The organism is Litorimonas cladophorae (genome assembly GCF_014652455.1).
In the GTDB taxonomy this organism is placed as follows: domain Bacteria; phylum Pseudomonadota; class Alphaproteobacteria; order Caulobacterales; family Maricaulaceae; genus Litorimonas; species Litorimonas cladophorae.
The window spans coordinates 1,211,102-1,268,350 of record NZ_BMYV01000001.1 but is presented as its reverse complement, the minus strand read 5'-3'; the positions used below and the strand labels follow the sequence as shown (position 1 = coordinate 1,268,350).

Genomic DNA, 57,249 nt, shown 5'->3' with positions numbered 1-57,249 from the left:
GGCACGTCGCTGCGACCTTCTCGATACCGGCCCAATGTCCGGCAATAATGTTTCTCACGCTAAGAACCGCACAAAGCGTCGGTTCGAAGTGAACCTTTGTAATGTCACGCTCGCATCTGACGCGCTGGGCCAAAAGTTCCGCATGCGTATCGCAGCAAAAACACTGCGCACTGTCGACTTTAAAGGCGGTTTGGACTTTTTCCTTCTTGGAACAAAGAACCACAAGCTGACTGAAAAAGCGAAAAAGATCAAAAAGCAGCTCGTCAAATTGGAAGCCTCCAAAGAAGCGTAGCGCAAATGCGACGCTTCGTGCGTCAAATAGAATAGCAAAAACCCGTCTCTTTAGGCGGGTTTTTTATTGCCTGCGATTCTTGGGGGTCCCAAGAATGGGCCCTGTTTTAATGTGATATGCTGTCGGAGCAGGCTCTCCAGCGGGAGTGACGGCTTGAACAGGCCTCACGCGCCTTACCTCAGCAGCCGCATGAGCGCATTCCGATCATTTCTGGAACGAAATATGTCCTGCGCTCTGACGTGATTTATACAAACCCCGTCGGGGTCTGACTACTTCCCAATCACGCGTAAGAAGCGATCTTGTAGCGCTGGGTTGGTTTTGAACTCACCCGTAAATTGCGTTGTAATGGTCGAGACATTCGGGTGATGCACGCCGCGTGTGCTCATGCATTGATGGACTGCGTCGATCATGACGGCGCACCCGCGTGGCTTGAGCGCGTCTTCGATGGCATCCGCGATCTGCGCGGTCATCGTTTCTTGAGTTTGGAGGCGCTTGGCGAAAATTTCGACGACTTTGACGAGTTTCGAAATGCCGACAACCTTGTCCGTTGGTAGGTATGCGACCCAGGCTTTGCCTAGGAACGGCGCCATGTGGTGTTCGCAATGCGATTCGACGTCGATTTCACGCAAAATGACCATGTCATCATAGCCAGACACGTCTTCGAATACGCGAGACAAAACATCGGCGGGGTCTTGGGCATAGCCTCTGAACCATTCTTGATAGGCTTTGACGACTCGCTTTGGTGTATCGCGCAAGCCTTCGCGTTCGGGATTGTCGCCCGCCCATGCGATCAAAGTGCGCACGGCCTCCATGGCCTCTTCCTGTGACGGACGGGGCGCAGCGGAGACGGATTTCAAAGTCGGTTTGGTCATGGCAGCGCATATAGGCACCCTGACCCCGAAAGGCCAGAGTGCAATCTTGTGTCCTGCCTATGCGTCGCAGCTACCCTTTGTAATCGCCCGTAATCATGCAGGTGCCATTGGGTTGCGCGGTTGTCCCGCTGGGGCAGGCAATTTTAACAAGCTCAGGCGAGGGGGCCATCTCGCGAGGCAAATTACTGTCGTCTTGCATTGCAGGGGCTTTGATCATTTTGGGTTTGGTCTGAGTTTCCTTCCCGTAGATCTTGGTTTCTTCCTCGGTCAGGATCATTTCGCCTTTGGTGGCTGTGATCACGTTATTTGGCGTGTCGAGGACTAAGGGATCACCTTTGGCTTTAATCGTGCCGTCTTTCATTTTCGTGACATCACCGGATAGGACTTTGACGTCTTCCGTCACGTCTTTGGTCTTCTGCTTTACAGCGTCTTTTGCTGCATCTTTTGCTGCGTCTGTGACGATCTCTTGCGCCATGTTATCTTGAGCAAAGGCAGGGGCTGCAAGTAGCATGAACGGTAGCGCGGCAGCGGTTAGGTTTTGAATTAATTTCATTTGGGTCTCTCCGAAACCCCCCAGTGCCACCAAAGAAAAGCCCAAATTGGGCGAGATTATGTCAGATCAGCCCTCGCACTGCGGATCTTTGTCGATCAATCCAAATCGTAACATCTCGTCCACGCTCAACCAATGTATCTCATCGGGGCCAGCCGCCGCGCGTGTGAATTCATAGAAGTCTGGACTGACACCCATACGGTCGAGGAAATAACGTTGCGTTCCGCGTTGCCCATCATAGAGAGTTTGATCGCCGCGTTCGCCAATTTTTGTGCCCCAACTATGCACGCCGATCATCGCGCCACATTCAATGGTGCGCGGCGATCCCGCGATGAACCAATCGACGGCTCCACTGGCGATGCGTCCGTCTGCAGGAACATGCGTGGCCAGTCCCGCCGCGCGCAAATCCATGACGACGCGACGGTTGGTATCCATATCTTGGGTGCCCGGCATCGCTTGCAAAATGAGCGTTTTGACCTGGGGGTTTTCACGTACGAAATCTTTGACCAGATTATGCGAACGACTGTCGGTTGATCCGCGCACAATGGCGGCGGTGCCATCCACCTCAAAGGTCAAATCATGTTCATACGGTTCGGTCATATCGCGATAGGTCAGAACCCCGATCATCAACATGGCGGCGATAACGATAAATTGGGCAGGTTTCATTCGCGCAATCTGAACGCAAAGAGGCTTTCAAACAAGTGGCTGAACCGCTAACAGGCGCGCATTATGACAGACCATAACCCACTCACGCTCTATAATTCGCTTACGCGCACCAAAGAGCCATTCATCCCGCAAGACCCCAAACGGGTTACGATGTATAATTGCGGGCCGACGGTCTATTCCTATGCCCATATCGGCAATGCGCGCGCGGCGGTGGTTGCGGATGTCTTGTTCCGCGTGCTGCGTCATATTTATGGCGAAGAGCATGTCGTCTATGCACGCAACATCACCGATGTCGATGATCGCATTATCCAATCGTCCAAAGAAACGGGCCTGCCCATTTCAGAGATCACAGAGAAATATGCGCGGATTTATAACGAAGACCTCGCAGGTCTAAATTGCCTGCCACCGACGCATCAGCCGCATGCGACACAACATATCGACGATATGATTGTGATGATCGCGGAGTTGATTGAAAAAGGGAATGCTTACGAGTCCGACGGACATGTGTTCTTCGATGTCTCGACTTATGAGGCCTATGGCGCACTTTCGGGCAATACGCTCGACGCGCTACGCGGCGGGGACCGCGTGGGTGAGGGCGAAGTTGCGCGGAAGAAGAATGCGGCCGATTTTGTGCTTTGGAAACCCGAACTTCACGGCGTTGGCTGGGATGCACCTTTCGGCCGTGGTCGCCCAGGCTGGCATATCGAATGTTCCGCAATGGCGAAAGCAACCCTTACCGAAGGGCTCGAAACGGACGTCATCGACATTCATTGCGGCGGCGTCGACCTAAAATTCCCGCATCACGAAAATGAAATCGCCCAAAGCTGCTGCGCGAATGACGAAGAGAAATTCGCAAATTACTGGGTCCATAATGAGTTCCTCAACATGGGTAGTGAGAAAATGTCCAAGAGCTTGGGCAATGTCACGCTGGTCCATGATTTGTTAAAGGAGTGGGACGGCGAGGTCATTCGCTTGGCGCTACTGAAAGCGCATTATCGAAGTGAGTTGAGCTGGTCAGAGGATTTGCTGAAGGAGAGTAAAGCTCAGTTGGATGGTTGGTATCGACGTGTTCTCGAATTGCAAAAATGGGTTCAAGAGACAGACCATGGCAGTTTCACCCACAATTTTGGGCAGGCCTATGACGCCGATAACTCCGACCATGCAATGATGGTTGATTTAGATTTGATTGGCACAATACAAAATATTTCTACTCAAATGTCGGATGCCGTCGAATATCTAAATGAGTTGAAGTTAAATAAACCTTCTATTCATTCGAACCACTACCGCACCGAGGGTTTAGAGTTTCGTTGGAATGAGATTTTTTGTTTGGCTAACCTCCTGGGCCTCCTCCAAAAAGATCCCGAAGACTGGTTCAAAGGTAATTCATCCGACGACGAGCAATCCAAATTCGATGCCATTGCGCTTCGCCGCCAAGAGGCCCGCGCGGCCAAGGATTGGGCTGCCGCCGACGCCGCCCGCGACGAAGCCACGGCGCTGGGGATTGTGTTGGAAGACGGCCCTGAGGGGACGAGTTGGCGTAAGGCTTAAGGCCAGTCCGTCCGCTTTAATGCTTGACGCCCATCGATTTGCCTGCACGTTAGGGGCAGGCCCACTGGGTTGGGCTGGAGAACAGCGCCATGCGGATCATAAAACTCATACTCCTAAGCCTTCTTATCCTGATGAGCCTCGCGGCGGGTGTCGCGAAAATCATGCAAACGCCCCAAGAGATCGCCTTTTTCGAGGCGGTAAACATGTCGCTTGGTTTGCTCATCCCGTTCGGCATCGTTCAAATTCTGGGCGCGGCTTTGGCTCTCCTTGCGCGAACCCGAAAAATAGGCCTCATGATTATGGCGGCAGGGTTCGTGGCCTCTGCGGTCATGATCTTGGTCGGGGGTAACATTGGTTTTGGCATCGTTTCGCTTTTCCCGGCGGGACTGTCAGCGTGGCTGGCCCTCACGCCGACAGAACCCGTGTCGGACATTTGACGTAAATTTTGGCGAAATAATAAGTTTTAGAACGAGACAGAAAAACGGTGAGTGGGATGATGAAATTGAAGATTGCAGGGACTTTGTTTTGTGTCGCCGTGTTGTTCATGGGATGCACGGAAACGCCCGCGCCGCTTGAGGCGCAAGAGAGCTCCATTCCCGGCTCGGAATTTGATGCAGATCTCGCCGCCGAACTTGGGGCTGACGAATATGGTATGAAATCTTATGTCTTGGTCGTTTTGAAAACGGGACCGATGGACGCTGAAATTACAGATGCGGCCAAGCGAGCCGAGATATTCAAAGGACACTTCGCGAATATGAAAACACTTGCGGAGGCGCAACAGCTTGTCCTTTCGGGGCCTTTTATCGAAGGTGGTGATAAGCGCGGGCTGTATATTTTCAACGTGCCAACAATAGCGGAAGCTGAAGCGCTCGTGCAATCTGACCCTGCTGTCGCGGCGGGGGTTTTCGTTCCAGAATTCACAAAATACTACGGGTCTGCCGCACTTATGCAAACGCAAGCCTTGCATAAAGTTATCCAGAAAACGAAAATTGAGTAATATAGGATGGGGTGCTGGGGGCTCGCGAACGTCTTTCCCGCCTCCGGCCGGAACGAACATAAGTCTTTTCAGTGACTTATGTTAAAATTCAACAATCGTCTCCCCGCTTTCGGATTCTGTGACATTTTAAGGTGGTCTTCTTTCAGCGGGCGGTCATGTGCACATTGACAAAGTGCAGTTCTGTTTATTGGGGATCGAAAATTGGGCGAAGCTAGCCCATTTTTCGATACTCACTTGCTAACAGCAAAACAGAATTGCACGGACCGGGAAGGAGCGACGCTTGTCATTGGAGGACGCTGGGTAATGTCAGTGGAGTTGGGTGGCGGATTGTGAGCTGTTTACGCCTCGACTGCGTAGCTCGGCCGATCTTGGAAAAAGGCGTCGTCGCGTGGGTCCCTTTGGGGCCGAAAACATATTAGCTCTTTTCCGGTTCCGCCGGGCCCTTTGAATACCCACGCGAACATCCCCTTTTATCTATTTAAATAAGCGAGACGCAAACGACATAGAGTTTAGGTCAAAGAAAAACCCCACGCGACCGGGTATGGTCGTGCGGGGTCTTCAAAATTGTAATTTCGCAGCGCTTAACTGCGTTGGCCTAGATTATTTCGATGTCATATCGATGTAATCTTCTGAGCGCAGCGTGCCTTTATACGCGTTCGTGGCCGAAACAGCTTCGTCGTCAGTCTGCGATGTGTACGCGACCGCGCCTTTGACTTCCATTTCGTCAGCGTTTTCTTGTGCGAGCAGATTGTCTGTGCGTTCCAAGCTAAAGTTGCCTGTGACGTGACACGTCATGTCTGGCTGCGCTGTTGTCCCAATCGGGCAGTTTACTGTCGTGACGGCGCCCGTGCTTGACGGGACGACAATGGCGTTATTGGCAATTTCGTGATCGCTATCCAACGTTTTTGCTTCGGCCTTCGTCAGCATATCGCCGTCATGGGTCAGCAACTCATAATCCGATTGCGTGTCAGGTTGACCATCGGCCTGCAGAATTTCACCCACCGTGTCGTTGGTCATTGTAAGGCCCTGGGTCTGCGTCGTGACAGTTGTCTTTGTCATAATCTGCATGTTTGTCGACTTGTCTTTGTGACCGTCAGCATAGGCCGTGGTACTAGCCGCGAGGGCGACGGCTGAAGAAATGAGCGCTGTTTTTAAATATGTCATTTATAGTCTCCTTATTTTGCGCTGCACCTCAGTAAATAAGGGTACGCAGATTTAAGATTTTCGTCGTCACAAACCGCAGTATTGCGGCCAGAGCAGACGGACGGCGTAAGGGTCGTCTCTCACGGCGCCTGTATGCAAGATAAGCGTTTCGCAGCCAGCATCGTTCCAAAAATCTTGCATTTTGATGGAATTAATTGCAGTCGATAGCGATGAAACTTTATGATTATTTGCCGTCGGGGAATTCTTACAAGGTGCGCTTGCTGCTGTCCTATTTGGGTATTGGCTATACGCATATGCCGATTGATATTCATGCGGGTGAAACTCTGACACCGGAGTTTCTGGCGATGAATCCTGCGGGTCAAATTCCATTGTTGGAATTGGGCGATGGGCGGACTTTGGCCGAAAGCAATGCCATCCTGATGTTCTTGGCCGAAGACACGCCTTATCTGCCGATTAATGCCTTTGATCGCGCCAAAGCCGTGCAGTGGATGTTTTGGGAACAATATCGCCATGAGCCCGCCATTGCCGTGGCGCGCTTCATTCGCGCCTATGCCCCAGAACGTGAAGCGGAGTTGCCAAAGCTTATGGAACGTGGCCGTAGCGCCCTGTCGGTTATGGAGGCGCATTTGCGGACGCATCCTTGGTTTGTTGGCAGCGGTCCAACTGTCGCAGACATCGCCCTGTACGCTTATACTCATGTTGCAGAAGAGGGCGGTTTCGATTTGTCCGAATACCCGCATGTGTCCGCATGGTGCGCCCGAATGTCAGAGCATCCGCGCCACATCGGGATTACGGATATTCCGCATTCGGCCTAGTCAGAATTGACGCGGCGGTTCCTCTTGTCGGGCCGTGTTCTGGCGCTATGGTCGCGTCATGGGAACATTCGATACAGAGACATTGATTATCGGCGCAGGCTTTGGCGGCATATGCATGGGCGTGCAGCTGAAGGAAGCCGGTAAGACGGAATTTATAATTGTCGAGAAGGCCGATGAGGTCGGCGGAACTTGGCGAGAGAACACCTATCCGGGCGCCGAATGCGATATTGCCAGCGCACTCTATTCCTACTCCTTTGCCCCAAATCCTGCGTGGGATTTTAAGTGGGCCAAGCAGAAACAAATTCATGCCTATCAGAAAGGCATCGCGAAATCTTACGGTCTTTATGACCACATTCAATTTGGGCGCACCGTCATTTCCGCGACCTATCAAGCGGGCCGTTGGCGGACCGTTTTTTCTGACGGCGAAGTTATCACTAGCAAGTTTTTGGTCTCCGCGATTGGGCAGCTCCACATCCCTAAGACGCCAGAGATTGCGGGGGCGGCGGACTATCAGGGCGTGAGTTTTCATTCCGCGCAATGGGACCACAGCTTTGATCATGTGGGGAAGACTATCGCAGTTATTGGCAATGCTGCCAGCGCGATCCAGCTTATTCCTGAATTGGCGGAGGTCGCGGATAAATTGACCGTGTATCACCGCACGCCAAATTGGATCATTCCAAAGAAAGATCGCGCCTATACGCGCTTGGAGAAGTGGCTCGGTAAGCGCATCCCAGCATTGGGTAAACTCTATCGCTTTAGCCTCTTTGCGCAGGGCGAGTATTTTGTCTGGCGGATTATCCAAGGCAAACCGCTTGCCCGACGCTTTGGTGAAATCTGGGTCAAATCCGGCTTGAAGAAGCATATCAAAGACCCAGACTTGCGCGCGAAGATGCTGCCTGATTACCCAATGGGCGCACGGCGCATTTTGCTATCGGATAAGATTTATCCAGCCTTTGCACGGGAGAATGTTGAGGTCGTCACCGAAGCAATTGCGTGCCTGACCAAAGATGGCGTGAAGGCGGAAGACGGCACCGAACGGGCGCATGATTTAATTGTCTTCGCGACGGGATTTTATACTAACCCCTTCTTGAAGGAGATTGACGTCACAGGTGAACGGGGTGTGTCATTGAAAGATCATTGGGCGGATGGTGCACAAGCTTATATGGGCACCATGACGGCGGGGTTCCCAAATCTGTTCATACTTTACGGGCCGAACACCAATACGGGACATACGTCGATTATTTATAAGCTCGAAAATCAAGTGCATTACGTGATGGACTTGATGGCGCGTACGTCATCCACAATTGCGGTGAAGCCAGAAGCCGAAGCCGAATTTGGCGAAGAAATGCAACGCCGTCTGAAAAATCTCGCATGGTCAAAAGTCGATGCGAGTTGGTATAAGGTGGGCGACAAAGTACCGAATAATTGGCCGGGTAGCGCATTGGAATTCAAGCGCCGCTTCAAGACCCCGATTTGGGAACATTACGAGATAAGCCAATGACGACTTTGCGATATCGACTGTTTGAATGTCTTCTGAAAATCTCAGGGGCAGGGCGCACGATCGAAAAGGGGCTGAAGCGCGGAAATATTCCCTCCGAGAATGTGCCTTCGGGTCTTCGGTCGCGATGGAGTGAAACACAGTTCCAAGGCCGGGCGGTGTTCACCTGCGCCCCCGTTGGACATGACAGGGGACGTGTTTACGTCCACCAGCATGGCGGCGGATATGTCGTCGGTTTGATTGGGCTACATTTTGCGATGTTCACCAAACTTGCCGATATGGCGGGCGTTACGATTATCCTGCCGGATTATCCTTTGCCGCCAGAGGCGACAGCCGACGACGTTATCGATTGGGGCGTTGCACATTACGACACCATCCTTGCGAAATATGGCGCGGAGAAAGTGATGCTAGGCGGAGATTCTGCGGGCGGAAACCTCGCGCTGGCGATTAGTCAAAAGCGGGCCGTAGAGACTCCGCTTTTACTGCTCTCGCCGTGGGTGGATGTGTTCCCGACGGATCTACCCGACGATACTCCCAATGCCGAAATTCTGCTGGACGCTGCGATTTTGAAAGTGGCTGGCAAACGCTACGCGGGATCGCATGATCCCAAATCGCCTCTCATCAGTCCCATCTTCGCGAAACCCGAAGATTTGCCTGAGGTTATGATTTTCACGGGCGAGAAGGATTTATTATTTGCACAAATTAGTAAATTCGCGGCGCAAATGGACGCGGTGGGGAAGCTCGCCAAACTTGCGACTTACGGCGAATTTGGGCATTATTGGATGTTCTACCCAACCCCCGACCGCGACAGCACCCTGGTCGAACTTGCAGCTATAATCGCGAACGGACGTCCGCCAGAAACGCATTCGTACCGTTGATCATAAAGCCTTGCTCACTGCCAAGGATAAACATGTTCATACCCATATCGCGCCATTTCGGGAGCTCATCTAGATTGGTTGTGAAGGTTCCGACCTTGCGGCCTTTTGCGACGGCGCGACGCGTGATGTCTTCCACTGCGGCAATGACATCAGGGTGATCCCGGTCAGTATGGCCCATCGATAATGTGAGGTCCGAACGCCCAATGAAATAACAATCAATTCCGTCGACGTCCAAAATGGCGTCGAGATTTTCAAGCGCTTCGACATCTTCGATCTGGCCAATCACGACGTTATCATCTTTGGCTAGGCGCACATGTTCCTCAAGCGAACGAACACCTGCCGCGCGTGTGCCGCCGCAGAATCCACGGCCCTCGCCATATTTGGATTTATGCGCGATAAGTTCGGCGTCCGAGACGCCCATTAAATGCGGCGCGATAATGCCGCCCGCACCGACGTCCAGCGCAGTTGCAATATGTTCGGCCTTTGCAACGGGAATTCGAACCAGGTTCGGTAGACCCGCTGCGCGGCACGCCAGTACGCAATCGGAAATATCACGACGGTCAAACGGGTTATGTTCGGCGTCGATACAGACAAAGTCCAAAGTTGTGCGCGCCAACACTTCGCAAATTGTCGGAGACGGCGTTTTCACAAAGGTTCCGATCAGCATTTCACTCGATAACAATTTTTGTTTGAAGGTCATGCAGACCGCTCCTTGTTTTGCGCTTGAAACACACCGAGGATTTGTCACAGTCAGTTTATATAAACAAATGAAACATCGGGGAAAACGACGCATGGCTTTACCAGCATATGATTGGATTGATTTTCACGCGGCCACCACGCCGAACAAACGGGCAATGTTTGACCTCGCCAGTGGTCGGGATTTCTCATACGCGCAGATGAATGATCGCGTGGCCCGTTGCGCGGGCATGTTGAAGGAGAAAGGTATTAAACCCGGTGATCGTGTCGCGTTTCTCTGCCTGAACACGACTGACGTCATGGAGCTTGTATTTGGGTGCTGGCGCATTGGGGCTGTTTGTTTGGCCCTGAACTTCCGCCTGACTCCGCCAGAATTGGCTTACATTCTCAACGACTCAGAAGCGTCGATGGTTTTGGTCGACGCGCCTTTTGCGCCGCTGGCTGAGCCGACGAAGGGTCTGACAGATGTTTACACTTGGATGATGACCGACGGTGTGGGCGGCGAGAGCGATTATGAAACGGCGCTGGCGGCTGCGACGCCGATCTATGACTTTCATCCGCAAAGCCTCGAGGACCAGTGTTTGTTGATGTATTCTTCAGGCACAACAGGCTCGCCCAAGGGCGTAATCATTACCCATGCGATGTTGGAATTTACGGCGTCATCGGCAATGCGTCTGGGGGCAACGGGTCCTGACGATGTCTCCCTCAATAACATGCCGCTGTTTCATATTGGCGGTCTTAATGTCACGGCCCTACCTTCAATTTGGATTGGCGGTACCTGTGTCATCATGCGTATGTTTGACGCCGATGCGACGATCAAAGCGATCTCCAATCCCGACCTTGGCGTGTCGGTGATGTTCTGTGTCCCTGCCGCCTATAACGCGATGCGGGCAAGCGCCCTGATTGAAACTGCCGATTTTTCTCGCATTAATTTGGCACTTTGCGGTGCTGAAACGGTTCCTGAGCCGCTAATAAATTGGTGGCTGGCGAAAGGTATCACGATCCAAGAGGGTTATGGCATGACGGAGACCGCAGCAGCGGGAACGATGTTGCTGAAATCCGATATTCCAGATCGTATTGGTTGGGCGGGGCGCCCGCTTATGCACTCGCGCATCAAGATTGTTGACGAAGAAGGAAACGAAGTTCCGCGCGGCACGCCGGGCGAAATCTGGTTTAAAGGCCTCGCGGTCACGCCCGGTTATTGGCGCAACCCCCAAGCCAATGCCGAAAGTTTTACCGACGGCTGGTTCCACTCAGGCGATATTGGGATCATGGACGAACATGACTACGTCTCCATCGAAGACCGCGTGAAGGACATGTATATTTCAGGCGGTGAGAATGTTTACCCGGCAGAAATCGAAGGTCTGCTTTATGAGCTAGAGCAAATCGTTGAAGTTGCCGTGATTGGTCTGAAGGATGAACGTTGGGGCGAAACGGGTTGTGTTTGCGCCGTTGTGAAAGAGGGCGAGACCCTATGTCTGGAGGATGTGATGTCCCATTTGGAAGGGCGTTTGGCGAAATTCAAATTGCCATCTCATTTGCACCTCATCCCCGAACTCCCGCGCGGTGGCACAGGCAAGGTCTTGAAGTTCGAATTGCGGAAAGCAGTTCCTAAAGCTTTGGGTCTTTAGCCCGCTAATCGACAGGGTGGTGCTTAGCCAAAAACGCTAGCACCGCATCTGCTACGGCTTCGGGTTGTTCGGGCAGCAGCGCGTGACCCGCGTTTTGAACCTCGACAATCTCAACCTCTTGCGGGCATTTATCCCGCAGGGCGTAGGCGTTCTCAATCGGCGCGATCCGGTCTTGCATGGGTTGGACAATCAACATCGGAACGCCGCCCGCGCAATGCCAGAGGTCAGAGTATTCTTCGGATTCTATGATCGCTTCGCTTTGCGCCATCGCGGTCTTGGTATGCCATCCGCGCGTCCAATGATCGGGGATGTCATTGCCTTCTGCAAAGAAGGCATATTCGACATCTTTCATGCGGGATTCGTGGGATTTGAGCGGGTTGAAGATGTCGCGTAAGGATTGCTCGGCTTTGGGCTCTATCGGGATTTGGCCGCCCGCGGCAAGGAGGATGACAGCTTCAATGTTCGCTTGGTCTGTTGGTAAATCTAGTAACGAAGCGTCAAAACCATCTTGCATATTGCTAAGTGATGCGTTGAGTCTGACGACTCTGTTACCGTACGCATGACCGATCAGGATTGTAGGTTGTTTCCAACCGCAATTCTTCGCGCCTGCCGCGTGGATTGTGAAGGCCGCTCTATATGAATTAATAGAAAGCCCTATCCCACTGTCGCCAATTCCTCCTGGGTCTATGGACAGTGTCTGGTAACCGTTAAATTCAAGCGCCTTAGTTAATTCATTGAAGTCACTTGCTTCACGTCCCGCACTTGGAAACAAAATAATGCAAGGGCCTGCGCCAAGTTTTCTATAGGTCAGTGAGCCTTCGCTCGTACTAATTGTTTGAAGATCGCCAATTGCCTCTCTGGCTGTCGCACTCGGAAAGGGTAGATATATTGTAAGCCAAAACCCGACAGCGATAAGCGTAACACCAATCGCGCCTAGAATTAGTCGAGTTCGAAGACGCATTGCAGCCCCTAAAGCGGAACAGGGCTGTCGTGGAAAATCTTTCGCATCAGCGGAATAAAGCTCTCTAAACTATCGGCCGCAAAATCTGGATCGAACGCTGGCGCGTCCCATTCATCGACGAGCTTTACGGCATAATCATACCACGGCTCGTCTTTCCATTGCAGACGTAAATCCGTCGGCGCGCCCATATAGGCGTAATAATGCTCGCCTTGGAACGCTTGGTGATTGCGCAGCACGTGATAGCTATCCTCACTCACATACGGGCGCAGCATTTCGGCCGCGATGGGGCCGTGGTTCGGGACGTTGATGACTTTTGCAATGTCATGACAGAGCGCTACAACGATTTGTTCATCGCTCGCGCCGTCCCGCCGCGCGAGGGTTCCGCACATGAGGGCGTGTTGTAGCTGGTCGCATGCGAAACCCAATGTCGCATTCTCGAGCTGTTTTAGCATCTCAATGAAGCGGTCTGCGGTCTTGCCGAAATCCTGTTTATGCGCTGCGCCGATCTTCATCCAATCTTCCAACGTACCGTCTTGCATGCGCGTGAATTTGGCCTGCTCGCTGACGAGGGCCGGATCGTCTCTCATGATCTCGTCTAAATTTGGTGCGTCTAACATGGTGTAATTTCCCCGAGTTTTTCTTTCATCATAGCAGAAATTGCCGTGGGGCGTCGATTTTTTTCGTCGACATAGACATGCACGAATGAACCCTGCGCGCTGGCGGTGGTTTCCTCATTGCGGAAAAGTCCGATTTCATAGGTCACGCTGGAACTGCCGACCTTGGCCGCACGCAGCGCTGCGACGACATCATCGGGGAAACTAATCGGCGCGAAATAATCGCATGACGTCCCGACGACGAGACCGATGGTGTCGCTTTGGCCGATTTCCAAGAGGCCATTTTCAATCAGCCATTTATTCACGACTGTATCGAAATAGAAATAATAGACTGAATTGTTTACATGGCCATAAGCGTCATTATCGGCCCATCGCGTCGGGATGGTAAGATGATGTGGATAGCTGTTGAGGCTGTTCGGCGTCGCTCTCACAGGATTGTCTCATAGATTTTGACAACCGCTTCATGTGTCATCACGCGGGCGTTATTCATTAACAGACGGTCTTTGGTCATGGCGTCATCTGCCATCATGATGATGGCGTCACTTGGAATGTTTACTTCGGTCAAGGTTTGAGGGACTTTTGTCGCGTCCTTGATGCGCAGCATTTCATCCACCAGCGCCGAGCCGCTTTGGCCGACACCTAAATCTGTTGCGATTTCTGCGTACCAGTGATCGGCTTTGGGTTGGTTATATTTCATCACCTCGGTCAGGACGAGCGCGTTGGATAACCCGTGGGGCACATGGAAGAATCCGCCCAGCGGATAGGCGAGGGCGTGAACGGCGGCGCAGGGTGCGTTGCTGAACGCTTGTCCCGCGATCATCGCGCCGATCAACATTTCATTGCGCGCATCCAAATTGGTCGGCTCATTCACCGCTTGCACGATATTGTTCCGAAGTTTGCGCAGCGCCGTCAGGGCCAGGGCGTCTGACATCGGGTTCTTGAGACGGATGGAGGTATAGGCTTCGATGGCGTGGACCATCGCATCAATGCCCGTCGCCGCCGTGATCGATGCTGGTAGGCCAAGCGTCAGTTCCGCATCGAGCAAGACGCGATCTGCATAGAGGCTGTCTGCAACGACGCCTTTCTTGGCGGTTTTGCCCGTTGTCAGAATAGCGACATTCGTAACTTCGCTGCCCGTGCCAGACGTGGTCGGGATGAGCAGTAGCGGGAGTTTCGGTCCCTTTGCATTATCAACGCCATACATCGTTTCTAGCGGTTGATCACAGCCCGCCAAATGCGCGGCGACTTTTGCAGTATCCATCGGTGATCCGCCACCAAAGCCGATGACGAGCCCCGCGCCGAATGCCCGAATACCATCGGCGATTTCCTGCATAATCGCTTCGGGGGGATCGGCGACGACTTGATCAAAGATCATCACGTCAAAGCCCGCGCTTTCCAGCGCATCAATTCCACTATCCATCAGCCCAAGGCTGCGCACACCTTTGTCCGTCACGATCGCCACGCGTTTATTGGAACTGAGGCCTTCAATGAGAAGATCCAACTTTGCAGCGCCGCCGGGGGCTATGCGGATGTCGGATACTGTTTTGAATGTGTGCATGGTGTCATCCTGTTTGCGTTTAACTTGCCGATGAATTTTATCGCTGTCTAGGTGTCAGCCGTCCCGCGTAGACCAGCCGAACCAGATGGCTGTCAGCGCCAAAGCCAACGCTAAGATGCGCCTCACCCAGAAACTGCGCCTAGGGTTTTCCAGGAATTTGTGGAACGTCCCAGCAAAGACTACGATCAAAACATGTATGGCTGTCGCAATCCCGACATAAAGGACTGTCAGACCGAAAATCTCTGCCCATGCCGCTTCGCGCGAAGAGAGAAAGGTCGGAAGCACGGCAATATAGAAGAGCGCGGCTTTGGGGTTGAGAAGGTTGACCGTTAGGCCGTGACGGAAATAGGTGAGGTCACTCTCCGTGTTTCCACTGCGATGCGGCGAACTTTCGCCAGCCTCACGCCAACCTTCCCACGCTAGAAAAAGCAAATAAGCAATCCCGCCCCAGCGCAAAATCTGGAACAGGATCGGATTTTGCGTGACGACGGCTCCAACACCTGCTGCGCTCAGCAGCCCAATAATTAACAGGCCTAGGGCAACACCAGCCGTAGTCGCGAAGCCATGTCGTCGCCCCTTCGTCGCGCTGATCAGTGCCAGAAACGCCATATTAGGCCCGGGCGTTAGTTCGATAAGTATGGCTGCGGAAATGAAAGCGAGCAGGTTTTCCATCACACTCCCTTTCAACTCTTAGGAATCAATCTCAACATTGCTTTGCCCGCCGCCTTTTGGTTTGTTGGGAGTCTCGTTCTCGGATCGAACTATTACAAATGCGCCATATTCGGCCAGCGATTAAGTTTGACCAAAAAACGCCAATAATTGTTGGAAATTGCTCTGCGTTCGGTCTGCCTAATATTATGTTAATCCGCCAGAGTATGTTCATCACGCACCTTGCTGAATGTCAGAGCGGTCAGTTTCCATTCCTCGCCAACCCGCAAATAAGCTTCAGTTGTCGTAAATTCGTTCGACACTTGGAGGTCGCGTACGACAGCATCAAGCGTGATCCGGTTCCAGACAATCGCGTGGTTATCAAAAATTTCAGTGGCGACATCATGAACTGTAGCGCGTTTATACCAAATAAAGTTGTTTTCGATAATCTCCATTTCACGCGCCTTACCCCAGGTTCCGCTCATATGGACAAATTTAGACTGGTCATGAAATAGACTTTCTAAGGCCTCGATGTTTCTGTCAGCCATCCAGCCCCATTTTTTTCGTGAAAGGGTTTCCAATTCCTGTGAAGCATTGGACCTTTCGAGTTGAGTATTTTTAGATATTGAGGTGTCTGGTGCACAGGCCACCAGATAGGTCGCCGCGAAAACAATCGCTAGAAAGTGTCTCATGATAAAATCTCGTGGTTTTTTAACGTTATTTAGTCCATCGTCAGGATGACTTTGCCCATCGCTTTGCGTGACGTGAGTTCGTCAAACGCGTTTGCGAAATCATCCAACGGGTAATGATTGCTGATGCGAGGTTTGATTTTTCCCGTTTTGAGCATGCCCATAATCTCGCCGATATTGTTCATATGGTCTTTGGGGTCGCGCTGGGTCCATGCGCCCCAGAACACGCCGCGGATGTCGATGGATTTCAATAGGCAGAGGTTTAGCGGAATGCGCGGAATGTCGCCCGCCGCAAAGCCGACAACGAGATAGCGTCCGCCCCAATTCATGGCACGTACGCAAGGTTCGGCGAATTTATCACCAACGGGATCGTATAGAACATCTGCGCCGCCGAGGGCTTTGATCGCTTTTTTCAGGTCCATATCACCAGAGTAATTTATGGTCTCATCCGCACCATGCGCGCGGCAAACCTCTAGCTTTTCATCCGTCGAGGCGCAGGCAATTACCCGCGCGCCCATAGCTTTACTTAACTCAACAGCGGCAAGGCCAACGCCGCCCGCAGCGCCGAGCACGACCAGCGTTTCACCTGGCTGGAGCTGTGCGCGTTGTTTCAGCGCGTAATAGGATGTGCCGTAAACAAGAACGAGCCCAGCCGCGATATCAAACGGCATGTCGCCGATCGGGCCAACCGTTGCGACGGGCGCTACGACTTCTGTGGCGAATGCCCCGACTTGGCCGAGGTAAGCAACACGGTCGCCCACTTTCAGATGTTTCACATCATCGGCGACTTCGCTGACGATGCCTGCGGCTTCTCCGCCTGGAATGAAAGGGAAGGGTGGTTGAGCTTGGTATTTGCCTTCCGCGATCAATATGTCGGGGAAGTTTACGCCCGCGGCTTTGAGTGCGATACGAACGTGACCTGCTCGCATGGGTGAAGGCGTCACGTCCTCAACTTTATGTTTTTTGTAATCCTGAAATTGGTGGACGTTTAAGGCTCTCATTTGGGGCTCCAATTGGGTTTACGTTTTTCGATAAAGCTCGCGATGCCCTCCTTGCCCTCATCAGAGAGCATACAGGTGGCGAAGGTGTCGGCGGCGTGATCCATCATCGCTGCGCCTGATTTATCGCGGGACGACAGAATTAGGTGTTTAGTCGCGGCAATCGCGCCCGGGCCGCAACGTAGGACACCGCGTTTGATGCGGGCTTCGACAGGTCCTAAATCATCTGGACTGACCACGATTTCATCAACCAAGCCATAGTCTTCAGCCTCGCGTCCTGTGAACCGCGCACCTGTGAGCATGATACGCCGCGCCATTGGTAAGCCGACACGGGCCACGACAAAGGGCGCGATTTGAGCGGGCGGTATCCCGAGCATGGTTTCCGTGAGGGAGAATTTCGCATCTTCCGTGGAGATAATGACGTCACCGCAGCACATTAAACCCAAGCCGCCAGCAATCGCTGCGCCCTCGACGAGGACGATCACGACTTGCGGCATTTCGTTTAGGCCAATGAGGACATCACCAATGCCTCGGTTCATGGCCGCTACTTCGGCATGGGTGACACCTGGCGCTTGCATCGCGTTGAAGCTTTTTAAGTCTCCGCCTGAACAGAACAGTCCGTTTTTGCCGCGCAGGGTGATCCCGCGCACACTGCGATCCCCGCGCACTGTGTCCATCACCGCGAGTAATTCTGCGCACATGACGTCGCCGATGGCGTTCTTATTTGACGGACTGTCGAGCCAGATCGTGAGCCATCCGTCAGCAAGGTCGAGCTGTAGTTTCGAGGTTTGTGGTAATTTTTGCATAGTTATATTCATATTCGTTATTTGACCCGCCCCCGCAATAGGTCATAACCGAATGAGATTCATTTTTTCTGGAGACATCCTCATGAGAGACGCCGTACTTGTATCGACCGCCCGTACACCGATTGGCCGCGCATATCGCGGCGCTTTTAACGTCACACCTTCACCGACACTCGCGGCCCATTGTATTGATCATGCCGTCCAGCGTGCTGGAATTGACGGCGCGGAAGTCGCGGATGTTGTGATGGGCTGCGCCTTGCAACAGGGCGTTCAGGTAACAGTTGGCCGCAATGCGGTTCTCGCCTCAAACTTGCCCGTAACGGTACCTGCTATGAGCGTTGATCGTCAGTGTTCATCTGGCATGGTTGCGATCGGTATCGCAGCGCGCAAGATCATGTGCGGCGAAGCCGACGTTGTCATCGGCGGCGGTGTCGACAGCATCTCTATGGTTCAGACGCCAGAAATGCGCGTTGCCGCTGATCCGAACGTCACGGCGAAGCATCCAGCGGCTTATATGCCAATGCTGCAAACGGCAGAAATCGTTGCATCCCGCTATAATGTCTCGCGTGAACGCATGGACGAATATGCTCTCATGAGCCAACAGCGCACACATGCGGCGCAACAAGCTGGCGCATTTGACGATGAGATTGTCCCGCTCGAAACCACGATGAAAGTTATGGACAAGGCGACGAAGGAAATTTCCGAGCACACAGTCACGCTTGAAAAAGACGAAGGCAATCGTCCGGGCACAAACATTGAAGGCCTCAATGGTCTGAAACCTGTATTGGGTTTGGATAAGACGATTACGGCTGGCAACGCGTCGCAATTGTCTGATGGTGCGTCCGTTTCTGTTCTCATGAGCGCGAAACTGGCCGAACAGCGCGGTCTGTCGCCACTCGGTTATTATCGCGGCATGGCTGTTGCAGGCCTTGAGCCAGATGAAATGGGCATTGGTCCAATTTACGCGGTACCAAAGCTACTCAAGCAACATGGACTGACGGTTGATGATATCGATCTATGGGAATTGAACGAAGCTTTTGCGGTTCAGGTTCTTTATTGTGCCGACGTTCTCGGTATTCCGATGGAAAAGCTGAACGTCAATGGCGGCGCGATCTCTGTGGGCCATCCTTATGGTATGTCTGGCGCGCGTATGTCCGCACATGCGTTGATCGAAGGCAAACGTCGCGGCGCGAAATATGTTGTCAGCACAATGTGTGTCGGCGGCGGCATGGGTGCCGCGGGATTGTTTGAAGTCGCGTAAGTGCCTTGGTTCCGTTGTCTGATTCATGGAGAAAATTTCTCAATAGAATCTGATGGCGGGGCCAATGTTAAAGGCTTCTATACGACCCGTTTTGTGGAAGCCGAAAATTATAGCCAAGCCGAAGTCATCGGTTTGGCGGTTTTGAGAGCAGACTCCTTCTTTGCTGATGAAGCCATGAAGAACCGATCTCCTGAAGCGAGAATTGAGTTTGAGGAAATTGAGGAATTGAAGGGCAAGCCGCCGAAAATTGGCATTTGGCCATTTCGCCATCACGTGGCTGGTGGGTTTGTATTTTACTAATCCGATAAGGAAAAGAAAATGAGCACAGTAGAGTTTAACAACCGCGTAGCCATCGTCACAGGTGCTGGCGGCGGTCTTGGCCGTTCACATGCTTTGGCTTTGGCCGCGCGCGGCGTCAAAGTCGTCGTCAATGACCTCGGCGGCTCCGTCGACGGAACAGGTGGCTCAGAGACTATGGCTGAGAAGGTCGTGGCCGAAATCATCGCGGCAGGCGGCGAGGCGATTGCCAATGGTGCAAATGTTACCAATGAGGCCGAAGTCCAAGCTATGGTCGATGAAACTATTGCGAAATGGGGCAAGATTGACATTCTCGTCAACAATGCAGGCATCCTGCGTGACAAATCTTTCTCCAAAATGGAAATGAAAGACTGGGATTTGGTTGTGGCGGTTCACCTGAAAGGCTCAGCGGTCTGCACCAAAGCGGTTTGGAACCACATGAAAGCGAACGGCTATGGCCGAATCGTCATGACGACAAGCTCCTCGGGGATGTATGGCAACTTTGGCCAAACCAATTACGGCGCTGCGAAAGCTGGCTTATCTGGATTTATGCGCACGCTCTGCCTTGAAGGTGCAAAATACGATATCCGGGTAAATGTGCTCTCGCCAACGGCGCGTTCCCGCATGACCGAGAATTTGATGCCTGAAGAAATTCTGGAGAAGCTCACAGTTGAGTCTGTTTCAGCCGGTCTTGTGTATCTCGTCTGCGACGACGCGCCCAATCGCATGATTATGTGTGCCGGTGCAGGAGGCTACTCGGAGACGAAAGTCTTTGAAACTCAAGGAATCAACCTCTCAGAAGGTGCACAAACCGCAGAGAATGTCGCGAAATTTATCGACAAGATCCGCGACACCACTGGTCAGGAAGAATTTACGAATGGCGGACAGCAGGGCGCGAAGTTCCTGACCCGTATTCAAAAAGGCGAATTCACGGCCTAATTCGTGAAACGCTAATCAGGATTTAAAGGATAATGTTATGAGCGATTTAGACACATTCCGCATGGAAGCTCGCACGTGGTTAGAGGCCAATTGCCCTGCCGAAATGCGGACAGCCGAAACGAGCGATAAAGACGCCTGTTGGGGCGGCCGAAATTTCAAATTTAAGTCCGAAGCGCAGAAAGTCTGGCTAGAGCGCATGGTCGCCCAAGGCTGGACCGTCCCAACTTGGCCAAAAGAATATGGTGGCGCTGGACTTTCGCGTAAGGAAGAGATCGTCCTTTTACAGGAAATGAAGCGTATCAATGCGCGTAATCCTCTTTCTTCCTTCGGCATCTGGATGCTCGGACCAGCGCTTTTGAAATTCGGCAATGAAGAACAAAAAGCCGAGCATTTGCCGCCAATCGCGCGCGGTGAAATTCGTTGGTGTCAGGGCTATTCAGAGCCAGGCGCGGGTTCAGATCTAGCGTCTTTGAAAACTAAAGCCGAAGATATGGGCGATCATTACATCGTCAATGGTCAGAAAGTTTGGACATCTTACGCCGATGAAGCCGATTGGATTTTCTGTCTCGTGCGCACGGACAACACGGGCAAAAAACACCACGGCATTTCATTCGTTTTGTTTGATATGGCCTCCGAAGGTGTCGAAGCGCGTCCGATCAAACTGATCTCTGGTCGTTCGCCATTCTGCGAGACCTTCCTCACAGACGTCAAAGTTCTAAAGAAAAACCTGCTTGGCGAAGAACATAAAGGCTGGTCCATCGCGAAATACCTCCTGACGCATGAGCGTGAGATGATCGGTGGCGGCAATGAGGCGGCTCGTCCGTTGCACGAACTCGCGGCTGGGTCGCTAGGTCTGGAAGATGGCAAATTAGCAGATCCCATGTTGCGTGCGAAAATCGCTGAAGCCGAGATTGACGAATGGGCTTTCAACCTAACTATGAAACGCAAATTGGCCGAAGCCAAAGCGGGCGCATCTTTGGGCGCAGACAGCTCCATGCTGAAATATTACGGTACAGAGCTCAATAAGCGTAAGTATGAGCTGATGATGGACGCGACAGGCCATGAAGGTCTGGAGTGGGAAAGCGACCGTTCCAATGATGGCAAAATGGCGCGGAGCTGGTTACGCACCAAAGGTAACTCCATCGAAGGCGGAACATCCGAAGTGCAGCTGAACATTATAAGCAAGCACATTTTGCAACTGCCAGGCGCGTAACACGGCGGTAGTTCTCGAAGCTGGGCGACCGAATTCGGTCGCCCCAATGGCCCGCGGTCACGGCCGCGCCGATACTCACACAGCTTAAAATGCTGATCGATTAGGAATAGACGAATGGCTCTCGTACTCAATGAAGACGAAGTGATGATGCGCGATATGGCGCAAGGATTTTTTGCCGAGAAAGCGCCGGTAAAAGCGCTGCGCGTGTTGCGCGACACTCAAGATGAAACAGGGTTTGATCGTGCCTTATGGGCTGACATGGCTGGAATGGGTTTTGCTGGTATCGTTGTGCCAGAAGAGCATGGCGGCGTGGATATGGGCTATCTCGCGGCCGGCCTTGTGGCTGAGCAAATGGGTCGCAACTTGACGGCATCTCCTTTTCTTTCGACGGCCATTCTCGCGGCCACTGCGTTGAAGCACGGCACTGATGAGCAAAAGTCCGAGTGGCTCCCAAAGATTGCCTCTGGCAAGGCCGTGATCGCGCTGGCGCTGGATGAAGGTGTAAAACACAACCCACGCGGAACAGCTACGACAGCAGAGCCGTCTGGGAATGGTTTCAAACTTAACGGCTCTAAGGCCATGGTCGTCGATGGCCATGTCGCCGACGTTATGATCGTCGCCGCGCGGACATCGGGCGAGGCGGGTGACGCAGAGGGTATTTCCTTATTCTTGGTCGACCCGAAATCCAAAGGCGTTGCGACAGAACGCACAATTATGGTCGATAGCCGCAATGCAGCACGCATAGATTTGGATGATGTCGAAGTCTCTGGCGACGCTTTGATCGGAACACTTGACGGAGGCATGGCCGTTCTTGATGCTGTGCTCACAGCTGGCCGAGGTATTGCTGCCGCAGAATTGCTGGGTGCAGGCGCGCAAGCGTTTGAAGACACAGTTGCCTATATTAAGGAGCGTAAGCAATTCGGCCAAATCATTGGCGAATTTCAAGCCCTCCAGCATCGCAGTTCCCATTTGTACTCAGAGCTAGAAATTGCCCGGTCCGCCGTAATTGGTGCGCTGACGGCGCTGGATGAGGGTGATGAAAAAGCGTCGGCTTATTGTGCGATGGCGAAAGCAAAGCTGGGTTCAGTCGCAAAACTTGCCAGCCAAGAGGGCGTTCAAATGCATGGCGGCGTTGGTATGACCGATGAATATGACATTGGACTTTTTATGAAACGCATTCGTGTCTTGCAAGAGCTCATGGGGGATGCGCATTATCATATGAATGAGTTTGCCGTCGCTAACGAATTTTAGGCATGCTTGATAAAATTTAAAAACTAAGGGGATACACATGAAAACGATCAAAGCTGAAGAATTAGAAGCAACCGTCGGAACCGATCTGGGAACATCAGACTGGATTACGATCGAACAGGATCGCGTCAATCAGTTCGCGGATGTGACAGAAGATCACCAGTTCATTCATGTAAATCCCGAGATGGCTAAAATGACTCCATTCGGTGGTCCTATTGCCCATGGATTTTTGACGCTTTCCCTGTTGTCCAAGTTCTCGGAGCAAGGCGGGCTCATGATCGAAGGCGTCAAGATGGGCGTGAACTACGGTTTTGAAAAAGTGCGTTTTCTTGCGCCTGTGAAAGTTGGTAAAAAAGTCCGCGGTCATTTTAAACTCAAAGCGGCGGAAGAGAAACGGCCGGGTCAATATCTCATGACCTATGAAATCACTGTCGAAATCGAGGGCGAAGACAAGCCAGCTTTGATCGCTGATTGGCTTGGAATGCAATTCACGGGCTAGCTATAGCTTATTGATATGAGAAAACGAGCCGCCTGTTAGGGCGGCTTTTTTGTGCCAGGTCTTCAGTTTGAATGCGTTTAAACGGGAGGAGAATTCCGTTTTCTTTTTCGTTTAATGATGTTTCTTGGGTCAGTTCTCAAGATCAAAGCCATAGATCGCGGGCGAGGCATTGTTACGTAATCCGCACTTTCGTCGGGGGCAGCGCGTTTGACCACTCGGAAAATAGCATAGAGCATCAGAACAGCGTGGACGCTCGCCGTGAAGGCAAACATTGCAGAGGGCTCAAAAACGGACATGATTATTGGCGAAATCACCGGACCAATGACCGAACCGATACCGTAGATTAACATTAAGCCCCCGCTGATCGCCACAAATTCGTCAGGTTCCGCGCGATCATTCGCATGAGCCGCCGACAATCCGTAAATCTGCATACCAAATGCGCCGTAGATTATCCCGCCAATAATCAAAAGTGTCGCTGATTTAGGGGCCATCAGGTAAAGAAATAAGCCGCCGCCAATTGCGCCCAGTGACATTAAAATTAAAATTTCACGCCGCCCAAACTTGTCGGACAAATATCCGACCGGCCATTGCAGGACAGCCCCACAAAAAATGACTACACTCATGAAAACCGAGACCATGATAATCGGATGGCCAAGTAGCTGAACGAACACCGGAGCCATCCCCCAAAAACTACCATTTGTCAGGCCAACTGCCAGGCATCCTGCGACAGCTAGAGGCGATGTACGTATCAGTTTCCTAATGTTCAGGGACGTGTTCGTGACAGCGACTGGGGCTTGGGACGTCGAAAGAGAAATCGGGAAAATTGCCAAGCAAACACACATTGCAACCACGGAAAAAAGCGCAAAGCTACCTGGGTCATACAGCGTCAGCATGAATTGCCCTGTCGTAATCGCAAACAGGTCCACCATACGGTAGATTGAGAGTATCTGCCCACGTTGCTCATTGGGCGTCTTTTCATTTATCCAGCTTTCAATGAGAATATATAATCCCGCAAAGCCAAACCCCGTAGCAAAACGTAAAATGATCCAAACCGGGACGTTGATAAAAAGGACATGGGCCAATACGCACGCCCCGATCAGGGATGACAGCGCAGCGAAGACCCGGACATGACCAACCCGTTTGACCAACACTGGCGTCAAAAGGCAGCCAAAGATGAATCCCGCAAAATAGAAAGACGCAATTAATCCCGTAGCAATTAGAGGGAAGCCTTCGATTTCTGCGCGAACAGCAATCAGAGTCGACAATAAACCGCCGCCCGCCAAGAGCACTGCGGCTGAAATCAGGAGCGTGCCAACTGATGATAAAACTGCGCGCATCGCTCGCCCTTAGAAAGACACCCGCTCATTGGAACGCGCATTTCAATTTCGAGGGCCTATTAGGCTCGAAATGAAATCAAGCAAGCCATTTTATTCAATATTTGGAATGATGATTTGAGGGCGTAGGGACCCCAATCTTGCTTTCGTTCGGGATACGCCTTTCCTAACGTCTGGCATCAGCGCTTCTTGCGATTATACGCACAAAATGTGCCTTTTCCAATGCTGCCCCAATTAAGACCGGTTTTGATTCGAATACCGTTTTTCGTCGCCGACCGATATGATACCGTCGACCGTCAATGTCGCCGATGCAGGCGACGGAATGGGTGACGAAGCTGGGGTCGTGCCAGCTTGCTTGTTGCTGATGATGTCGGCAATCGCATTTGCGGCGTGACGGCAGCGTAATGAGGCAATAGGGATTACACATGTCACCAGTAAAATTGTCAGGATTGGTCGTTACAGGCGGTGGAGCGCGCGGGGCTTATCAAGTCGGCGTATTGCGCGCTGTGAATGACATTTTGGATGGTGGAGCTGAGCCTTTCGATATCATCTCGGGAATTTCCGTTGGGGGATTGAACGCTGCAGGATTGGCGTCGGTTCCCGATGATTTCGCGGCAAGCACGGCGAACTTGGAAAGCTTCTGGAGGGGTTTGACGACATCGCAAGTTTTCGATCCAAGACTGAGGAAAATATTTGGAACGGCGATTAAACTCGGTTTTTCAATGATCCTTCCAAAGCGAATGGCGAAGGCACCTCGGTCGTTGCTGGACAATACGCCTTTGCGGGAAACACTGCTCAAAAAAATAGATTTCGATAGAATTGCGCTTGCCGTGGAGGATAACGCGATCACGGCCATCAGCGTCACATGTTCGGGATATGAAACTGGATATGCAGTTACATTTTTTGACAAAAAAGGTCAGAACGAAGACTGGCACCGTGTGCGTCGCGAAGGACGTCAACGAACATTAGATATTGATGAGGTTATGGCATCTGCCGCGCTCCCACTTTTATTTCCGGCGGTCGAAATTGATGGTGAGTTTTTCGGGGACGGGGCTCTACGCCAAACCTCACCCCTGGCTCCCTCCATTCATCTTGGCGCGGATAAGCTTTTTATTATTGGGACAAGGGACAGCACACCTGAAGAGCCCGATCTATCAGATTTGAAAGCTGAATATCCGTCCGTAGGGGATTTAGGGGGATATGCGCTGGATATTATATTTCATGACAGTTTGGAGTCCGATATTGAACGGCTGACTCGATTGAACCAGCTTGTGAGCCATCTAACCTTGGAGGAACGACGTGAAGCGAATCTGAAACCGATCGAGGTGTTTTCGATCAACCCTTCGGTATCGCTACGTAGTTTAGCCAGACAGCATGCGCCGGAAATGCCGCGGCGATTAAGGTGGTTGATCAAACGTCGGACAGCCGCTTCGGCTTTGGGCCGGATTGAAAGCTATTTGCTATTTGAACCCGGCTATATTGGGGCGCTGATTGACCTCGGATATGCTGACGCCATGGCTCGCCGCGATGAGATTGTCGCGTTCTTCCGACCCGAAGCTAGTTCTTACACCACGACCCCAAACCAAGATCCGACAACATAAGTTAGACCCATTGCGGCCGCGCCCCAAAAGGCGATCCGTAGTGCGGCTCTAAGTTTAGCCGCTCCGCCAATATGCGCGGATAGGAGGCCCAATGCGATCAAGGCCAGAAGCGATGAGAGACCTAAACTCCAGATGACCAATTCGGGCGGCGTGATAAATGCGGCGACCAGCGGAAGAGATGCCCCAATTGCAAAACTCACGGCGGACGCGAAAGCCGCTTGAATGGGCTTGGCCTTGTGAGTGTCCGTTAGACCTAATTCGTCGCGCATATGCGCACCGATTGGATCATGCGCCATGAGTTCTGTCGCAACTTGTTGCGCGAGGGACGCGGAAAGCCCTCTGCTTTGATAAATTTCTGCAAGTTCCTGTCGCTCACCTTCAGGATCTGCCTGAATGGCCGCCTTTTCAATTTTTAGGTCGGCCGCCTCACTATCAGCTTGGGTGCTTACAGACACATATTCGCCGGCTGCCATCGATAATGCGCCTGCGACCAAAGCTGCAGTGCCCGTCAAAAGTAGGGCACTATGGGAAACAGATGCCGCGGCCACGCCTATCATAACGCTCGCTGTTGATATTATACCATCATTGGCACCAAGGACGGCGGCGCGCAGCCACCCTAACTGATGGCTGACGTGGTGTTCGTCGAAATGGTCTGGAGACGGATTTGACATTAGGCGTTGAACCTATCTCACAAAATTCAAAAGTGCACGGCAATTCACAAACCCAGCTTAAAATGACCTGCTGCAAATTTGTTACCATCGTTAGGAATGACGCCGGGCTTTTAGCCCGTCAACATTATATGAGTTGGCAAGACTGCAAATGGTTGTGTTTAAATGACTTCTGGGAGGATCGATGGCTCCCCAGGTAGGAGTCAATGATGTAATTAAAGTGTCTGTAAAACAGTAGTTAGAGAGAGAACTTAACTCGAATGTTACACCGTTTGATGCACCATTTGTCACACTGAAATTGCGTTGACCATATTGATGAAACGCTTGATTTCTCTCTACAGGATCAATTTTTTTCTAGCGTTAAGAAAATTATCCTACTTTCAGAATTTGCGACTTATGGTCAAATTGAAAGTTGAACCTCAGATGGTGAGCCTCTGAATTCACCTTGCAGGATAAAACTTACCGAATGGGAGTGGGATTGGATGGTGAAACCGTTCTAAAACCAATGTGGTTTGTGGGAAGATCTGCTTCTTGAAACTGCCGCGCCGCACTTCTGTAACGAGCGCAATAATTTTCCGCGCAAAGGTAAGAGCCTCCCTTAATAGCATAAATAGTCGCTTCCGAACTCTGGCCTGTTTCTGACTTCGTCCATTCCCAAACATTGCCTATCATATCATGCAATCCAAAACTATTTGCCGGGTAACATCCAACGGGTGCACGCAGGTCAAATCCATCTTCATTCGTGTTTTGAATGGGAAAGGCGCCCTGCCATGTGTTGGCCATCTCTTTTCCGTCAGGGGATCTTACGTCTCCCCATACATATCGAGTTTCCGAATTTGCTTTAGCCGCAAATTCCCATTGCGCTTCAGTTGGTAGGTCACGTTTTGCCCAGCGAGCATAGGCTAGCGCGTCTTCAAAAGAGACTTGCACGACGGGGTAGTTGCCTTGTTGTTGAATATTGCTTTTTGGACCTTCTGGATTTTTCCAGTTCGCGCCCTCGACGAAGCGCCACCAATTAGGGTGGCCGATTGAGGGCGGCATGAAGACGGCGGCGCCTGGAACGTCAAAACCGACCTGAGGTTTTTCGGCGGTCGTGACATATCCTGTTTCGTCCACGAAAGTTGCAAATTGGGAGTTTGTAACTTCATGAATGTCGATATCAAAATCTGAGACAGTCACACTTCGCAAGATTTCTTCAGGGTATTGCTGAGGCGTGCCCATAGTGAATGTGCCTCCAATAATGGATTGCGTTTTATATGCAGTTTCTGGACACGTGAAAACGGGTTCGACACTCGTTTTTCCACAGCCAGATAGAGATACCATGGTTGCTAAACAAATTTGAAATTGGAAAATTCGGCGTAGCAAAAAATGTCTTTCTAGATATTTATAAGCAGTAAATTGAGGTTGGGACCCATAGCTCTATCAAAGCCGCCGGAGGGTCAATGCAAAACTATCATAGAAGAAACACTTAGAAAGATAGGACCTATTTCTGACAACAGTTTGCAATCGTGCGGGTGGCAAAGGAGTTTGGGACAATTCAGAAACTCCATCATTAATGGAGTGTAATATATACAGAGAGGCAGATATGGCACTCCGATCCCTTCACCACGTGTCCTTTACCGTCACCGATATTGAGAAAACTCAGCAGTTCGCCGAGGACTTCGGTCTTCGCACAGTTGAGAAAAGTGACAACCATATCATCATGAAAACAGCTGGCGGTGATGCCTGGTGCTATAAAGCCGTGCGAGGGGAGCGTGGTTTTACTGGAATGGGGTTTCTAGTTGAAAACGCAAGTGACCTAGAAGATGCGGTTAGAGATCACGGTGCCACTCCGGTGCGGAAGTTAGAAACGCCCGGCGGAGGATATGGCGTAACACTTACAAGCCCAGAAGGAATGAAGATTGACTTGGTACATGGTATTGAAGGCGACACGCCAGCAGAGGTTCAGCCAGAATTACGCTTAAATACACCTGCATCCCGCGTTCGTTTTTCTGAACCACAAGAGACACGTCCATTGGGACCTGCAACTCTATATCGTTTGGGGCATCTGGGACTATATGTGAATGATTATAAAAAAAATGCGGAATGGTTCGTAAATACGCTCGGTTTGATTGTTACCGACTCAATGCATATCCCCAATGTTCCGCAGAAAACAGTCGTCGGTTTTTTACGCATTGATCGTGGGGAGAAATTTGTGGATCATCACTCTGTGTTCCTCGCGGAAGATAAGCGATCTGACTTGCATCATATTTCATTTGAGGCGCAAGACTATGAAGCCCAGTTCAGGGCTCACCGTTGGCTCGGGTCGCAGGGGCATGAATTGAATTGGGGGGTTGGCCGTCATCCCTTAGGAAGCCACGTTTTTGATGTTTGGTTTGCGCCAGACAGGTACCGGTTCGAGTCGTTTTCAGACACGGACCTTGTCAACAACGCTCACGTTCACGGTCATCACGACATATCCAAACATGAAATGGACTGTTGGAGCGACGAACCAGCAAACAAATATTTCGAGTAAAAAATCGCACCGCGATGATGCATCCGCATCCTCGATATCAAGTAAGGAATTCGAATGACAAGATTTAATGACGCAACAGGCCTTGCTGAAGGCAGCTTTGGGGTAGGTACTTACCAAGCCAAAGATGGAAAACCCTTTCCGGGAATGGTTCTGCCAGACGGAACAGTCTTTGATCTGTCTGACAGATATTACGATACGCACGCAATTTTCGAAGATTGGGATCGTGCCGTTGACGGTATGAACGATCTTGCTGTGAAAAGAGACAGAGATGGCCAGAGATTTGAAGAGCTCAAAGCGTTGCCCGTCGTCGCCCATCCAAACATGCTTTGCGCGGGCTCAAACTATTGCTCACATGTCGCTGAGATGATGACGCATAATAAATTCAACCAAGATCAACGTGAACCAGGCGAGAGCGACGAGTCCTTTTACGCCCGGAACCTAGCGATTGTTGAGAAACGTAAAACTGAGGGCATGCCGTTTATCTGGACTGGGCTTCATTCCTCGCTTTGCGGCGCAAATGACGACATTATCCTGCCATTGATTGGCGAAAACCCGGATTGGGAATTAGAATTCGGCGTTATAACTAAGAACACGGGTCGTTACCTTAAGCCTGAAGAAACTGATGATGTGATCGCAGCTTATGTTATGTGCAATGACATTGGCACCGTGGATGAATTTCGCCGATCTGATGTTCGGTTCATGTTTGACTGGATCAGCAAGCATCAGCCAAATTTTAAAACGCTTGGCCCATTTGCAGTTCCAAAAGAGTTTGTTGATCGCAGCAAGGTTCAAATTCAATTGAAACTAAACGGCAAAATGATGCAGGACTGGCCGATTAGCGACATGATTTTCCAACCAGAGCAAATTCTCTCTTATTGTACAGAGCGCTTGCGGCTTGTCCCAGGTGATCTTTTAATCACGGGATCGCCTCCTGGAAACGGGGCGTTCCATGGCAATCGCTGGATGCGACCTGGGGATGTGGTCGAAAGTTCGATTACCTATCTTGGCCGACAGAGGAACGAAGTGATTGCGGAAGACGCTGGTGGACGAACGCCAACCTATGGTCCATTGCGCTAAACACACTAGATATTAGTCTTCCCGGCGGGAGTTTTCACCGCCATGTGATTGCCGCCTTTCATCATTGGTGTTAGCGGTGATCACATATGCGATTTGAAAAACTAGATTTAAACTTACTTGTCGTTCTGGATGCACTGCTAGAAGAACAAAGTGTCTCAATTGCGGCTGAGCGTTTGAACCTCAGTCAATCGGGCGCAAGCGCTGCATTGAGCCGCTTGAGAGAGTTTTTTGAAGACGACCTGTTGGTGTCCTCTGGTCGGACAATGACATGTACACCGCGAGGCGAGGCCCTGATCGAGCCGGTCAAAGCTGCGCTCAACCTCATTCGCGAAACAATCATCACTCCAGAGCAATTCAACCCTGCGACATCGGATCGAACAATCTCTATTGCTTCGATAGACGCTGTCACGAATGTTCTATTGACTGAGGCGGTCGGACTGTTTTCGCGCGAAGCGCCAAACATGCGCTTTAAGGTACTGCCTTTGGCGGAAGAACCTGCAACAATGCTGCCGCGTGGTCAGGCTGATATTATAATTTTAATCGACTACTTAGCGGATGCAGATTTGCCGAAAGAGTTTCTTTTTGAAGAAGACTTTGTTGCCATTGCTTGGGATAAAAACCCGTTAATTGAGGACGAGCTCACCTCCGATCTCTACGCAGAACTTGGTCATGTTTCGGTTCATTTGAACCACAATGTCCCAGGGTTCGATGAAACTGCGTTGAGACGTATAGGAGTCAATCGGAATATTGAGGCCTTCGCTCCAAGCTTCGCATCTGTACCGCGATTTGTGATTAAAACCAATCGTATCGCAATGATTCACCGGCGTCTCGCGACGCAAGTTAGTTCAACCCTGCCAATCCGCCTATATGAACTTCCTTTTGAGTTCCCAAAAGTTCGTGAGGTGGTTCAGTGGTCTGCGAAAAACACTAATGATGAGGCCGTTCGCTGGGTTGTAAGACGCCTTCAAGAAATTGCGAAAGACCTAGATTACTAGCCGTTTTCTTAGACTATTAAACTTAGCAACATTTTGTTGCTTTCAGCCCTAGCAACTCTGCAGCGTTCAGTCCCACGATTTTAGCTTTGTCAGCTTCGTTCAATTTGTCATGAAACCCAACTGGATCAGGCTCCGCCATATCGAACGGATAATCTGTTCCAAGGCATAATTTGTCGGCACCATGTGTCCTGACCAGAGAGTCTAATTGATCTTGATCGAAGACCAATGTGTCCATCCAAACTTGCTTTAAATAGCTAGATGGTTCGCGGCTGATGTGTCGTCGACAATCCTCGCGCGCACGGTAAGCGTGATCCATGCGGCCCCAATAACTGGGTAGATATCCGCCGCCATGGGCCACGCATAGTTTCAATCCCGGATGGGCGTCTAGTACGCCGCCAAAAATGAGATGGCTCAAGGCAATTGAGGATTCGATAGGGTTACCGATAATGTTGTCCAGATAATGCGAAGACAAACGTTCGCCATGGGAAAAACCAAGCGGGTGCATAAAAACCAGAACGCCAAGCTCTTCGGCCGCAGCAAAGAACGGCCGTAGACGCTCATCAGCGAGTTCAGTGCCGTCAACATATGTGCCAATCTCAACGCCGCGTAGGCCTAGATCGTTTACGCAACGCTTTAGTTCGGTGATCGCCATTTCGGTGTTCTGCAACGGAACTGTTCCCATTCCGACTAATCGGTCAGGGTGACGCCCGACAGCGCTTGCTATCCCGTCATTGACCGCCTGCGCCGCACTGCGGCCTAACTCCGGCGGGGCATAGTAGCAATACTGGCCAGGCGAGGGACTGATAGCTTGTACGTCGACGCCCAAGCGGTCCATATCTTCAAGGCGACCATCAATTGCATTCAGCTTCTTACCGATGCCACCACCAAACATTTTGCCATTTACCTGCATCGAGTCTTTAGACATGAATTTCATGGGACTTGGCGGGTTTTCTATCTCCGCGCGGATCAATTGATCCGCGGCAGGGATGTTTAAATGACAATGGATATCCACGACCAAGTTCTTGCCGCGCTGTTCAACGGAGATAGGTTTACGGTTATTTCCGCAAGTGGAGATGGTTTCGGACATCAAGGTTATTTCGTTTCCAAATCGAGCATCGCTTGAACACGTTTTCTGACTTTGATCGCACCAGCATCGGCTCTGACAAGTAGCTCTTTTTGAAGTTCTACGGATGCATCCAAGCGTTTTTCAACAGCATCAATCGCAATTTTGTCCTGCTCGCGAATTTTCGAATCCGATGCATGCCAAAAGTTGTCCAATCCTTTGTCACCAATTCTGAAGTTCCTGACTGCGAAGCCAAAGTAATGAGCAGAGTTCTCTGTTTCCGGTGTGATACCGTGCATAATATGAATGGTTCCAAGCTCTGCCGGAATATTGGTGCTGCCTTCTACTTTCCTGAAGAAGCCGAGCCCCGTACGGATGAGCTCTGGGCCATAAAACGCAGTTTCGTTTTCGACCTCCGCTAAGCCTTCATATTTGGCGGACTCGCCATAGACCATTTGATGGAAGGGGTTCCAAGGCACAACCGTATCACGCGTAAAATAGAAAATTCCATCCCGCTCTGAGTCACTATTTTTAGTTTTCGCGAGAGAGTCACCACCAGGTATATGATGATGGACATACGGCAAATGGGTTAAGTCTAATAGGTTGTCGATGAGCAGTTGATAGCGACCTGCCATATGAAAATAGTTGTACGAACTATCGTACCAACCATCTTGGTTGAGTCCAAAGTCCTCGTATGGCGGTATCAAAGCCGTGTCGCAAAGGTCCTGATCACCCATCCATATCCAACATAGGTTTCCGCGTTCTTCCATCGAGTAGGTTGGTTGGCAAAATTTAGCGCCCATACCTTGCGATGGAATATCAATGCAGTCTCCAGTATGGTCAAAAGTGAAGCCGTGATATCCGCAGACAAGGGCATCGCCCTTCACCTTACCTTGCGCGAGGGGGAAGTATCGATGCGGACAAATACCGTACATGGCGACAGGGTCACCGTTTTCTTTACGGTACATAGCGACGACTTTCCCAAGGATCGTCCGTTCGATCGGGTCGCGTGAAATCTCATCACTGGTAGCCGCAATATACCACCTATTGCGAACCATCGTTTGTTCGGTAGAAAAAGGATAAGCCATTTTACTCTCCAGCGGTTTCGGAAGTAACTCCGCAATCGCGAAGCTATTGGTGGTTTCGTTTGACGCTAACCTTTCGCAACAGTCTATGAAAAACGTTTTGAGGCATAACTCGCATTAGGTGAATTGATAGATTGGGTATTCCTATTTGGGAATTTAGGTCCAAATAACGTCAGCTTCGGTTTTAGCTTGGATCTCATCTAATGTCACATTTGGTGCTAATTCTCTCAAGCGAAAGCGTTGCTGACCAGGTGCACGATCAAATACGCCTAGATCCGTCACAACCATATGAATACAATTCTGTCCCGTCAGAGGCAGTGTACAAGCCTTGATAAATTTACTTTTGCCACGCTTATTCGTGTGATCGAAAAGTGCGATGCAGCGCTTTACACCGGCCACAAGATCCATCGCGCCGCCCATTCCCTTGACCATTTTTCCTGGGATCATCCAATTAGCGATATCTCCGTTTTCCGAGACTTCCATAGCGCCCAAGATAGACAGATCGATATGGCCTCCCCGGATCATGGCGAAGCTCGTGGCGCTATCGAAAAAGCTGGATTTTGGGAGCGTTGTGATCGTTTGCTTTCCAGCATTGATTAAGTCGGGATCAACTTCGTCTTCTGTTGGGAAGGGCCCCATGCCCAACATTCCGTTCTCTGATTGCAGGGTGACATTCATGCCGCCTGGAATATGATTTGCAACTAAGGTTGGAATACCAATCCCTAAATTGACGTAGAAACCGTCTTCCAATTCTTGTGCTGCACGCGCTGCCATTTCATCTCGTGTCCAAGCCATCGCCTAAGCCTCCCGTACTGTGCGTTGTTCAATTCGTTTTTCGCATTTAGCTTCAACTATGCGTTGGACGAAAATGCCCGTTGTATGGATAAAGTTTGGGTCAAGCGATCCTACAGGGACGATTTCGTCCACCTCTGCAACCGTAATTTTGCCAGCCATCGCCATCATTGGGGAAAAGTTTCGTGCAGTGGCCTTGTAAATCAAATTACCTTCAGCGTCACCTTTCCAAGCTTTTATAATCGCAAGATCAGCTTTGAGTCCGGTCTCCAAAATATAAGTCTCTCCATTAAATTCTTTATGTTCTTTGCCCTCGCCGATTAGCGTGCCAACGCCAGTTTTTGTATAAAACCCTGGAATGCCGGAACCGCCCGCACGGATTCGTTCTGCCAGCGTGCCTTGGGGGTTGAATTCCAGCTCAAGTTCGCCGCCGAGGTATTGGCGTTCAAACTCTTTGTTCTCGCCGACATAAGAGCTAACCATTTTCGTGATCTGCTTGGTTTCTAGCAATTGTCCAAGGCCAAAGCCGTCCACACCTGCATTATTCGAAATCACAGTTAGATTTTGCGCACCGCTGTCGCGTAGGGCGGCAATCAGGTTTTCTGGAATGCCGCACAGGCCAAACCCGCCCGACATTACAGTAAGGCCGTTTACACAAAGCCCCTCTAAAGCCGACGTTGCTGTTGGATAAACTTTGCTCATTTTGATTTCCTGTTTGGCTTTACCTGAACGCTTCGCATTAGTTTTTTCCCGATATCAACCATCGTGTTTCTCAGATAAGACAGAGTTGACGAGTGTTTTTAGATTGATGTCTGATATGAAACCCATCCTTTGTGCCGACGGTGTCGTCACAGGAGGATGCGCCGCAAATATGGATTGCAGCGCGGCATCGGGCACATAGTGGATGGTCGAAGTTGACCCACCAATTTGATCTCGTATTTCATTTTCTAGCGCTAACATATTGACCCTTACTGCAGGCAATAGCACGGCGTTGTGATTGACGACGTCACTGGTTTCTATGGTTGCAGCCAGTGCGATATTTTTTGCTGCTGTCGCAACAGAGCTAAGCCATGAATTCGCGCCTTTTTCCACTGGCATCGTGAAGTCCTGATCACTTCGAAGGGCATGAAAAATGTCGCTTAGAAAAGCGGATTTCATACCTGATGGAGATTTTGGTCGCGCAACGATACCAGGTAAGCGAAGCGAGATCCCATCAACATCTCCCCGACGGCTCAGAGTGGCAATCCAATTTTCCATCATGAATTTATGAGCACCGTAATACATTTCCGGCTGGGGCGGTACCGCGTCCATGACGGGAGTTTCGGGAAGCTTACCAAAGACTGCAATGGAGCTTGCAAAGACGAAGCGGGGGCAATCCCCTGCTTTAGCTGCCATATCAATCAAAGCCATCGTAGCGTCGACATTGACTGATTTCGCGAGTGCAGGGTTGGCTTCTGCCTCGCCGCCTGGGACTGTAGCCAAGTGAATGACTGCATCGCAACCGCCTGAAAAGGCCCGCGAGAGCACTTCAGGGCTGCGCAAGTCGCCACTCAGTTTAGTGATATTTGGCGTATTTGATAGAGCGCCTAAATCCGTATCTAGGGCGACAATGTCATGACCTTTTAACTGCCGGACGACACGCCGCCCGACGAAACCACCCGCGCCTGTCACAATAACCCGCATGTTGATCAGCTTCCATCGGTTATGGTTGTGCCACCATCCACGATCAAATTATGACCGGTGACAAAACTTGCGGCATCCGAGGCTAGAAATAACGCACAGCCAGCAACATCTTCGACTTGTCCAAGTCGGCGTAGAGGTGTCATTTGCAGACGGCGTTCAAGGAAATCACGATTGCCAGTAAGGGGCTGTGCAAGAGTGGTTTCTATAAGCCCAGGAGAGATTGCGTTCACGCGGATATTATCTGGTCCCCATTGCACGGCTAAATTTCTGGCGAGTTGAGCAACACCAGCTTTTGCAAGTGCGTAGGCATTTATTACGGCATTCCCTCGTAGGCCTGCAATACTAGACATCAGAATTATCGATGCAGATGATTGAGTTCTCAGAGTTGGGTAGGCGGCCTTTGCGAGTGTCACCATACTATGAAGGTTGGTGTCGAAAACTTGTAAATCATCATCTGGGTTCGACGTTGTGAGAGGCCCTGCCTTGCCCGTCACTCCTGCATTACAGACCAAAATATCGATTTGCCCGAAGTGTCGAAGCGTGGTGTGTATTAAACTTATTTGGTCGTCGTCTTTTGTAACGTCGCAAGTCACGCCGAGTACATCATATCCTTTGTCCGCTAATCTCCTGATTGTGAGTTCAACGTCTTCTGATGACTCACTGGATATCACGCATTTTGCCCCTTCTTGGCAAAAGGCTTTCGCTATGGCCAACCCAATGCCGCGTGTTGACCCTGTTACAATTGCAACTTGTCCCGTCAGATCGAAAGGGGCTATTAATTCTAGAGAAGCCTCAACCGACACTTAGATCGGCTTAGATACGACAGCGACACTGTCTGCGGTTGCTTTCCCTGAATCGACCAGAGGCCCTTTTCCAAGCTGGCCCATACAAATGGCGAGGCTGTTCTTCACGATGTAGTCACACCGTTCATAACGGCGATTGCGATAACTTTTGAAAGCTTCAACTGGGGTTGTCGCATCAGCAAGTTCTTCCGCTAGAACAAGCGCGTCTTCGATGGCCAAGCCTGCACCTTGACCCAAATGCGGCGTCGTAGAATGCACCGCATCGCCAAGCAATACGACGCGGCCTTTGTGCCAATCCTCTTCTAGCATCAACCATTCGAGAGGACGGTAAACCACACCTTCATTCTCCGTTATCTCGTCAGCGTAGTGATGAAGGGTTGGGCAGGCCATGTGTAGTCGATTGCGCATCTCTTCCGCGCGAATAGACATTTCGAACCGCGGATTTCCCGGTTCGGGGGTCGTGATATACATGTAGATTTTTTCTTCAGACATCGGAACCAACCCAACGCCAATGCGTCCATTATAAGCATGCAGGCCTTCCATGCCATCAGGTCGATTAAAGTTGTAACGCCAAACAGCTTGGCCAGTATATTGTGGTTCAGCCGCGTCAGGGAACAGCATTTTTCGCGTTTGGGAGTAGATACCATCTGCGCCGATCACGAGATCATATTTTCCCTTGGAGCCATCACTAAAGGTGACGTCAACGTGATCTCCCGTATCATTGATTGTTTCTGCCGTGAGGCCAAGCCTGATGTCTGCACCTCGTTTTTGGGCGCTTTCGGCCAGAACCTTTTGAAGGGCGGGGCGCGCGATACCAGCATTTGCAGGGTAGCCTTCAACAAGGGGAGAGATTGGAATGTGGGCGACTTGCGCACCAGTGGGCGCGAAAATTTTCACGTGATCAAAGCCGTAACTCGCGTCGATATAATCATCAATCACGCCAAGCTGATACATAGCTCGGATGACATTATTTTGTTGGATTATCCCGACACCATAAACGGTCCATTGTGGATCACGCTCAATCATTTCGACATCATAGCCCTTTTTACGCAAAGCAATGCCAGCGGATAACCCGCCGATTCCTGCGCCTATAATCAGGACTTTCCAAGGTTTACCTTGGCCTTGTATTGAAGGTGCGTTCTTCATCATCGACTGGTCCTAGTTTTGAATGACAGTTTGATAGATTGGGCCGAAGAGGGCTTGCCCCTCTGTGCTACGTGCTTCCATTCGAACTGTGTCGCCAAAAGACATAAAGGGGGTTCGAGCTTCCCCAAAATCGATCATGTCAATGGCGCGACGTTCCGAGATGCAGGACGATCCGACATCTGCATAGTTTTTGTTGGAAACAGTCCCTGAGCCAATAATTGTACCCGCGACTAGCTCGCGAGAATTTGCAGCATGAGCGACGAGTTCATGGAATCCATATTCCATTTCATCACCAATGGCCTCGCCAAATCTTTTGTCGTTCCACTCAACATGCAAAGGTAAATGAACGCGCCCGTCTTTCCATGCATCACCAAGTTCTGTTGGTGTGACGGCGACTGCCGCCATGCTACAAGCAGGTTTGGCATTCACGAAGCCAAAACCCGTTTTCATTTCGACGGGAGCAACTGCACGAAGGCTCCAGTCGTTAATTTGGACGATCAATTTAATATGGGCCATCGCATCTTTCGCGGAAGTGCCCATTGGTACGGTATCGACGATAACTCCAAATTCACCTTCGAAATCGATCCCTGCTTTTTCAGATAGAAATGGGACGGCGTCAGATGGCCCATAGAAACGGTCTGACATACCTTGGTACATAAGTGGGCGACCACTATCGATGGGGGGAAGGTTGAATGCCTTTTGCATTAACTCTCCATGCTGCGGAAAGGCTGACCCGTCGAGCCATTGCCATGATCTAGGTAAAGGGGCTCGAGCGGAGGCAGGGTCGAAGGCCACTGCGTTCTTAACCTCGCCAGAACGCAAGGCATCTGACAACGCCAGTAATTGTGGCGCGACATTTATCCAGTCTTCGACTGCAGCTAATAGGTTCGGAGCAATTCCATCGGCCGCCACGCAATGCGTGTTGTCCTCGGACACGACGACAAGTCGTCCATCAGGGCTATCAGAGTTTAGGGTGGCGAGTTTCATAATCTTGGGTTTTCCAGCCTAGGCGAGTTCGGGACTAAATTTTCCGTCGATAAGGATAAAGGCAATGCGGCAATCGCGATCAGAGCGGTTAGCCCATCCATGGTTAGTTCCCCGCTGGATAATGATATCGCCAGTTTTGCAGAGAGTTTCCCCTTCGTCCATTATGAGAACAATCTCGCCATCAAGCACAATTCCATAGTCGATCGTTTCGGTTTTGTGCATATGGGCGTGACGTTCACTGTTGCCACCATCCGCGACAGCATCGCCGGCCCCAATTTCTGCGAAATGGGCAATTCGTTCCTCAGGTGTCAGGCTGTCAAAACTAGCGTCATCTGGCGGGATATCCAAAACGCGGATACGTGTACCGTTTGCTGGTGGCGCGAGTTTAATGCCGTCTTCGTGAGGTTCTCCGCTTGCAGGATCAATAGGTGCTGGAGTCTCAGTTGTATTCCAAACTTCATAAAACATGGGTCCGGTATCGCCGCCAATGCGTTGCACGCGCGGCGGAGGACTGTCATCAAGGATAACTGCTTTTCCATTAGCATTATGACCTGTTACGATCCGGCGAAAAGGCGCTTTTGTCATAAGCTCATCCTACTTTTTCTAGTTTGACGGGAAGGCTCGCAATTGAGCACAAAGTATTGTTTAACCTGATCACCGGCGGACCTGCGGACGTAATCCTTGTTATTTTTTCGCGTAGGGCCGAGAGCAAGGCATCGGCTTCCATTCGGGCAACCATCTGGCCCAGGCAAACATGGATGCCATGACCGAAACCAACATGACCTGACGCATTGCGGGTGACAGAAAAAGCCTCTGGATTGTCCCATCGCCTTTCGTCTCGATTTGCCGCTGCAAGAAATGTCAGAACCTTCGATCCCTCTGGGATCGTCACGCCAGCTAGTGATGTCTCATGCGCCGCCGTGCGGAAAAAAGTTTGAACCGTGGAGCGCCAACGCAATCCCTCGTTGAAGGCTCGGCGGGTGGAGCTTTGACTCGTGTCCATTTTTCCAAACTCATCTGGGAATTGCGTAAAGCCATACATCAGATTTGAAATCCCGTTGACCGTCGTGTCCACGCCAGCAGACAATAACGAGCGGACAAGGCGCTCGGCTTCCGCGTGAGTGCAATCGCCTCGATCAGCGGATTGGAAGACCGCCTCTCCCCAACCATCAGGCTTTAAATTTTCTCGTTTACAGGCTTCTGTTACCCAGCTTATGGCGGCATCTGCATCTGCCATGCCGCTATGGAAAATTTCATTCTTTGGTCCAAAAGCGTTGAAAACAATCGAAGCGTAAGTGAGGAGATGGTCGCGTCCCTCGTCCATGAGACCTACCGCGTCAGGAAAGACCCGCATTGGAAATTCTTCGGCTAAGTCGGTTACGGCGTCAAATGTGTCTTTTTCTATCAATTCTGCAACCAGGGTTTTAGCTTTTCCCCGCCAATCATTTTCCAAGGCCTTCAAGACCGGCATGGCGACAATGCGGTTCATCAAGTTGCGGGTGCGATCATGAAGTGGTGGATCAGCTTCTAATAAAAGTGACGGTGGTCGAAACGGTTTCTCTTTTGCAAAATCGGCAAGTCCAACTCCACGACTTGAAACGAAAGTTTCATGATTTTTCAGAACTTGGGTGACTTCCTCGTGCCGCGCGACACCGTATGCCCCAATTGAGTCGAGCCAGAAAATTGGACCGACATCCCGCATCTGCGGATGATAGCGAAAAGGGTCAGTTAAAAAACTTTCCGAGAATGGATCTATCTCAAGTCGAGGAAGTTTTGGTTGGGATATGTTCGCGCTCGATTGCATTTAACCCAAACGCCCACCCAATGTGTCAACAAACCAATCGGCGATATAGTCACGACCATAGGACATGTTATCCGCGCCAACATGTTCGATGCCGCCCTCGCGCGGGGTGAAAATTTTCAACTCAGGCTTCACCGAGTTAGTCATTTGTTCGAAGGCTTGATGCGCATATTTCACGTTGATCTGGCGATCATTCTGGCCGTGAGTAATCAAGAATGGCATTTTTATTTTATCCATATGGCCATTCATATTCATGCCCTCGACCTTTTTGAAAAAGTCTTCTTTATTATCTGCGCCGAAGACCCAATAGACGTGCTTCCAATAATGTGGGACAGGGTTCTCGCCTTCGCGGTCCAGGCGACCAATTTGGACTTCGTGCCAATTGTGATTAGCTCCCCAGACTGCGCCAGAAGCAAAGCGAGGCTCATAAGCCGCGGCTCTAGCTGCGAAATGCCCGCCAAGGGATATGCCTGAAACGCCAATGCGATCCGCATCAACATCATCGCGTGATGCTAGATACTCATAACACGGCGTCGCCCACTCTTCCGCAAATGGTGTGGCAGGTAGGTTGTGAAGACGTAGCGTTTCGCCAGTTCCAGGCTGATCTACGCAAAGCGTGGATATACCGCGTTTCGCGAGCGCGTGGGGCAGCCATGACCAGAACAACAGTTCTTTATTGCTGTCTAACCCGTTTGTGAAAAGAACGCAGGGTGCTTCGCCTTCAACACCCTCTGCCCGTGTGAAGAGCGCTGGCATAACCGCGCCTTTATAAGGGATTTCAACACGCTCACAATTTTCACCGCTATACTCGATATATTTTTTAAAAGCGTCTTGGGCCTTGGCAAAGGTTTTGGCTTTCTCTGGCGACGTCGCGCTCTGCATACGCTCGGCGGTGGTATAATATAAGCAAGCCCTGCGTAGTTTTTCTGCGGCAGAGAATTTCCGCCCGCGTTCGAGGTCTTCGCTTGCAAGCTCTGAAAGCGTAGCGGCTTTCATCGCCCATTGTTTCATGAATTGCGGCGTCCCCGCATCTGCGCCTTCGTCCGCGGCGCGCTTAATTGGCTCGCACATGTCAACAATTTCGCCGAGCTCTGCTCCGCTGGCCACCGCTATCGCGACAGAGAGGTTCCAGATATAATTAGGAAAAAATTCGTAGAGGGCCATGGTTAAACTCCAATGTCTTTAAATAATCCGGCGTCGGGCATAGGTTTTGGCATGGTCTCAGGACCGCCGACACCAAACCCCCACTGATCCATAACGTCCTTGCTCGGCGGGTGAACCTTGGCTTCCCATGTTGCGTCATCCACCTCTTCGAGATCGCACGTATATTCGACGGCGTAACCAGCCGGTGTGACGTAATATGAGAATACATTGTTCCCAGCCGTATGCCGTCCTGGGCCCCAAGTAATGTCGCCATTGGTATCCCGCAGTCTGGCAACGCCCTTCATAATCGCGTCGACGTCAGGAACGTCATAGGCCACATGATTAAACGCTGGCGGTCCAGGAAGAATGGCCATCCGATGGTGCCATTTATTGCACCGCAGAAAACACATGAAATCCCCAAGCCAATCTGAGACCTTAAAACCTAAGGCATCTTCGTAGAATTTGACGTAACCTTTGTGATTAGGGGAGTGAAGAACAACGTGGCTGATTTTTTCAGGACGCGCTTCACCAGATTTCAGGACTTCTGGGTTACGCGTTTCGAAGTCAGTCGCAACCTCAATTGTGAAGCCGTTCATATCAAAGAACCTGAAGCCGTAACCGCCTCCGTGGGTGTTCATATCATGGGGTTGATTGATGAGCTTGCCGCCAGCGGCTTCAACTTGAGGAACGAGCGCGTCGACTTCATCTCGGTCTTTCGCGCTCCAGCTTATGACATCAATTCTTGGCTCCGCGGTCTCCCGCAGCCGAACTGAATATGTCGCGGTGCTTCCGGGTGCGACGAGATAAACCATATCGTCGGGGCTTTTGACTTCTTCAAGTTTCCAGCTTTCGATGTAGAAACGCTTCTCTGCTTCTAGATCAGAAACGCCGTAACCGATAAATCGTATGTCATTTACTCGGGCCAAAGGGGGCCTCCTAATTATGGGTGTTTGCAAAATCTGCATGCGGGGGTGGCATCGCAATTTTTGATTTCAGAAATTCTGGATTGAGGCCCTGTGACTCCAAATATGCTTCCGCGCGACTTTCTTGGTCTAAAGCCTTTTGCACGGCCGGGATCTTCAGAGTCTTAGCATAGTGGGCGGAAATACTCGGAAAATCCGTCGGGTCAAACCCAGCCCCTGTAACTCGGAACCAGACCCAATGCAGATAAGCATCAATGATCGTGAAATCTGTTCCTGTTAGCCAAGGTTGATTGTCCAAGACGTCCTCAAAATACACCAGTTGCTCTCGTAAAGTCTTTGTCGCGAGTTGGGCGACTCGCTCTGGCCCAGTTTCAATGTCGCAGAAAAAATGTGGAACTCGTATCCGCGACACCAGCGGATGCAGGTCTGAGGAGAACTTTGAGAGCCAACCTAAAACTTGAGCTCGTTCCAGCGCAGAGTCCATTTTTGGCAGAAGTTTAGCGTGGGGATAGGTTTCGTCGAGCCATGTCAAAATGGCGATGTTCTGAGATATCGGCGTATTATCAGCCACAAGGACCGGAATTTTAGATGACGGGTTCAGCGCCTTAAAAGAAGGTTTTTTGTGACCGCCCGCCATGAATGAAACGAGTTCGGTTTCAAATTCAACGCCGATCATCTCAAGCGCGATTAGCGCAACGCGAGAGCAAGCGCCTGGTGCGAAATATAGCGTCAGCTTGCGCATTCTAAAGCGGTGATAAACCACACGGCGGCGTTGTGTTCGATATCATGCAGTTTCTCCCCAAATACTAGCGGCCAAATCCGTCAGTAAATTCGAAAAGAGTCGTAAGGCTTGCTGTAGGATTATAAAAAGTTATTGTTTTTATAGATAAGTATTTGTTTAGTTGATTATTGATCTTTTGATCTGGTCAACCATCCACTTGATCCCCGGGTCATCAATACGCGTGCTGTGGTATTGCACGTGTTCTTCAAGCGTTTGAAAATCAAACGGCACGGGCGTGATGGCGATTGGCAGGCGTTCAGCAAAAAATTTAGCTAATCTCTCATGCATGACAGTTAATCGATCCGTTCCAACAACCATCTCGGGCGCCAAAAGAAACGAGCCGACAATCACATCCGCGTCCCGAGGCTTTTTTCGTTTTTCTAGCATTTGATCGGTAACGGAAAGCGGGACTTTGCGTCCAAGTTTAACGACCACATGTCCGGCATTGTAAAAATTGTCTTCTGACAATCCATTTTTAATTAGTGGATTTGTCTTACAGCCTACGACAACGAAACGCTCTTCAAAGAGAAATTCAGAAGGAAAATTGTCAGACAGCATTTGTTTTGGAGATAGCTTCAAATCGATTCGACCTTGCGCCAATAAATCGTTCGTTGAGTCTCCTGGCGGCAAGAGTTCAACTTGGATATTCGGAGCAACTTTCGTCAAGTGCCGCAGTAAGGGTACAAAGATGATCTGCGCTAAGTAGTCCGATGCCGTTATTGTAAACTTACGCGTTGAAGTCTTTGGGGCGAAAAAGGCGGTTTTAGAAATGAGAGAGTCCACATTGGCCAACAAAGCCTTCAGCTCTTGATGAATACGAAGTGCATGTGAAGTGGGAACCATGCGTTTGCCATGAAGCTTCAGAATAGGGTCGTTAAAGTAATCCCTAATGCGTCCAAGCGCGGCGCTCATGGCGGGTTGGCTCAGGTGAAGTCTCTCTGCAGCGCGTGAGACACTCTTTTCATCCAGCAAAGCGTCAAGCGCCATAAGCAAGTTAAGGTCTAGGCCTTTGAATCTCATAACGGGTCCTTCTTCGGGCGCGATTCTAACGGAGGCTTAAATAGCGCAACAGACTTGGGTGAGTTTATATATCTACAAGCATTTAAAAAATATATGGTCTATTATAAAAACAATCGATTTTACTGATTAATACTTCTCCCCCTAGGTCTACTTTAATGAAAAACGGCGCTTGACGTCCGTGAACAGGGGAATTTTTACAATGTTTAAGACAGCACTAACAACGTCCAGTGTGGCTATTCTTAGTTTGGCGCTCAGCTATTCACCAGCCTTTGCACAATCCAGTGAAGCTGGAGACACAACAAACGCACGAAATGGAATTGACGAGATCATCGTAACGGCCCAGCGGCGAGCCCAGTCTTTGCAAGACGCAGCAGTTGCAATTGAAGCGTATGACCAAGACTCCTTGACGCAGCTTGGTTTGGAAACGGCTCAAGACCTTGCCGCATTGTCACCCTCACTGGGTATTAGCGCAGGTGGCGGTCCCCTAACGAGTATTTTTGTACGCGGTGTTGGTGCTTTAACTGTGAACCCGCTAACAGACTCTGCCGTCGCGCAAAATGTTGATGGCGTATATTTGGGGCGTTCAAGTGGTGCGGCTGGCCTCGCGTTGTATGATCTGGAGCGGGTCGAGCTTTTGAAGGGGCCTCAGGGTACTCTATATGGACGGAACGCAACAGGCGGTGTCATCAATTTCATTCCCCAAAAACCTATCATCGGTGAGACGTCGGGTTACGCTCAAGCTGAGTTCGGCAATTATAATAAGCGCGGATTTCAGGGAGCTGTTAATCTGGGCCTTGCCGACAATGTCGCTGCGCGCATATCAGGCAATTTACTGAAGCGTGACGGCTACGCTGACGATGGCACAAATGATGCAGACTCGTTCAGCCTTCGGGGACAATTCTTGTTTGAGGTGTCCGACGCCCTCTCTATTCGGGTTGCGGGTGATTATGCCGAGAATAATGCCAAAGGTCCTGGTGGGGATTTGATCGGGACTTACAGTAACGATACTGGTTCACTCACCGATTTCACGCCATCGGGACTGCCTAGGGATAGTGGGCCAACTGCGGATGGCGCCAACGCAATAAGAGGCGGTACTCTCCACACCCCATCCTTTGCCCCTTTCCAGCCAATTGATTCAAATGACTTATATCAAGACATTAGTTTTTCTGGTCTCATGGCGGAGATTAATTACGAGATCGACGCAGGTACGTTTACGCTGATCCCAGCTTACAGAGATTCTGAGCAAGATTATCAGTTTGCGGGCCCTGGTTTTGCTCCAGCGAGCACGAAAGAAAACAATAATCAGAAGAGCATAGAGCTGCGTTTCGCATCAGATTTAGAGGGTCCGTTCAATGGTATCGTTGGCGCATTTTACATTGATGAGGAAATAAGCACGAGTACTGTATTTGCGCAGAACTATGCGTCGCCCATCCAGAATTACGATAACGGCGGCGAATCTTGGGCTGTTTTCGGACAAGGCACTTTTGAGGTCAGCGACACGTTTCGTTTGAACGCGGGGCTTCGTTATACGGAGGACAGTAAATTTGTTGACGGGATTAGCGATACTTTCGTCACATTCTGTGGCGGCGCGCCAGCAAGAGGCGACTTCTTGACACCTGGACCGCCCTTCATCGCGAATGCATTCAATCATGGCTGCGCGTCGGGCTTAATTCCTGCTCAACCTGTTACATCGGACCGGGATGCGTTTATTCAGCATTTCGTGGACCGAGGACTGATTGCGGCCGATTCAGTCGCAACGGTACCGGGAATGGGACCACCTCCTGTTTATAATTTCCTTATTCCGGGCTTAAGTAATTTCCCCAACTCGCCAGATCAAATCGCTGCAATTGTTAACGTGGGTGATGGAGCTTTGCGAGCTGATCTTGACTACAGCGAAGTGACCTATCGACTTGGCGCTGAATTTGATTGGGGGTCTAGCAACCTTCTCTACGCAACATATGAGACGGGATATCGTGCAGGGGGTGTGGATTTAAGCTCAGCTAGCCCAACATATGATCCCGAATATATCGATGCATTCACAGTCGGATCAAAAAATAGATTCTTGGACAACACTCTTCAGGTCAACGCCGAAGCCTTCCTTTGGAAATATGATGGTCAACAAGTCACCTATTTCACAACTCTGGATTCAGCGTCTGCTTTCCCAATCGCAAATGCCGATGCAACCATTAAAGGTGTGGATCTCGATGTAATCTGGGCCGCTACAGAAAACACGACAATCAGCGGCAACATGCAGATATTGGACTCAACATATGACGAACTAGAGCTCATTTCTGATCCGGGCAGAGGCCGCTTCGGCTGTTCCTCCAACGGCGTTAATGGTGCTGTGGAAAGTTATGATTGTTCGGGAAGTTCGTTGCTATATTCGCCAGACTTCGGCGCTGATTTGAGTGTGAATCACGTATTTGATATCCAGAGCTTCGATTTATCCCTTACGGCGAATGCTTCGTATCGTGCAGAGCAAGAGACCAACTTTCTTCTGTTGGATGAAACAACGTCCGATGCCTACACGACATTTAATATTGACGCGACGCTTTCACCAGATGATGCGGGCTGGATGCTTTCCGCCTTCGTGCGTAACTTGACCGATGAACGGGTCACGACCAACACTAACGTTTCCAATCGGGGACTGGCCTATGCCGTGTTCACGCCACCACAGACCTATGGCGTCAGATTGCGCGCGAACTTCTAGTCGATTTATAATTAGATGACACACCCCATCCCAAAATGCTCGGCATCTTGGGGCGGGGTTTTTACATTGCAGACCCGAGGCTTTTGGTTTGATTTTAGCCATATTGCGCTGCACGCCCACATACCGAGATTGTTTTGGAGATAGAGTCATGAAGAGTTCGATCGTCTTTGCAGCTATAGTCGTTGGAGCCTTCGGTTCTCTGAGTGGATGTGCTCCGTCTAAGACCCCTACTGAATCCTCCCGAACAAGTGTCGTTGAAACAACGCGTCCCAATGTTCTTCTTATCGTTGCCGATGATCTTGGCTATTCGGACTTGGGCGCTTTTGGCGGGGAAATCGAAACTCCTAATCTTGACGCGCTTGCGATGTCTGGAGTTCGTCTTACCAATTTTTATGCTGCGCCCACTTGCTCCCCTACGCGGGCTATGTTGATGACGGGTAAGCCTGCCCATTCAGTAGGGTTGGGGGCGATGGCTGAGGCGTTAAATACCTTCAAGATATTGAAGGGAAAACCTGGCTATGAGGGTTATCTGCACCCTGAAGAAGTAACGATCGCCGAAAAATTCTCCGCAGCCGGTTATCGCACTATGATGACAGGAAAATGGCATCTCGGAGACGAGCCGGATCAAAGGCCGACAGCACAAGGCTTTGAAAAGGCCTATAGTAGCCTGAGAGGAAACCCTGACCATTTTGGCGCAGGGCAAAACGGTCAGCCACATATCATCACGGCCGAGTTCACAGAGAACGGTGCGCCAGTGACATACCCTGTCGGCGCATATTCAAGCGACTTCCTAGCGGAAAAAATGATTGATTATATCGGCTCAGACGCATCTGACGAAAAGCCGTTTTTCGCATATCTCGCTTTCACCGCGCCGCATTGGCCGCTTCAAGCGCCTAAAGACTTGATTGCCAAATATGAGGGGCGTTACGACGCGGGACCGACAGTGTTGCGCGCAGAACGCATGGAAAAGATGAAAGCGCTTGGCCTGCTGGATGACGCAGCCTCGGCGGCAGACCTGCCAGCGTTGGGCGATTGGGAGGCTATGCCAGCACAGCAGCGGGCTAGGTCAGCTCGTACTATGGAAATTTATGCCGCTATGGTCGACTCCGTAGATCAAAATGTGGGCAAGGTTTTGGATCATCTGAAAGCCACAGGCGAATTTGAAAATACGATAGTGATTTTCATGTCAGACAATGGCGCGGAAGGTATTTCACAACGTCCTTTGACAGGTCGAACGAGCAATACCACACGCCCAGACGTTAAAAAGCAAGTACTAGCCGACATCGCGGTGGCCAACCTTGATTTTGATAAAATGGGTACGTCAGAGAGCTTTCTGACATATGGCCCCAATTGGGCTAAAGCCGCGATGGCGCCGCTGAATGCGTTCAAAGGCGCGACGGAAGATGGCGGTATCAAAGCGCCAGCCTTTGTGACTGGCCCAGGAATTAAAGGCGGTCGATTTGCGGCTGGTTCACTTCACGTCATGGATATTATGCCAACGGCGATGGATCTAACAGGTATCACATATGAGCCGAACGTGCCGACTTCGATAAACGGGATCAACGCGCCTTCAGCGATATCTTGGGAGCCCATTCTGGAGGAGGGTGCAAACACTGTTCGTGGCGAAAATGATGCCATGGCTTGGGAGTTGTTCTTTAAACGAGGCGTTCGCCTCGGTGATTGGAAGGCCGTCTATGGTAAAGCTGATCCCGTTGCGCCGCCGAACCGGGCAGAAAAGTCCCAATGGCGCCTCTATAATCTCAAGGTAGACCCAGCAGAGAGTAAGGATGTGCGCGCAGAACATCCCGATGAATTTAAACGATTGATGGTTGCCTGGGATATGTATGCAGAAGAAAATGGTGTCTTTTCGCCAGGACCTCCGAAGACGCCGCAATAAATACCCGATGAGATGCCACCCCACTTCATGCGGAACATTAAAAAAATGCACCGCAATTTCTGTATCCAGATTATGAGAATGGCGATCGTGTCACGGTGCCGATTTTCTCGGTTCTTTGGACAAAGTCCGCTGGAAAAATTAAGTCGGCTTTATTCGCTTTACTCGTAGTCTTCGGTATCGATAGCCTTGCGCATTGCGTCAGGGTAGCGATGTCCTGAGACCGTGCGTTGATTTATCAACTCTGAAATTTCCTGAAAAACACTTGGCTCGATCCTCTTGTCTAGCGTTGCGAGGTTCTCTTCTAAATGCGGAATAGAGGCCGTACCTGGTATCACATGTATATGATCGCCTTGCGCTAAGACCCAAGCTAATGAGAGTTGAGCGGGGGACAGGCCTTCGCGGTCGGCGACTGAGTTGAATTGTGAGATAAGTTTTTGATTCCGCTCCCAATTCTTATCAGAGAAACGCGGTTGTTTTGACCGCAAGTCCTTTGGGTCCAACTGAGCCGGATTTGAAACGCCTCCTGCAAGCGCGCCGCGGGCTACTGGAGAGAAGGCGACAAAGGCCGTGTTGGTTTCCCGACAAGCCTCTAAAACAGCGATTTCTGGGTTGCGTGTCCAGAGCGAATATTCTGATTGCATGGCCGCAATGGGATATTCAGCAGCCGCCATTTTTAAGGTTTTTGCGGACATTTCGGACAGGCCAATCGCGCCAATTTTACCTTCGGTGATCATATCGCCTACTGTCCCAACGGACTCTTCAATTGGCGTGTCGAAGTCCCGTCGATGCAGATAATATAGATCAATATTTTCGACGCCCATTGTTGTCAGGCTTTTCTCTACGGCGCGGCGTATGGTTTCAGGGCGGCAATCAATCCATCGTTTGCCTTCGTCAAATTCAATGCCGCATTTAGAGGTGATAAAAACTTCGTTTCTACGGGTCTTAAGGACCCGAGATAATAAGGCTTCATTATGGCCAAGACCATATAGTCTCGCGCTGTCCAAGTGGTTATACCCAATATCGATTGCCCGATGCAGAAGTTTTTCAGCATCATCGTCGGACGGAAGCGGGAAATACCCTTGGCTCAGGGACATACACCCCAACCCCATAGGGTTCAGTTTTCTTCCATTTATGGTGCGGGTTGGAAAGCTCACAAAGGTAGTCCTATATAGTTCTCGGCGATACTCATCTGCGCAGCTTTTGAATTGGCAATATAGTCCAATTCGGCAACTTGCATCTTACGACCAAACTCACCGTCTTCGGGGAAATTGTGCATAAGAGATGTGAGATACCATGCAAAGCGCGATGATTTCCAAACACGTGCTAAAGCCGTAGCTTCGTAATTTTCGGTTCCAGATGCATCACTATCTTTGAAATAAGATATGAGGGCCGGCGCGAGATAGGCGATATCAGATGCCGCCAAGTTTAGTCCTTTTGCGCCCGTTGGCGGAACAATATGCGCAGCGTCGCCCGCGAGGAACAGGCTGCCATATCGCATCTTTTCGAAGATATAGGATCTCAATGGCGCAATGGATTTTTCAATAGATGGGCCAGTCGTGATCTTGCCGGCGAACTCTGGGCCAAGGCGGACCTTTAACTCATCCCAAATACGATCATCTGACCAGTTTTCTATTTTTTCGTCCGTTGGAACTTGAAGGTAATAGCGACTGCGCGTGTTTGAACGCATGGAGGCGAGGCCAAAGCCGTTATTATGGCTCGCATAGACGACTTCATGGGCGCAAGGCGGGACGTCAGCCAGTATACCTAGCCACCCAAATGGATAGACGCGTTCCACAGATGTTGCCGCGTCCGCGGGGATCGCTTTGCGGGAAGGGCCATGAAAGCCGTCACAGCCTGCAATGAAACGGGCGTCGATGCGGAATTCTTGGCCGTTCTTGTGATAGGTCACAAAAGGCGTGTCGCTTTCGATATCATGCAGGGCTACATCCGCCGCCTCATAAATCGTTTCGACACCTCGCGCCGAAGCTGCGTCCATTAGGTCTTTCGTAATTTCGGTTTGTCCATAAACTACGACATGTTTTCCAGTCAGTTCGCGTACAGGAATTTTGATCAATTTGTTGCGGTTCGTCAGCGATACATAGTCATGCGGCAGACCTTCAGTTTGAAGCCGTGTATCCAGACCCAGTTGGGTCATAATATTGATTGTGCCCTGTTCCAGCACACCGGCCCGAATGCGTCCAAGGACATACTCGCCTGTTTTGCGCTCAAGAATTACGGCGTCCACGCCAGCTTGCGCCAGAAGGTGACCCAGCATTAAACCCGATGGGCCTGCTCCGATAATGACGACGTCCGTTTTCATTACCTAGCCTACCCGCTGATTTGTTTTTCAACCATCTGCTGGATTTTTTCCATGACTTCATGGGTCGCGAGAATTTGCTGAACAGAACCGTTAGGCTCGCGATCTTCCGCGATAGCGGACAGGAACTCGCGCTGCATGAGTTCAATGCCGTTGGTTGAGACGTCAATACCGGATACATCAACGATCTCTCCAGTTCCCGTTTTCATGTCATCATAATATGCGGTGTAGGTGCCTTTGTCGCAGATATATCGGAAGTGCGTTCCGAGTGGTCCTTCGTTATTAAAAGACAGCGATAGGTTACAAACTTTCCCGCTGGGCGTTCGCATAACGATGCCCATATCCATATAGATTCCCAACTCAGGGTGCACTGGTCCTGCAACTGCATAGACATCAGATATGGGCTCTTGTGTCTGGTACATGAATAAATCGATCGAATGTGCAGAATGGTGCCACAGCAAATGGTCAACCCAAGACCGCTTTTCGCCTAATGCATTCGTATTCGTCCGTCTAAAAAACATCGTTCGAATTTGCATTTGCTGGACACTTAGATCGCCAGATTTTACCCGATTGTGAACCCATTGATGGGGTGGGTTGAAACGGCGGACATGGCCCACCATGGCTTTTTTCCCGGACGCGTTCGCAACGTCTGCTAGGCGTCGGGAATCTTCAATATTGTCCGCCATCGGAATTTCAACGAAACAGTGTTTTCCGGCTTCCAGAACCTGAATGGCTTGGGCCGCATGTTGTTGAGTAGGCGTAACCAAGATCGCAGCATCAACATTATCTCGCGCTAATCCTTCCGCGAGATCAAGGCTCCAATGTGATATGTTGCGTTCTTCAGCCATAGCTTTGGTGGGCGCTTCACTGCCGCCGATAATTGACGTCACTTCTACGCCGTCAATGTTGTCCAAAGCGGCCATATGCTTGCGGCCAAAAGCGCCTGTCGCGCCAGCTACGAGAAGTCTCATGACCTGTTCTCCAAAACGATATGTCCCAGGGCGGTATTCGACGCCGGGACGTGATAATGACGGTGTAATTCTTTGGGGTTGGTGAGGGCGCCAAGCATGACGAGCCACATTACCAGTTCAATACCTTCGGAACCTGTCTCGCGTAGATATTCGATATGCTGAACCTGTCGTAAACGATCTGGATCACCCGTCAGGTCGTCTAGAAATTTCTGATCCCATTCCGCATTGATGAGGCCCGCGCGCGGTCCTTGAAGCTGATGGCTCATCCCGCCTGTACCCCAAATTTGAACATTTAATTCTTCAGGGAAACTCTCGACAGCTCGGGCTATGGCTTGACCGAGACGAAAGCAGCGGTCGCCGGACGGAATGGGGTAGGTAACTACATTGACCATAATCGGCACAACGAGGGCAGGCCAAGCGTCAGGCTCTCCGAACATTGCGGAGAGGGGGACTGTTAATCCGTGATCGACAGGCATCTCATTGATGATGGTCATGTCGAATTCGTCGATGATCAGGCTCTGGGCGATGTGCCATGCGAAATCTGGGTGGTTCTTTACGACAGGCACAGGTCGTGGCCCCCAGCCTTCGTCGGCGGGCTGAAATTCCTCGCCGCATCCGATAGCGAATGTCGGTATAAGGTCTTGCCCAAAAGCAGATGCATGATCATTAAACACGAGAATGACGACATCAGGCTTGTTTTCAGGTTTCTTGATCCAAGCCTTGGTCCACTCATAACCTGCAAAAATAGGCTTAAAATAAGGCTCTTCTTGTTTCCCTTGATCGATGCCGACGCCGATTAAGGGAACATGGCTTGTCGCAACACCAGCAGAAATATGGGCCATATTAATTGCCTTCTTTGATTGAGCGTACGCCATCGGGCGAACGCCCTCCGGCATCCATCATCGCTTTGTAATCATCGACATTCATACCGGTCATCGTCGAGACTGCTTGAACAAATGAGAGACCATCTGTCGAAAAAACCTTCGCAAGGTAGTAAATATTCCCACCTAAATCGAGCAAACGGTTATAGTCCCGCGCGAGCAAAGCTTCTTGTTGTTCGTCGCTCATTTTTGATTCCGCGAGATAAGCTTTTTCATCCGCCAACCAACGCTCGCGGTTCTCTGGTTTCATGAGCGTCATGCAAAATTGATTTAGCCAATAGCCTTGCCTTGCGCGCTCCGTCGTGAAGACTCGCGTGCCAGGGATGTCTTCAAACGCATCTTTGTAATTTTGTAGATCTTTACCCATTTTCAGCCTCCATTAGGCGGGTGATGATACGCCGTGCGTGAGCACCACCTGAGTCTATTGAGAGGACACGTAGAGTCATGTCGGGATTATCAGCGATAGACTTTTGTTGTCCTTCAAGAACTTCGATATCTTCGTGAAAGATGTTATCCTGACCCGCTCGAATACGCTCGGTTAGGCCTTGATCATCAATTCTGAAGTTGCGCGCCATGCCCCAGAAGTAATGAGTCGTATTTTCCGTTTCTGGCGTCATGGAGTCAATTACGAAGCCGCGCACACCAGAGTCGTGACTGTCAAGAGTGTCGCCCTCGGATACGGGTGAAACGCCAACGTCAATGTTTACCGAACAAGGTTCTATAAACTCACAGATTTGCCAGCGATCAACGGGCACATCTTGTTGTAAAGCATCGCGCCAAAAGGGTGGGGGTGATATGTTCGGCATCCATCGGGAGAGCGTGACTTTATCGCCATCAACAGATGTCTCCAATGGAGACTCCATCAGTTCTTTTTGCCCAATCGACCCCGCATGGACGTAGGTTTCATGGGTGAGGTCCATCAGGTTGTCTATAAAGAGACGGTAATCACATTCGACCCGCATATAGCCGCCGTCGAAAACCCAATTCTCTTTGTCGCAGGGCCAAAAGTCGGGAATTTTTCCCTCGTCCGCTTTAGTTTGGTCACCAATCCAAACCCAAACATAACGATATTTTTCTGCAACGGCGTAGCTTGGCGTGCAGACTTTCTTGTTCACACGTTCATTCACCAGCGGCATTTCTTCTGGTGTTCCGTCAGGACCGATGAGCATGCCATGATATTTACAGCGGATGTTATCGCCTTCGCGAATACCCATAGATAAAGGCAAAAGACGATGCGGGCAGGCGTCGCGCATGGCGACGACCGAACCATCCAACTTACGGTACATGACAATTGGTTCGCCGCAGATCTTCCGCGAAATCGGTTTGTTGCCGACTTCTCCGTCCCAGCCTGCGACGTACCAACGATTTCTAATAAAGGTCATCGTCCCTGCTCCTTGAGTAATTCGTCTAAACGGGGATAAACGCGACGTGCGTTGCCTTCGAAGATGTTGTGACGGGTCTCTGTCGGTAGGTTAAGGTTCTCGACGTAACGCTTGGTGTCGTCGAAGTAGAATCCTGTTTGCGGGTCGATCCCGCGAACTGCCCCGATCATTTCAGAGGCAAATAAAATGTTCTTGGGATCGATCACATCGAATAGAAGATCGATGCCGGGTTGGTGATAAACACAGGTATCAAAATAGACATTACTCATGATGTACTCATCAAGCGATGGCCGCTTCATCATGTCGGCTAAACCGCGATACCTCCCCCAGTGGTAAGGCACCGCTCCGCCACCGTGTGGGATAATGAAATTGAGGTCTGGGAAATCGGAGAACAAGTCGCCCTGCATCAAGTTCATGAAGGCGTTTGTGTCAGCAGCCATGTAATACGACCCCGTTGCATGAAGGCAATCATTGCAGGATCCAGATACGTGAATCATAGCCGGAACGCGCAGTTCAACCATTTTCTCATAGAGCGGATACCAGTAGCGGTCCGTCAGGGATGGTGCTGAAAAATGTCCGCCCGATGGATCAGGATTGAGGTTACAGCCGACAAACCCCAACTCGTTCACGCAGCGTTCCAGTTCTTCAATTGCGTCCTCCAATCCGACAGGCTTGCCGTCTTTCACCTGTTGGGGAAGTTGACAAACACCAACGAAATTATTTGGGAACAGGTCGACTGACCGCTTGATCATATTGTTACAGGCATGTGCCCAATCGACAGATGTTTCACTGTCTCCGATATGTGGTTCCATGCGGGATGCACGCGGGGAAAAAATAGTAATGTCGGCGCCGCGCTCTTGCTGCAGCTTCAATTGGTTGTTCGCAATAATGCCTTGGAGCTCTTCATCTGCATAGTTTGGTAGGCTTGGACGAGGGCGCGAGGGATCTGCGAGACGAGCCTTTTGAGCCTCGCGAAACTCTAAATGAGCTTCAGGAACCAACGTCTGATGGCCGTGGCAATCAATAATTAAGCTCATGCCGAATTCCCTGTCAGTCCACTATCTGTTTTTACCGTAGGGGAGTTGTGGAAAGGGACCGAATTAGGAGTCTACATTTGGTATTAGAAAATGCTAACCAGTGGGTATGGAGACGTGGCTATTTAATATCCGGCATTTGCGTGCCTTTGTAAAAACTGTTGAGCTAGGGACGCTCGTGTCTGCTGCGAGGGCGGTAAACCTATCGCAGTCCGCCGTTACGCAAGCGATTGCGAAGTTGGAGGACCAATTGGATGTTCGCCTGTTTAATCGACAGAATGAAGGCATGTCGCCGACAAAGGCTGCACGTCTTATTTGTCCGCGCGTGCAAGACATCCTTGGGCACATTGGCCGCCGGAATGTCACTCACACCCAAATTAAAGCCTTTCTAGCGCTAGCATTGGGTGGGAATTATGCTGAAGCGTCTGGGCTAACGGGCTTATCGGCGGCTTCTTTACATAGAGCGATACGCGACCTTGAGATTGTTCTGGGGCAAGATTTGACACGACGAAAAGGGCGAGGTGTTATCCTAACAGACTTTGGGCGAACGCAAGCCCGCCAATTTGGTCTGGCTGCGGCAGAGCTCAGATATATGTTGGAAGACCTCGGAGCGCTGAAAGGTTTGAAGTCAGGACGTATCGCAATTGGCGCTATGCCTTTATGTCGGGCGCGTGTTCTACCCTCAGCTATTGTGGAATATCAGCAAAAGTGTCCTGATGTTGATATCAGCATTTCAGAGGGTTCTTTTATTGAATTGATCGAGCCATTGAGAAATGGTGAGTTGGATTTTTTAATCGGCGCTCTGCGTGATCCTGGGCCAGGACCCGATCTTGTACAGAGCGCTTTATTTGAAGATACACCAGTCATAGTGGCGCGTTCAGGGCATCCTTTGGCGGTGGGTCCTGCGCCACCAATATCAATTCGGGCTTTGAGTGAGTACCCCTGGTGTGTGCCGAAAGCGGGCGTTCCCTTACGGGAAAAATGGGAGAACCTTTTTTCAGATGAGGGTTTATCGGTCCCGCGCATTTCAGTCGAATGCGGGTCCATCATTGCTAATCGGCAAATCCTGATGAAGACGGATTGCTTGACAATTTTGTCTCCGGATCAGGTCGCAGTGGAGCTTGAAGCTGGATGGTTGTCGATCGTATATGCTTTGCCGGTGCGCCTGAACCGCATCATCGGATTGACCTGCCGCGAGGGGTGGCGGCCGACAGAATCTCAATCCAATTTTATGATCGCATTGAACGCGGTGTGTTAAAACAGTTCGTATTTTCTAATGGGGACTACCGACTTCGATATGGAATT

58 protein-coding genes (1 of these 58 running past the window's edge) are annotated in these 57,249 nt (G+C 50.7%); 21 read left to right on the top strand and 37 right to left on the bottom strand.

Annotated elements, in window-relative coordinates; all coding sequences use genetic code 11:
* Positions 1-292 carry the 3' portion of a 50S ribosomal protein L28 gene (gene rpmB, locus IE073_RS06045; RefSeq protein ID WP_189582683.1) on the top strand. It extends 2 nt beyond the left edge of the window, so the window shows 292 of its 294 coding nt (coding positions 3-294); its start codon straddles the left edge of the window (only 1 of its three bases is visible, at position 1); the stop codon is at positions 290-292.
* A 269-nt stretch (positions 293-561) separates the two neighbouring features.
* On the opposite strand, the gene folE is transcribed toward rpmB, so the two are convergent.
* The 3 genes from folE to IE073_RS06030 form a co-directional block, all read right to left on the bottom strand.
* Positions 562-1,164 carry a GTP cyclohydrolase I FolE gene (gene folE / locus IE073_RS06040; RefSeq protein ID WP_189582680.1) on the bottom strand — a complete coding sequence of 201 codons (603 nt, stop codon included), beginning with the start codon at positions 1,162-1,164 and terminating at the stop codon, positions 562-564.
* Positions 1,165-1,234: 70 nt separating this feature from the next.
* A complete protein-coding gene (locus IE073_RS06035) occupies positions 1,235-1,717 on the bottom strand; it encodes a hypothetical protein (protein ID WP_189582677.1) in 483 nt (160 codons plus the stop codon).
* A 66-nt stretch (positions 1,718-1,783) separates the two neighbouring features.
* Positions 1,784-2,380 carry a hypothetical protein gene (locus tag IE073_RS06030; RefSeq protein ID WP_189582674.1) on the bottom strand — a complete coding sequence of 199 codons (597 nt, stop codon included), beginning with the start codon at positions 2,378-2,380 and terminating at the stop codon, positions 1,784-1,786.
* A 63-nt stretch (positions 2,381-2,443) separates the two neighbouring features.
* Between IE073_RS06030 and cysS the strand changes: the two genes are divergently transcribed.
* The 3 genes from cysS to IE073_RS06015 all read left to right on the top strand — a co-directional run bounded on the left by cysS (position 2,444) and on the right by IE073_RS06015 (position 4,925).
* Positions 2,444-3,928: a cysteine--tRNA ligase gene (gene cysS / locus IE073_RS06025; RefSeq protein WP_189582671.1), complete on the top strand. Its 1,485-nt coding sequence runs from the start codon at positions 2,444-2,446 to the stop codon at positions 3,926-3,928.
* Positions 3,929-4,017: 89 nt separating this feature from the next.
* On the top strand, positions 4,018-4,365 hold the full coding sequence (locus IE073_RS06020; RefSeq protein WP_189582668.1) for a hypothetical protein: 348 nt from the start codon (positions 4,018-4,020) through the stop codon (positions 4,363-4,365).
* A gap of 56 nt (positions 4,366-4,421) precedes the next feature.
* Positions 4,422-4,925: a YciI family protein gene (locus IE073_RS06015; protein ID WP_189582665.1), complete on the top strand. Its 504-nt coding sequence runs from the start codon at positions 4,422-4,424 to the stop codon at positions 4,923-4,925.
* Positions 4,926-5,525: 600 nt separating this feature from the next.
* Here IE073_RS06015 and IE073_RS06010 read toward each other — a convergent pair.
* Positions 5,526-6,089 carry a hypothetical protein gene (locus IE073_RS06010; protein ID WP_189582662.1) on the bottom strand — a complete coding sequence of 188 codons (564 nt, stop codon included), beginning with the start codon at positions 6,087-6,089 and terminating at the stop codon, positions 5,526-5,528.
* 209 nt (positions 6,090-6,298) lie between these two features.
* On the opposite strand from IE073_RS06010, the gene IE073_RS06005 reads away from it, so the two are divergent.
* From IE073_RS06005 to IE073_RS05995, 3 genes are read left to right on the top strand one after another with little or no spacing between them, the layout of a single operon-like run.
* Positions 6,299-6,904 (top strand): glutathione S-transferase family protein, encoded by a 606-nt coding sequence (locus IE073_RS06005; RefSeq protein WP_189582660.1) that lies wholly within the window; start codon positions 6,299-6,301, stop codon positions 6,902-6,904.
* Between the two features lie 58 nt (positions 6,905-6,962).
* Positions 6,963-8,405, top strand: a complete 1,443-nt coding sequence (locus IE073_RS06000) for a flavin-containing monooxygenase (RefSeq protein WP_189582656.1) — start codon at positions 6,963-6,965, stop codon at positions 8,403-8,405.
* Positions 8,402-9,280, top strand: a complete 879-nt coding sequence (locus IE073_RS05995; protein ID WP_233349848.1) for an alpha/beta hydrolase fold domain-containing protein — start codon at positions 8,402-8,404, stop codon at positions 9,278-9,280. The genes IE073_RS06000 and IE073_RS05995 overlap by 4 nt, the downstream gene beginning before the upstream one ends.
* Here IE073_RS05995 and IE073_RS05990 read toward each other — a convergent pair.
* A complete protein-coding gene (locus IE073_RS05990; protein WP_189582650.1) occupies positions 9,234-9,980 on the bottom strand; it encodes an HpcH/HpaI aldolase family protein in 747 nt (248 codons plus the stop codon). The two genes, IE073_RS05995 and IE073_RS05990, sit on opposite strands and share 47 nt — an antisense overlap.
* A gap of 91 nt (positions 9,981-10,071) precedes the next feature.
* Here IE073_RS05990 and IE073_RS05985 point away from each other — a divergent pair, with 91 nt between their 5' ends.
* On the top strand, positions 10,072-11,607 hold the full coding sequence (locus IE073_RS05985; protein WP_189582647.1) for an AMP-binding protein: 1,536 nt from the start codon (positions 10,072-10,074) through the stop codon (positions 11,605-11,607).
* 4 nt (positions 11,608-11,611) lie between these two features.
* Here the strand turns inward: IE073_RS05985 and IE073_RS05980 are convergent, their stop codons facing one another.
* From IE073_RS05980 to IE073_RS05945, 8 genes are all read right to left on the bottom strand, one after another.
* Positions 11,612-12,568, bottom strand: a complete 957-nt coding sequence (locus tag IE073_RS05980) for an alpha/beta fold hydrolase (RefSeq protein ID WP_189582644.1) — start codon at positions 12,566-12,568, stop codon at positions 11,612-11,614.
* 8 nt (positions 12,569-12,576) lie between these two features.
* On the bottom strand, positions 12,577-13,185 hold the full coding sequence (locus IE073_RS05975; protein WP_233349846.1) for a hypothetical protein: 609 nt from the start codon (positions 13,183-13,185) through the stop codon (positions 12,577-12,579).
* Complete coding sequence (locus IE073_RS05970; RefSeq protein ID WP_189582641.1) at positions 13,179-13,613, bottom strand: acyl-CoA thioesterase; 435 nt, start codon at positions 13,611-13,613, stop codon at positions 13,179-13,181. Before IE073_RS05970 ends, IE073_RS05975 begins: the two co-directional genes overlap by 7 nt.
* A complete protein-coding gene (locus tag IE073_RS05965; RefSeq protein WP_189582638.1) occupies positions 13,610-14,740 on the bottom strand; it encodes an iron-containing alcohol dehydrogenase in 1,131 nt (376 codons plus the stop codon). The genes IE073_RS05970 and IE073_RS05965 overlap by 4 nt, the downstream gene beginning before the upstream one ends.
* Positions 14,741-14,794: 54 nt before the next feature.
* On the bottom strand, positions 14,795-15,412 hold the full coding sequence (locus IE073_RS05960; RefSeq protein ID WP_189582635.1) for a LysE family translocator: 618 nt from the start codon (positions 15,410-15,412) through the stop codon (positions 14,795-14,797).
* 188 nt (positions 15,413-15,600) lie between these two features.
* Positions 15,601-16,080: a nuclear transport factor 2 family protein gene (locus IE073_RS05955; RefSeq protein ID WP_189582632.1), complete on the bottom strand. Its 480-nt coding sequence runs from the start codon at positions 16,078-16,080 to the stop codon at positions 15,601-15,603.
* A 29-nt stretch (positions 16,081-16,109) separates the two neighbouring features.
* Positions 16,110-17,078 carry an NADPH:quinone oxidoreductase family protein gene (locus IE073_RS05950; RefSeq protein WP_189582629.1) on the bottom strand — a complete coding sequence of 323 codons (969 nt, stop codon included), beginning with the start codon at positions 17,076-17,078 and terminating at the stop codon, positions 16,110-16,112.
* Positions 17,075-17,881, bottom strand: coding sequence for an enoyl-CoA hydratase/isomerase family protein (locus IE073_RS05945; RefSeq protein WP_189582625.1), 807 nt, complete (start codon positions 17,879-17,881; stop codon positions 17,075-17,077). The genes IE073_RS05950 and IE073_RS05945 overlap by 4 nt, the downstream gene beginning before the upstream one ends.
* An 82-nt stretch (positions 17,882-17,963) precedes the next feature.
* Here IE073_RS05945 and IE073_RS05940 point away from each other — a divergent pair, with 82 nt between their 5' ends.
* From IE073_RS05940 to IE073_RS05915, 6 genes are all read left to right on the top strand, one after another.
* The gene (locus IE073_RS05940; RefSeq protein WP_189582622.1) at positions 17,964-19,139 is read left to right on the top strand and encodes an acetyl-CoA C-acyltransferase; all 1,176 of its coding nucleotides are present in this window, start codon (positions 17,964-17,966) and stop codon (positions 19,137-19,139) included.
* On the top strand, positions 19,140-19,439 hold the full coding sequence (locus IE073_RS05935; RefSeq protein WP_189582620.1) for a hypothetical protein: 300 nt from the start codon (positions 19,140-19,142) through the stop codon (positions 19,437-19,439).
* Positions 19,440-19,457: 18 nt separating this feature from the next.
* On the top strand, positions 19,458-20,375 hold the full coding sequence (locus IE073_RS05930; protein ID WP_189582617.1) for an SDR family NAD(P)-dependent oxidoreductase: 918 nt from the start codon (positions 19,458-19,460) through the stop codon (positions 20,373-20,375).
* 37 nt (positions 20,376-20,412) lie between these two features.
* A complete protein-coding gene (locus tag IE073_RS05925; protein ID WP_189582614.1) occupies positions 20,413-21,588 on the top strand; it encodes an acyl-CoA dehydrogenase family protein in 1,176 nt (391 codons plus the stop codon).
* 114 nt (positions 21,589-21,702) lie between these two features.
* Positions 21,703-22,839 carry an acyl-CoA dehydrogenase family protein gene (locus IE073_RS05920; protein WP_189582611.1) on the top strand — a complete coding sequence of 379 codons (1,137 nt, stop codon included), beginning with the start codon at positions 21,703-21,705 and terminating at the stop codon, positions 22,837-22,839.
* Between the two features lie 37 nt (positions 22,840-22,876).
* Positions 22,877-23,335, top strand: coding sequence for a MaoC family dehydratase (locus IE073_RS05915; RefSeq protein WP_189582608.1), 459 nt, complete (start codon positions 22,877-22,879; stop codon positions 23,333-23,335).
* A gap of 77 nt (positions 23,336-23,412) precedes the next feature.
* On the opposite strand, the gene IE073_RS05910 is transcribed toward IE073_RS05915, so the two are convergent.
* A complete protein-coding gene (locus IE073_RS05910) occupies positions 23,413-24,672 on the bottom strand; it encodes an MFS transporter (protein WP_189582605.1) in 1,260 nt (419 codons plus the stop codon).
* Positions 24,673-25,094: 422 nt separating this feature from the next.
* Between IE073_RS05910 and IE073_RS05905 the strand changes: the two genes are divergently transcribed.
* Complete coding sequence (locus tag IE073_RS05905; RefSeq protein WP_189582602.1) at positions 25,095-26,270, top strand: patatin-like phospholipase family protein; 1,176 nt, start codon at positions 25,095-25,097, stop codon at positions 26,268-26,270.
* On the opposite strand, the gene IE073_RS05900 is transcribed toward IE073_RS05905, so the two are convergent.
* Entirely contained in the window at positions 26,234-26,941 is a 708-nt protein-coding gene (locus tag IE073_RS05900) for a VIT1/CCC1 transporter family protein (RefSeq protein WP_189582599.1), read from the bottom strand. The genes IE073_RS05905 and IE073_RS05900 overlap by 37 nt on opposite strands.
* Positions 26,942-27,397: 456 nt before the next feature.
* Positions 27,398-28,261, bottom strand: a complete 864-nt coding sequence (locus tag IE073_RS05895) for a formylglycine-generating enzyme family protein (protein WP_189582595.1) — start codon at positions 28,259-28,261, stop codon at positions 27,398-27,400.
* A gap of 262 nt (positions 28,262-28,523) precedes the next feature.
* On the opposite strand from IE073_RS05895, the gene IE073_RS05890 reads away from it, so the two are divergent.
* From IE073_RS05890 to IE073_RS05880, 3 genes are all read left to right on the top strand, one after another.
* On the top strand, positions 28,524-29,453 hold the full coding sequence (locus IE073_RS05890; protein WP_189582591.1) for a VOC family protein: 930 nt from the start codon (positions 28,524-28,526) through the stop codon (positions 29,451-29,453).
* Between the two features lie 54 nt (positions 29,454-29,507).
* Positions 29,508-30,530 carry a fumarylacetoacetate hydrolase family protein gene (locus IE073_RS05885; RefSeq protein WP_189582588.1) on the top strand — a complete coding sequence of 341 codons (1,023 nt, stop codon included), beginning with the start codon at positions 29,508-29,510 and terminating at the stop codon, positions 30,528-30,530.
* A gap of 86 nt (positions 30,531-30,616) precedes the next feature.
* Positions 30,617-31,525 (top strand): LysR family transcriptional regulator, encoded by a 909-nt coding sequence (locus tag IE073_RS05880; RefSeq protein ID WP_189582585.1) that lies wholly within the window; start codon positions 30,617-30,619, stop codon positions 31,523-31,525.
* A gap of 22 nt (positions 31,526-31,547) precedes the next feature.
* Here IE073_RS05880 and IE073_RS05875 read toward each other — a convergent pair whose 3' ends face one another.
* The 14 genes from IE073_RS05875 to IE073_RS05810 all read right to left on the bottom strand — a co-directional run bounded on the left by IE073_RS05875 (position 31,548) and on the right by IE073_RS05810 (position 44,752).
* The gene (locus tag IE073_RS05875; RefSeq protein WP_189582582.1) at positions 31,548-32,612 is read right to left on the bottom strand and encodes an amidohydrolase family protein; all 1,065 of its coding nucleotides are present in this window, start codon (positions 32,610-32,612) and stop codon (positions 31,548-31,550) included.
* Between the two features lie 5 nt (positions 32,613-32,617).
* Entirely contained in the window at positions 32,618-33,676 is a 1,059-nt protein-coding gene (locus IE073_RS05870) for a Rieske 2Fe-2S domain-containing protein (RefSeq protein ID WP_189582579.1), read from the bottom strand.
* A gap of 153 nt (positions 33,677-33,829) precedes the next feature.
* Positions 33,830-34,468, bottom strand: a complete 639-nt coding sequence (locus IE073_RS05865; protein WP_189582576.1) for a CoA transferase subunit B — start codon at positions 34,466-34,468, stop codon at positions 33,830-33,832.
* A gap of 3 nt (positions 34,469-34,471) precedes the next feature.
* Positions 34,472-35,167 (bottom strand): CoA transferase subunit A, encoded by a 696-nt coding sequence (locus IE073_RS05860; protein WP_189582574.1) that lies wholly within the window; start codon positions 35,165-35,167, stop codon positions 34,472-34,474.
* A gap of 54 nt (positions 35,168-35,221) precedes the next feature.
* On the bottom strand, positions 35,222-36,148 hold the full coding sequence (locus tag IE073_RS05855; RefSeq protein WP_189582571.1) for an NAD-dependent epimerase/dehydratase family protein: 927 nt from the start codon (positions 36,146-36,148) through the stop codon (positions 35,222-35,224).
* 5 nt (positions 36,149-36,153) lie between these two features.
* Positions 36,154-36,951: an SDR family NAD(P)-dependent oxidoreductase gene (locus IE073_RS05850; RefSeq protein WP_233349842.1), complete on the bottom strand. Its 798-nt coding sequence runs from the start codon at positions 36,949-36,951 to the stop codon at positions 36,154-36,156.
* A complete protein-coding gene (locus IE073_RS05845; protein WP_233349841.1) occupies positions 36,952-38,100 on the bottom strand; it encodes an FAD-dependent oxidoreductase in 1,149 nt (382 codons plus the stop codon).
* Between the two features lie 9 nt (positions 38,101-38,109).
* Entirely contained in the window at positions 38,110-39,084 is a 975-nt protein-coding gene (locus IE073_RS05840) for a fumarylacetoacetate hydrolase family protein (RefSeq protein WP_189582568.1), read from the bottom strand.
* Between the two features lie 18 nt (positions 39,085-39,102).
* Entirely contained in the window at positions 39,103-39,669 is a 567-nt protein-coding gene (locus IE073_RS05835) for a cupin domain-containing protein (RefSeq protein WP_189582567.1), read from the bottom strand.
* A 4-nt stretch (positions 39,670-39,673) separates the two neighbouring features.
* Positions 39,674-40,786, bottom strand: coding sequence for a cytochrome P450 (locus IE073_RS05830; protein ID WP_233349840.1), 1,113 nt, complete (start codon positions 40,784-40,786; stop codon positions 39,674-39,676).
* Between the two features lie 102 nt (positions 40,787-40,888).
* On the bottom strand, positions 40,889-42,049 hold the full coding sequence (locus IE073_RS05825) for an alpha/beta hydrolase family protein (RefSeq protein WP_189582561.1): 1,161 nt from the start codon (positions 42,047-42,049) through the stop codon (positions 40,889-40,891).
* Positions 42,050-42,051: 2 nt separating this feature from the next.
* On the bottom strand, positions 42,052-42,954 hold the full coding sequence (locus IE073_RS05820; protein ID WP_189582559.1) for a VOC family protein: 903 nt from the start codon (positions 42,952-42,954) through the stop codon (positions 42,052-42,054).
* Positions 42,955-42,964: 10 nt separating this feature from the next.
* Positions 42,965-43,693, bottom strand: a complete 729-nt coding sequence (locus tag IE073_RS05815) for a glutathione S-transferase family protein (RefSeq protein ID WP_189582555.1) — start codon at positions 43,691-43,693, stop codon at positions 42,965-42,967.
* A gap of 156 nt (positions 43,694-43,849) precedes the next feature.
* Positions 43,850-44,752: a LysR family transcriptional regulator gene (locus IE073_RS05810; protein WP_189582552.1), complete on the bottom strand. Its 903-nt coding sequence runs from the start codon at positions 44,750-44,752 to the stop codon at positions 43,850-43,852.
* Between the two features lie 199 nt (positions 44,753-44,951).
* Here IE073_RS05810 and IE073_RS05805 point away from each other — a divergent pair, with 199 nt between their 5' ends.
* Both IE073_RS05805 and IE073_RS05800 read left to right on the top strand, forming a co-directional pair.
* Positions 44,952-47,462, top strand: a complete 2,511-nt coding sequence (locus IE073_RS05805) for a TonB-dependent receptor (protein ID WP_189582549.1) — start codon at positions 44,952-44,954, stop codon at positions 47,460-47,462.
* A gap of 148 nt (positions 47,463-47,610) precedes the next feature.
* The gene (locus tag IE073_RS05800) at positions 47,611-49,359 is read left to right on the top strand and encodes an arylsulfatase (RefSeq protein ID WP_189582546.1); all 1,749 of its coding nucleotides are present in this window, start codon (positions 47,611-47,613) and stop codon (positions 49,357-49,359) included.
* Between the two features lie 158 nt (positions 49,360-49,517).
* Here IE073_RS05800 and IE073_RS05795 read toward each other — a convergent pair whose 3' ends face one another.
* Genes IE073_RS05795 through IE073_RS05765 form a run of 7 tightly spaced genes read right to left on the bottom strand, consistent with a single transcriptional unit; the run spans position 49,518 to position 55,947 of the window.
* A complete protein-coding gene (locus IE073_RS05795) occupies positions 49,518-50,513 on the bottom strand; it encodes an aldo/keto reductase (RefSeq protein ID WP_233349839.1) in 996 nt (331 codons plus the stop codon).
* Complete coding sequence (pobA, locus tag IE073_RS05790; protein WP_189582543.1) at positions 50,510-51,679, bottom strand: 4-hydroxybenzoate 3-monooxygenase; 1,170 nt, start codon at positions 51,677-51,679, stop codon at positions 50,510-50,512. Before pobA ends, IE073_RS05795 begins: the two co-directional genes overlap by 4 nt.
* An 8-nt stretch (positions 51,680-51,687) precedes the next feature.
* The gene (locus tag IE073_RS05785; RefSeq protein WP_189582540.1) at positions 51,688-52,647 is read right to left on the bottom strand and encodes a Gfo/Idh/MocA family oxidoreductase; all 960 of its coding nucleotides are present in this window, start codon (positions 52,645-52,647) and stop codon (positions 51,688-51,690) included.
* The gene (locus tag IE073_RS05780; RefSeq protein ID WP_189582537.1) at positions 52,644-53,489 is read right to left on the bottom strand and encodes a class III extradiol dioxygenase subunit beta; all 846 of its coding nucleotides are present in this window, start codon (positions 53,487-53,489) and stop codon (positions 52,644-52,646) included. The genes IE073_RS05785 and IE073_RS05780 overlap by 4 nt, the downstream gene beginning before the upstream one ends.
* A gap of 1 nt (position 53,490) precedes the next feature.
* A complete protein-coding gene (gene ligA / locus IE073_RS05775) occupies positions 53,491-53,895 on the bottom strand; it encodes a protocatechuate 4,5-dioxygenase subunit alpha (protein WP_189582533.1) in 405 nt (134 codons plus the stop codon).
* Positions 53,888-54,910, bottom strand: a complete 1,023-nt coding sequence (locus IE073_RS05770) for a Rieske 2Fe-2S domain-containing protein (RefSeq protein WP_189582530.1) — start codon at positions 54,908-54,910, stop codon at positions 53,888-53,890. Before IE073_RS05770 ends, ligA begins: the two co-directional genes overlap by 8 nt.
* Positions 54,907-55,947, bottom strand: coding sequence for an amidohydrolase family protein (locus IE073_RS05765; protein WP_189582527.1), 1,041 nt, complete (start codon positions 55,945-55,947; stop codon positions 54,907-54,909). The genes IE073_RS05770 and IE073_RS05765 overlap by 4 nt, the downstream gene beginning before the upstream one ends.
* Positions 55,948-56,053: 106 nt before the next feature.
* Between IE073_RS05765 and IE073_RS05760 the strand changes: the two genes are divergently transcribed.
* On the top strand, positions 56,054-57,202 hold the full coding sequence (locus IE073_RS05760; RefSeq protein ID WP_189582524.1) for a LysR family transcriptional regulator: 1,149 nt from the start codon (positions 56,054-56,056) through the stop codon (positions 57,200-57,202).
* The last annotated feature ends 47 nt before the right edge of the window (positions 57,203-57,249 follow it).

Coding starts and splice junctions, on each gene's coding strand:
- folE (WP_189582680.1), bottom strand. CDS start 1,164: ATGACCAAACCGACTTTGAAATCCGTCTCCGCTGCGCCCCGTCCGTCA.
- IE073_RS06035 (WP_189582677.1), bottom strand. CDS start 1,717: ATGAAATTAATTCAAAACCTAACCGCTGCCGCGCTACCGTTCATGCTA.
- IE073_RS06030 (WP_189582674.1), bottom strand. CDS start 2,380: ATGAAACCTGCCCAATTTATCGTTATCGCCGCCATGTTGATGATCGGG.
- cysS (WP_189582671.1), top strand. CDS start 2,444: ATGACAGACCATAACCCACTCACGCTCTATAATTCGCTTACGCGCACC.
- IE073_RS06020 (WP_189582668.1), top strand. CDS start 4,018: ATGCGGATCATAAAACTCATACTCCTAAGCCTTCTTATCCTGATGAGC.
- IE073_RS06015 (WP_189582665.1), top strand. CDS start 4,422: ATGATGAAATTGAAGATTGCAGGGACTTTGTTTTGTGTCGCCGTGTTG.
- IE073_RS06010 (WP_189582662.1), bottom strand. CDS start 6,089: ATGACATATTTAAAAACAGCGCTCATTTCTTCAGCCGTCGCCCTCGCG.
- IE073_RS06005 (WP_189582660.1), top strand. CDS start 6,299: ATGAAACTTTATGATTATTTGCCGTCGGGGAATTCTTACAAGGTGCGC.
- IE073_RS06000 (WP_189582656.1), top strand. CDS start 6,963: ATGGGAACATTCGATACAGAGACATTGATTATCGGCGCAGGCTTTGGC.
- IE073_RS05995 (WP_233349848.1), top strand. CDS start 8,402: ATGACGACTTTGCGATATCGACTGTTTGAATGTCTTCTGAAAATCTCA.
- IE073_RS05990 (WP_189582650.1), bottom strand. CDS start 9,980: ATGACCTTCAAACAAAAATTGTTATCGAGTGAAATGCTGATCGGAACC.
- IE073_RS05985 (WP_189582647.1), top strand. CDS start 10,072: ATGGCTTTACCAGCATATGATTGGATTGATTTTCACGCGGCCACCACG.
- IE073_RS05980 (WP_189582644.1), bottom strand. CDS start 12,568: ATGCGTCTTCGAACTCGACTAATTCTAGGCGCGATTGGTGTTACGCTT.
- IE073_RS05975 (WP_233349846.1), bottom strand. CDS start 13,185: ATGTTAGACGCACCAAATTTAGACGAGATCATGAGAGACGATCCGGCC.
- IE073_RS05965 (WP_189582638.1), bottom strand. CDS start 14,740: ATGCACACATTCAAAACAGTATCCGACATCCGCATAGCCCCCGGCGGC.
- IE073_RS05960 (WP_189582635.1), bottom strand. CDS start 15,412: ATGGAAAACCTGCTCGCTTTCATTTCCGCAGCCATACTTATCGAACTA.
- IE073_RS05955 (WP_189582632.1), bottom strand. CDS start 16,080: ATGAGACACTTTCTAGCGATTGTTTTCGCGGCGACCTATCTGGTGGCC.
- IE073_RS05950 (WP_189582629.1), bottom strand. CDS start 17,078: ATGAGAGCCTTAAACGTCCACCAATTTCAGGATTACAAAAAACATAAA.
- IE073_RS05945 (WP_189582625.1), bottom strand. CDS start 17,881: ATGCAAAAATTACCACAAACCTCGAAACTACAGCTCGACCTTGCTGAC.
- IE073_RS05940 (WP_189582622.1), top strand. CDS start 17,964: ATGAGAGACGCCGTACTTGTATCGACCGCCCGTACACCGATTGGCCGC.
- IE073_RS05930 (WP_189582617.1), top strand. CDS start 19,458: ATGAGCACAGTAGAGTTTAACAACCGCGTAGCCATCGTCACAGGTGCT.
- IE073_RS05925 (WP_189582614.1), top strand. CDS start 20,413: ATGAGCGATTTAGACACATTCCGCATGGAAGCTCGCACGTGGTTAGAG.
- IE073_RS05920 (WP_189582611.1), top strand. CDS start 21,703: ATGGCTCTCGTACTCAATGAAGACGAAGTGATGATGCGCGATATGGCG.
- IE073_RS05915 (WP_189582608.1), top strand. CDS start 22,877: ATGAAAACGATCAAAGCTGAAGAATTAGAAGCAACCGTCGGAACCGAT.
- IE073_RS05910 (WP_189582605.1), bottom strand. CDS start 24,672: ATGCGCGCAGTTTTATCATCAGTTGGCACGCTCCTGATTTCAGCCGCA.
- IE073_RS05905 (WP_189582602.1), top strand. CDS start 25,095: ATGTCACCAGTAAAATTGTCAGGATTGGTCGTTACAGGCGGTGGAGCG.
- IE073_RS05900 (WP_189582599.1), bottom strand. CDS start 26,941: ATGTCAAATCCGTCTCCAGACCATTTCGACGAACACCACGTCAGCCAT.
- IE073_RS05895 (WP_189582595.1), bottom strand. CDS start 28,261: ATGGTATCTCTATCTGGCTGTGGAAAAACGAGTGTCGAACCCGTTTTC.
- IE073_RS05890 (WP_189582591.1), top strand. CDS start 28,524: ATGGCACTCCGATCCCTTCACCACGTGTCCTTTACCGTCACCGATATT.
- IE073_RS05885 (WP_189582588.1), top strand. CDS start 29,508: ATGACAAGATTTAATGACGCAACAGGCCTTGCTGAAGGCAGCTTTGGG.
- IE073_RS05880 (WP_189582585.1), top strand. CDS start 30,617: ATGCGATTTGAAAAACTAGATTTAAACTTACTTGTCGTTCTGGATGCA.
- IE073_RS05875 (WP_189582582.1), bottom strand. CDS start 32,612: ATGTCCGAAACCATCTCCACTTGCGGAAATAACCGTAAACCTATCTCC.
- IE073_RS05870 (WP_189582579.1), bottom strand. CDS start 33,676: ATGGCTTATCCTTTTTCTACCGAACAAACGATGGTTCGCAATAGGTGG.
- IE073_RS05865 (WP_189582576.1), bottom strand. CDS start 34,468: ATGGCTTGGACACGAGATGAAATGGCAGCGCGTGCAGCACAAGAATTG.
- IE073_RS05860 (WP_189582574.1), bottom strand. CDS start 35,167: ATGAGCAAAGTTTATCCAACAGCAACGTCGGCTTTAGAGGGGCTTTGT.
- IE073_RS05855 (WP_189582571.1), bottom strand. CDS start 36,148: ATGCGGGTTATTGTGACAGGCGCGGGTGGTTTCGTCGGGCGGCGTGTC.
- IE073_RS05845 (WP_233349841.1), bottom strand. CDS start 38,100: ATGATGAAGAACGCACCTTCAATACAAGGCCAAGGTAAACCTTGGAAA.
- IE073_RS05840 (WP_189582568.1), bottom strand. CDS start 39,084: ATGAAACTCGCCACCCTAAACTCTGATAGCCCTGATGGACGACTTGTC.
- IE073_RS05835 (WP_189582567.1), bottom strand. CDS start 39,669: ATGACAAAAGCGCCTTTTCGCCGGATCGTAACAGGTCATAATGCTAAT.
- IE073_RS05830 (WP_233349840.1), bottom strand. CDS start 40,786: ATGCGGGATGTCGGTCCAATTTTCTGGCTCGACTCAATTGGGGCATAC.
- IE073_RS05825 (WP_189582561.1), bottom strand. CDS start 42,049: ATGGCCCTCTACGAATTTTTTCCTAATTATATCTGGAACCTCTCTGTC.
- IE073_RS05815 (WP_189582555.1), bottom strand. CDS start 43,693: ATGCGCAAGCTGACGCTATATTTCGCACCAGGCGCTTGCTCTCGCGTT.
- IE073_RS05810 (WP_189582552.1), bottom strand. CDS start 44,752: ATGAGATTCAAAGGCCTAGACCTTAACTTGCTTATGGCGCTTGACGCT.
- IE073_RS05805 (WP_189582549.1), top strand. CDS start 44,952: ATGTTTAAGACAGCACTAACAACGTCCAGTGTGGCTATTCTTAGTTTG.
- IE073_RS05800 (WP_189582546.1), top strand. CDS start 47,611: ATGAAGAGTTCGATCGTCTTTGCAGCTATAGTCGTTGGAGCCTTCGGT.
- pobA (WP_189582543.1), bottom strand. CDS start 51,679: ATGAAAACGGACGTCGTCATTATCGGAGCAGGCCCATCGGGTTTAATG.
- IE073_RS05785 (WP_189582540.1), bottom strand. CDS start 52,647: ATGAGACTTCTCGTAGCTGGCGCGACAGGCGCTTTTGGCCGCAAGCAT.
- IE073_RS05780 (WP_189582537.1), bottom strand. CDS start 53,489: ATGGCCCATATTTCTGCTGGTGTTGCGACAAGCCATGTTCCCTTAATC.
- ligA (WP_189582533.1), bottom strand. CDS start 53,895: ATGGGTAAAGATCTACAAAATTACAAAGATGCGTTTGAAGACATCCCT.
- IE073_RS05770 (WP_189582530.1), bottom strand. CDS start 54,910: ATGACCTTTATTAGAAATCGTTGGTACGTCGCAGGCTGGGACGGAGAA.
- IE073_RS05765 (WP_189582527.1), bottom strand. CDS start 55,947: ATGAGCTTAATTATTGATTGCCACGGCCATCAGACGTTGGTTCCTGAA.
- IE073_RS05760 (WP_189582524.1), top strand. CDS start 56,054: ATGGAGACGTGGCTATTTAATATCCGGCATTTGCGTGCCTTTGTAAAA.